The organism is Segatella copri, assembly GCF_024330485.1.
GTDB lineage: Bacteria > Bacteroidota > Bacteroidia > Bacteroidales > Bacteroidaceae > Prevotella > Prevotella copri_L.
Window position 1 is genome coordinate 57672 of record NZ_JANDWX010000002.1, and the last position, 57671, is coordinate 115342.

Annotated in this window: 29 protein-coding genes (2 of these 29 cut by a window edge); 21 read left to right on the forward strand and 8 right to left on the reverse strand. The window is 47.6% G+C overall.

Annotation, left to right across the window (positions count from 1 at the left end; genetic code table 11):
- The 6 genes from NNC77_RS02900 to NNC77_RS02925 all read left to right on the forward strand — a co-directional run.
- Positions 1-574, forward strand: the 3' end of a protein-coding gene (locus NNC77_RS02900) for an alpha/beta hydrolase family protein (protein ID WP_117586438.1). The gene continues 761 nt to the left of window position 1, outside the view; the window shows 574 of its 1335 coding nt (coding positions 762-1335); its start codon lies off the left edge, out of view; the stop codon is at positions 572-574.
- Between the two features lie 134 nt (positions 575-708).
- Entirely contained in the window at positions 709-3189 is a 2481-nt protein-coding gene (locus NNC77_RS02905) for a glycosyl hydrolase family 95 catalytic domain-containing protein (protein WP_254969843.1), read from the forward strand.
- A 43-nt stretch (positions 3190-3232) separates the two neighbouring features.
- Entirely contained in the window at positions 3233-4705 is a 1473-nt protein-coding gene (locus tag NNC77_RS02910; RefSeq protein ID WP_437183271.1) for a glycoside hydrolase family 140 protein, read from the forward strand.
- A gap of 39 nt (positions 4706-4744) precedes the next feature.
- Entirely contained in the window at positions 4745-8731 is a 3987-nt protein-coding gene (locus tag NNC77_RS02915; protein WP_117586409.1) for a family 78 glycoside hydrolase catalytic domain, read from the forward strand.
- 176 nt (positions 8732-8907) lie between these two features.
- Complete coding sequence (locus tag NNC77_RS02920; protein WP_254969873.1) at positions 8908-11595, forward strand: alpha-d-galacturonidase; 2688 nt, start codon at positions 8908-8910, stop codon at positions 11593-11595.
- A gap of 573 nt (positions 11596-12168) precedes the next feature.
- A complete protein-coding gene (locus NNC77_RS02925; RefSeq protein ID WP_254969842.1) occupies positions 12169-16158 on the forward strand; it encodes a malectin domain-containing carbohydrate-binding protein in 3990 nt (1329 codons plus the stop codon).
- A gap of 734 nt (positions 16159-16892) precedes the next feature.
- Here NNC77_RS02925 and tnpC read toward each other — a convergent pair.
- From tnpC to NNC77_RS02940, 3 genes are all read right to left on the reverse strand, one after another.
- Positions 16893-18473 carry an IS66 family transposase gene (gene tnpC, locus NNC77_RS02930; RefSeq protein ID WP_200756147.1) on the reverse strand — a complete coding sequence of 527 codons (1581 nt, stop codon included), beginning with the start codon at positions 18471-18473 and terminating at the stop codon, positions 16893-16895.
- Positions 18474-18574: 101 nt separating this feature from the next.
- A complete protein-coding gene (tnpB, locus tag NNC77_RS02935; protein WP_119236911.1) occupies positions 18575-18922 on the reverse strand; it encodes an IS66 family insertion sequence element accessory protein TnpB in 348 nt (115 codons plus the stop codon).
- Entirely contained in the window at positions 18910-19320 is a 411-nt protein-coding gene (locus NNC77_RS02940) for a hypothetical protein (RefSeq protein ID WP_119236948.1), read from the reverse strand. Before NNC77_RS02940 ends, tnpB begins: the two co-directional genes overlap by 13 nt.
- Before the next feature lie 348 nt (positions 19321-19668).
- Between NNC77_RS02940 and NNC77_RS02945 the strand changes: the two genes are divergently transcribed.
- From NNC77_RS02945 to NNC77_RS02995, 11 genes are all read left to right on the forward strand, one after another.
- On the forward strand, positions 19669-22944 hold the full coding sequence (locus NNC77_RS02945) for a glycoside hydrolase family 2 TIM barrel-domain containing protein (protein ID WP_437183270.1): 3276 nt from the start codon (positions 19669-19671) through the stop codon (positions 22942-22944).
- Positions 22945-23137: 193 nt separating this feature from the next.
- Complete coding sequence (locus tag NNC77_RS02950; RefSeq protein WP_118200414.1) at positions 23138-24565, forward strand: AAA family ATPase; 1428 nt, start codon at positions 23138-23140, stop codon at positions 24563-24565.
- Between the two features lie 173 nt (positions 24566-24738).
- Positions 24739-27573: a glycoside hydrolase family 2 protein gene (locus NNC77_RS02955; protein ID WP_254969840.1), complete on the forward strand. Its 2835-nt coding sequence runs from the start codon at positions 24739-24741 to the stop codon at positions 27571-27573.
- Between the two features lie 51 nt (positions 27574-27624).
- Positions 27625-30855, forward strand: coding sequence for a glycosyl hydrolase (locus NNC77_RS02960; RefSeq protein WP_254969839.1), 3231 nt, complete (start codon positions 27625-27627; stop codon positions 30853-30855).
- 100 nt (positions 30856-30955) lie between these two features.
- Positions 30956-32383, forward strand: a complete 1428-nt coding sequence (locus NNC77_RS02965; protein ID WP_153080516.1) for a sialate O-acetylesterase — start codon at positions 30956-30958, stop codon at positions 32381-32383.
- Between the two features lie 38 nt (positions 32384-32421).
- Entirely contained in the window at positions 32422-35001 is a 2580-nt protein-coding gene (locus NNC77_RS02970; protein ID WP_437183269.1) for a glycoside hydrolase family 2 TIM barrel-domain containing protein, read from the forward strand.
- A 173-nt stretch (positions 35002-35174) separates the two neighbouring features.
- Complete coding sequence (locus NNC77_RS02975; protein WP_254969838.1) at positions 35175-38036, forward strand: AraC family transcriptional regulator; 2862 nt, start codon at positions 35175-35177, stop codon at positions 38034-38036.
- A 115-nt stretch (positions 38037-38151) separates the two neighbouring features.
- Positions 38152-39045, forward strand: a complete 894-nt coding sequence (locus NNC77_RS02980) for a sugar phosphate isomerase/epimerase family protein (protein WP_254969837.1) — start codon at positions 38152-38154, stop codon at positions 39043-39045.
- 106 nt (positions 39046-39151) lie between these two features.
- Positions 39152-40675 carry a DUF4992 family lipoprotein gene (locus NNC77_RS02985; protein ID WP_254969836.1) on the forward strand — a complete coding sequence of 508 codons (1524 nt, stop codon included), beginning with the start codon at positions 39152-39154 and terminating at the stop codon, positions 40673-40675.
- Between the two features lie 26 nt (positions 40676-40701).
- The gene (locus tag NNC77_RS02990; protein ID WP_254969835.1) at positions 40702-44013 is read left to right on the forward strand and encodes a SusC/RagA family TonB-linked outer membrane protein; all 3312 of its coding nucleotides are present in this window, start codon (positions 40702-40704) and stop codon (positions 44011-44013) included.
- 36 nt (positions 44014-44049) lie between these two features.
- The gene (locus NNC77_RS02995; protein ID WP_254969834.1) at positions 44050-46239 is read left to right on the forward strand and encodes a RagB/SusD family nutrient uptake outer membrane protein; all 2190 of its coding nucleotides are present in this window, start codon (positions 44050-44052) and stop codon (positions 46237-46239) included.
- Between the two features lie 383 nt (positions 46240-46622).
- Here NNC77_RS02995 and NNC77_RS03000 read toward each other — a convergent pair whose 3' ends face one another.
- The 3 genes from NNC77_RS03000 to NNC77_RS03010 are packed head-to-tail and all read right to left on the reverse strand — an operon-like array spanning position 46623 to position 47798.
- On the reverse strand, positions 46623-46826 hold the full coding sequence (locus tag NNC77_RS03000) for a hypothetical protein (protein ID WP_254969833.1): 204 nt from the start codon (positions 46824-46826) through the stop codon (positions 46623-46625).
- A 4-nt stretch (positions 46827-46830) separates the two neighbouring features.
- Positions 46831-47322, reverse strand: a complete 492-nt coding sequence (locus tag NNC77_RS03005; protein ID WP_217744322.1) for a DUF3990 domain-containing protein — start codon at positions 47320-47322, stop codon at positions 46831-46833.
- Complete coding sequence (locus tag NNC77_RS03010; protein ID WP_217744321.1) at positions 47319-47798, reverse strand: helix-turn-helix domain-containing protein; 480 nt, start codon at positions 47796-47798, stop codon at positions 47319-47321. Before NNC77_RS03010 ends, NNC77_RS03005 begins: the two co-directional genes overlap by 4 nt.
- Before the next feature lie 249 nt (positions 47799-48047).
- Between NNC77_RS03010 and NNC77_RS03015 the strand changes: the two genes are divergently transcribed.
- Positions 48048-49022, forward strand: coding sequence for a hypothetical protein (locus NNC77_RS03015; RefSeq protein WP_254969832.1), 975 nt, complete (start codon positions 48048-48050; stop codon positions 49020-49022).
- 142 nt (positions 49023-49164) lie between these two features.
- Here NNC77_RS03015 and NNC77_RS03020 read toward each other — a convergent pair whose 3' ends face one another.
- Positions 49165-51930, reverse strand: coding sequence for a T9SS type A sorting domain-containing protein (locus NNC77_RS03020; protein WP_254969831.1), 2766 nt, complete (start codon positions 51928-51930; stop codon positions 49165-49167).
- 97 nt (positions 51931-52027) lie between these two features.
- Positions 52028-54616 carry a hypothetical protein gene (locus NNC77_RS03025; RefSeq protein WP_254969830.1) on the reverse strand — a complete coding sequence of 863 codons (2589 nt, stop codon included), beginning with the start codon at positions 54614-54616 and terminating at the stop codon, positions 52028-52030.
- Positions 54617-54813: 197 nt separating this feature from the next.
- On the opposite strand from NNC77_RS03025, the gene NNC77_RS03030 reads away from it, so the two are divergent.
- The 3 genes in view from NNC77_RS03030 to NNC77_RS03040 are tightly spaced (at most 60 nt apart) and all read left to right on the forward strand, a layout consistent with a single transcriptional unit that may run on beyond the window.
- Positions 54814-56559: a polysaccharide lyase gene (locus tag NNC77_RS03030; RefSeq protein ID WP_254969829.1), complete on the forward strand. Its 1746-nt coding sequence runs from the start codon at positions 54814-54816 to the stop codon at positions 56557-56559.
- Positions 56560-56619: 60 nt separating this feature from the next.
- Entirely contained in the window at positions 56620-57237 is a 618-nt protein-coding gene (locus tag NNC77_RS03035; RefSeq protein ID WP_117586794.1) for a DUF3826 domain-containing protein, read from the forward strand.
- Positions 57238-57280: 43 nt separating this feature from the next.
- Positions 57281-57671, forward strand: the 5' portion of a protein-coding gene (locus NNC77_RS03040; RefSeq protein ID WP_254969828.1) for a DUF6298 domain-containing protein. The gene runs 2378 nt beyond the window's last position; the window shows 391 of its 2769 coding nt (coding positions 1-391); the start codon lies at positions 57281-57283; the stop codon falls past the right edge of the window.

The following is a 57671-nucleotide window of genomic DNA, read 5'->3' on the forward strand; positions in this document are numbered from 1 at the left end:
GAATTCGCATCAGACCGACCGTGCCCATGTGATTCAGGCTCTGAATGCCGAGGTATTGCTCGATTATATGTGGAACCATCGCAAGGATGTGGATAAGACGCGCATCGGAGCGAATGGCGGCAGTGGCGGCGGTACGCATACAGTCCTGCTGACGGTACTCGATGACCGAATCACGGCAGCAGCCCCAACGGTGAATCTTGCTTCTCATTTTGATGGCGGTTGTCCTTGCGAGAGTGGCAAACCTATCCAGTTGGCGGGACATGGTACGTGTAATGCCGAGTTGATGGCTTTCTTTGCCCCTAAGCCATTGTTGGTTGTGAGCGATGGTGGTGATTGGACAGCCTCTGTTCCAACCCTCGAATATCCGTATCTGCAGTATATATATAATATGTATAGTGCCAAGGAGCAGGTTACCAACGTGCATCTGCCTAAGGAACGTCATGATTATGGCATCAATAAGCGCCAGGCAAACTACGATTTCTTCATCCGTGTCTTCGGTTTGGACCGCAGTAAGTTGGATGAAAGCAAAGTGAAGGTTGAAAAACCGGAAGTTTTGCAATCGGTCATCAGATAATAAGATAGAAGATAATAAATCAGACCTCACGCCGTTTTGTAAATGACGTGAGGTCTTTTTCGTCTTTTCTGACGACAAAGGCGGCTCTTTTGCGTCTATATATAAAATTGTTTAATCGATTAAAACAAAAACAAATGAAAATCTTAAGAACCATCACACTTTGCTGCCTGGCTTGTCTCTCTTTGCAAGCAACAGCACAATCGTATAAGCTCTGGTACGACAAACCAGCGCTGGTCTGGACCGATGCCTTGCCTTTGGGTAATGGCCGTTTGGGTGCTATGGTATATGGCATTCCAGCCACCGAACGTCTGCAGCTGAACGAGGAAACCATCTGGGCAGGACAGCCTAACAAGAATGCCAATCCTCATGCCAAGGCAGCTCTTCCAGTCGTGCAGAACCTCATCTGGCAGGGCGAATACCGTAAGGCACAGGATATGTGTACCGAGAAAATCATGTCGAATACCAACTTCGGAATGCCTTACCAACCCTTTGGTGATGTCTATATCTCGGTTCCCGGGATGGATGGCTATTCTCAGTATTATCGCGAACTGAGTCTGGATTCTGCCCGCTGCCTCACCCGCTGGACAGCCCATGGTGTCACCTATCAGCGCGAGGTTATCACCTCCTTTTCCGATAATGTAGTGATGGTAAGATTCTCTGCCAACAAGCCTCATAGCATCACCTTCAATGCCAACTTTACTTCCCCTCACGATGATGTCATCATCCGTACCGATGGCGAGGAAGCTACCCTCGAAGGAGTGGCTGCCAAGCACGAAGGTCTGAAGGGAAAGGTGAGATTCATGGGCAGAATGGCGGCTCAGATCAAAGGCGGCGAGGCTGCGAAGACCTGTCGCGACGGTGTGGTCAGCGTGAAGAATGCCGATGAAGCCGTACTCTATATCTCCATCGCCACCAACTTCGTGAATTACAAGGATATCACCGGCAACGAGGTGGAACGCAGCAAGCAGGCTCTCCATACCGCCATGGCGAAGGATGCCAGGGAGCAGATGGCGCAGCATGTGGCTAAATTCCAGAGCATGATGCATCGCAACTCGCTCTGGTTGGGCGCTGACAAGTATCAGAATCTGCCTACCGACGAACGCCTCATCCGCTTTGCCAAGCAGGACGATAACTATCTCGTAGCCACCTATTATGCTTTCGACAGATACCTTCTGATATGCAGTTCGCAGCCTGGCACACAGCCAGCTAACCTGCAGGGCATCTGGAACGATAAGATGTTCCCGTCATGGGACAGCAAATATACCACCAACATCAACATGGAGATGAACTACTGGCCATCAGAGATGACCAACCTCTCCGAACTCAATGAACCGCTCTTCCGGTTGATTCGTGAGGTAAGTGAAACCGGAAAGGAATCTGCTCAGACCATGTATGGCAAGAACGGATGGGTTTTGCATCACAATACCGACATCTGGCGAGTAACAGGCGGTATCGACAAGGCAGCATCAGGCATGTGGATGACCGGTGGCGCCTGGGTTTCATCCCATCTCTGGCAACATTATCTTTATAGTGGCGACAAGGAATTCCTACGTAAAGCTTACCCGATTATGAAGGGTGCAGCCACCTTCCTCGACGAGATGCTGATACCGGAACCTGAGCATGGATGGCTCGTGATTTCGCCAGCTGTGAGTCCGGAGAATGTACATCCTTCCAAGGATGGAAAGATAGCCATGAGCTATGGCACTACGATGGATAATGAACTGCTCTACGAACTCTTCTCTACCGTTATCAGAGCGAGCGAGATTCTGGGCGAAGATGCCGGATATGCTGCTCACCTAAAGGAAGTATTGGGAAAGATGGCACCGATGCAGATTGGCAAGTGGGGACAGTTGCAGGAATGGATTAAGGACTGGGATGATCCTCAGGATAATCATCGCCATGTGAGTCATCTCTATGCGCTCTATCCAGGTAATCAGATTACACCGGAGAAGACCCCGGAACTCTTCGATGCTGCCCGTACTTCGCTGATACATCGTGGCGACCCTAGTACCGGCTGGTCGATGGGATGGAAGGTTTGTCTCTGGGCTCGTCTTCTGGATGGTAATCACGCTTATAAGTTGATTCATAACCAGTTGACCCTGACCGATGATCATTTCCTTGCCTACGGATTGAACAAGAAAAAGGGTGGAACCTATCGCAATCTTTTCGATGCACATCCACCATTCCAGATAGACGGCAACTTCGGCTGTACTGCCGGTATCGCCGAGATGCTGATGCAGAGCCATGACGGATGTGTCAATATCCTGCCGGCTCTTCCTGATGCCTGGAAGGCTGAAGGAAAGATACAGGGGCTCCGCACGAGAGGTGGTTTCCTCATCGAGGAACTGGCATGGAAGAATGGCAGAATCATGTCGCTCAAGATCCGTTCTACCCTCGGTGGCAACCTTCGTCTCCGTCTGCCGGCAGGCAACCGGTTAAAGGGCATCAAGAGTATGAAATCAGCCAAGGGCAAGAATCCGAATCCGCTCTTTTCAGCCTTCGAACAGCCACAGATGCAAAACCATTCAGAAGTGAAACTCAACAAGGTGGTGTTGCCAAAGGCAAATACCTATGACATCACTACACGAAAGGGAGAGACCATCCGATTGATTTAAAAATATGGGTATAAACTCCTTAACATCAAAACTCCTTTAGAAAATGAAAAAAATAATGATAACATTGGCGCTGACTTGCGGAATCTTTACCGCAGCCTCTGCCGCAAAAAACGAAAAGCCTTGGGCTAATGGTAAATTACAGGTTTCTGCCAACCAGCGATTCCTCCAGTTTGAAAACGGACAGCCGTTCTTCTTGTTGGGTGATACCGGTTGGCTTCTTCCGGAACGTCTGGATAGAGCCGAGGCACAGTATTATCTTCAGAAATGCCGTGTAGCGGGATTTAATACCGTTCTCATCCAGGTGATGGACGGCACACCTTCTTTTAATATCTACGGACAGCAGTCGCTCCCTGCCGGTTGGGATTTGTCGAAGGCGGACCCCGCTGGTGTTTACAGCTATTGGGATCATCTCGACTACATCATCAAACTTGCCGAACAGAACGGCATCTACATCGGCATGGTAACTATCTGGGGGTCTCAGGTAAAGGCAGAGAATATCAATGCCCAGCAGGCAAAGGCATACGGAAAGTTCCTTGCCAATCGCTATAAGAATTCGCCTAATATCATCTGGGTGATGGGTGGCGATATCCAGGGAGATATCCACCCAGAGGTGTGGGAGTCGCTCGCTACCAGCATCAAGAGCATCGACCACAACCATCTCATGACCTATCATCCTCGTGGCAGATATACTTCTGCCAAATGGTGGAGCAAGGCAAAATGGCTCGATTTCCATACCTTCCAGAGCGGTCACCGCAAGTATGGTCAGCGTATGGGCAACAAGGATTATCCTATCCCTGACAATACCGAGGAAGACAATTGGATGTATGTGGATTCTACCTGGGCATACAAACCTATCAAGCCTGTGCTCGATGCCGAACCAAGCTACGAGGATATTCCGAAGGGACTGCACGATCCTAACGAGGAACGCTGGCAGGACTATGATATACGCCGCTATGCCTACTGGAGTGTCTTTGCCGGTTCCTGCGGTCATACCTATGGCCATAATGCCATCATGCAGATGTTGAAGCCAGGCTATCCTACCAGTTATGGAAGTGATGGAGCCGAGAAGCCTTGGTATGTGGCGCTCAACGACCCGGGATTCAACCAGATGAAGCATCTCAAGAATCTGATGCTCTCGCTGCCATACTTTGAGCGTGTGCCTGACCAGAGCATCATCGCCGGTGAGAATGGTGAAAGATATAACCGTCTGCTGGCTACCCGAGGCAACGATTATCTGATGGTTTACAATTACAACTGTGTTCCGATGAAACTCGACCTCCGTAAGGTTTCGGGTAGCAGAAAGAACGTATGGTGGATGGATGCTGCCAACGGACAGCTGGAATATATCGGAGCGGTTGACAACAAGGTCATCACCTTCGCTCCTCAGAAGGCTACCCGCGGTATCAGCGATGGTGTTTTCATCGCCATTGATGCCAGCAAGGACTATCTGAAGAAAGACCAGAAGATGATAGAAGACCAGAGTCTGGCTGGTAAGAAAAGAGATTTGAATGAATAAATAAAGTGAAGAGTGAAGAACGAAGAGTGAAGAATTCAAATGAAGAATAATATATTGATGAGTGTGTTGCTGACGGCATCGCTTTCGGCAACACTTCCGCTTTCCGCTGCCAGTCATGTTGACGTGGTAAAGATGCGGACGGAGAATCAGGTGAATCCTCTGGGCATCGGAACATCAACCCCTCGCTTCTCCTGGCAGATTACTTCTGACAGGAAGGGCGTGGTGCAGACGAGTTATCAGATTCTGGTGGCTTCTTCCCGAGAAAAACTGGATCGAAACGAGGCAGATTTATGGGATAGCGGTGAACGCAACAGCGATGAACAGCTGTGGATTCCTTATCAGGGCAAGGCGCTGCTGAGTGGCGCTCAAGCTTACTGGAAGGTGCGTATCACTACCAATAAAGGCAAGTCGGAATGGACCGAACCGCAGCTCTTTTCCATCGGACTGCTCGGTGAAACCAAATGGAGCGGCACTTGGATTGGCTTGGAAGACCTGCAGCCCGGAGAACAGAAAGGCATGCATACCCGACTGGCAGCACGCTATATCCGTAAGGACTTTGCGGCAAAAGGCAAGGTGAAGCGGGCGGTGGCTTATGTTGCCGGACTCGGTGTATACGAGTTTTATGTCAACGGCCAGCGTATGGGGGGCAGTCAGGCTTTGCAGCCAGTACCAACCGATTATCGCAAGACCATCTACTACAATACCTTTGATGTCACTTCGCTCCTGACCGAGAAGAATGCCATCGCCATCAAACTGGGCAACGGCAGAATGTTTCCGATGCGACTGGAGAAGGCTTACAAGACGCCTTTCTTCGGTTATCCGAAATGCCGCATCAACGTGAAGGTGGAGTATGAGAACGGAAAAACTGAAACCTGGGCAACCAATAACACATGGAAGTTGAGCTTCGATGGTCCTATCCGCAGCAACAACGAGTATGATGGCGAGGAGTATGATGCCCGCAGGGAACAGGCGCTGAAAGGCTGGACCCAGGCTGGTTTCGACGATAGCCAGTGGCAGAAAGCCGAGCGCTGTGTCATTCCTGACGGTACGCTGATGGCGCAGCCGATGACGGGAATGGTTGAGAAGGAATTCGGCCATCCGGTAAGTCTGAAGCATCGCCACGATACCCTCATCGTAGATTTCGGACAGAACATGGCGGGCTGGATTGGTTTCCAGGTCCGTGGCAAGCAGGGTGATACCATCCGTGTGAAATATGCAGAGAAACTGCAGGCTGACGGCAGTCTGTATCTCGACAACTTCCGCAATGCCCTCTCTGAGGATATTTATGTCTGTAATGGCAAGGAAAACGGAAAGTCTTGGCGTCCTGTCTTCTCTTATCACGGTTTCCGCTACGCTGCCATTACCGGTATGAAGAATGCCCGCAAGGAGGATTTCACCGCTTATACCGTGAGCGACGAGATGGCTACCATCGGACATATCGAGACTTCTGATACGATATTAAATAAGGTGTTGAAGAATGCATGGTGGGGCATCTACGGCAATTACAAGGGTATGCCGGTAGACTGTCCGCAGCGCAATGAGCGCCAGCCTTGGTTGGGCGACCGTACGGTGGGTTCGTTGGGTGAAAGTTTCGTTTTCGACAATGAGCGACTCTACAGCAAGTGGATGCACGATATCTGTGATGCCCAGCGTTCGGATGGCAATATTCCGGATGTGGCTCCTGCCTTCTGGAATTATTATACCGATGATGTTACCTGGCCGGCAGCCTTGCCTTTCACCTGTGATATGCTCTATCATCAGTTTGGCAACAAGCAGCCTATCATCGATTCTTATCCATCCATCAGGAAATGGATCAACCATATCCTGGCAGAATATACGGATAAGAACGGTATCATCACCAAGGATAAATACGGCGACTGGTGCGTACCACCAGAGAAGCTGGAACTGATTCACAGTCAGGATCCGAAGCGAAAGACAGATGGTAAGCTGATAGCCACCGCCTATATGATCCGCTGTCTGCAGCTGGCAGAGCAGTTTGCCAACCTGCAAGGTTTGAAGGAAGAAGCGAAAGCTTGGGCAGACCGCAGAAGCGGGATGATAGATGCCTTCAACAGGCAGTTCCTCACCAACAAGGCAGGAACATCCCGTCGTCCGGGTCATGTGCTTTATCCAGACAGCATCTATTATGGCAACAATACCTCTACAGCCAATCTCCTGGCGCTCTCCTTCGGCATAGCTCCCCAGGAGTTGCGCAGTGAACTTATCAAGCAGGTAGTGAAGGGCATCTGCATCGATGCCAAGGAACATGTCAACTGCGGTGTCATCGGCATCTCCTGGCTCCTTCGCGGTTTGAGTGACAACGGTTTCCCTGATGTGGCTTATCTCCTGGCTATCCAGCGCACCTATCCGTCGTGGGGTTATATGGCAGAGAACGGAGCCACTACCATCTGGGAACTCTGGAATGGCGACAAGGCTGATCCGAAGATGAATTCGGGCAATCATGTAATGCTTCTGGGCGACTTGCTTACCTGGTGCTATCAGTATCTGGGAGGCATCCAACAGAAGGGCGTCAACGTACAGCAGGTTGCTGAGGCTGATGCCAGCGTGGCTTACAAGCACATCGTGTTGAAGCCAGCCTTCAGTATTCAGAACTGCGAATCGGTAAAAGCTGATTACGAGACTCCATACGGAGTAGTGAAGAGCCAGTGGAAGAAGACCTTGCAGCATGTGGATTGGGATATCACCGTGCCTTGCAACACCACAGCCGATGTCTATCTGCCTGATGGTAAGGTTGAGATGGTAGGTAGTGGCGATTATCATTATTCGGTAGAAATCCCTACCCGCGATGCTGCCATTCTGAAGGATGAATTCCTTTATGATTACAGCGGCTTCCCATCGGCTCATGCCTCTACTATTACCCAGTTGAAGAATGGTGACCTGGTGGCTGCTTACTTCGGCGGTACCTTCGAGCGCAATCCGGATGTCTGCATCTGGGTAAGTCGCAAGCCGAAGGGTGCCAAGGCTTGGGAGAAACCTATCCTGGCTGCCGATGGTGTTTATTGCCTGGGTACTCCTGAGGCTAAGAAGGCGGGTCTTTCGGGCATCGATGAGAAGACAACTCCGGCTGATAAGGGACCTATCAAGGACGGATTGCGCCGTTTCGGTGTGCCAGCCGGCTACAAATATGATTTCCGCTCTAAGTCAGCCAATATCAAGTTGCCTGCCAATCTGAAGCGCAAGTCTTGCTGGAACCCTGTGCTCTATACCATGCCCGATGGCGAGATTTGGCTGTTCTACAAGGTGGGAGCTACCGTTGGCGACTGGACGGGCTGTCTTGTGAAATCGAAGGATGGCGGTAAGACCTGGAGTGATCCGGAGGCTTTGCCAGACGGTTTCCTCGGTCCTATCAAGAACAAGCCGGAAATGGTGAACGGCAGACTCATCTGCGGTTCCAGTACCGAGAACAAGGGTTGGCGATTCCATGTAGAGATTCTCGACTTGAAGACCAAAAAGTGGAAGTATGTGGGTCCGGTAGATGCCGAACTGAAGCCTCGTACCGATGATGTGGATTTGGCTACGGTGGATATGCAGCATCCTATCTACAAGGAGGGTGAGAAGGCTAGATATATCTACAGTATCCAGCCATCTATCCTGAAGTTGAAGGATGGCAGATTGCAGGTTCTGATGCGTACCCATAATGCCAAACTTGCCACCAGTTTCAGCAGCGACGGTGGTGATACCTGGACTCCGGTTACCCTGCTCGACATCGAAAACAACCAGAGCGGTACGGATGCTGTCACCCTGAAGGATGGCAGACACGTGCTCATCTACAACAATTTCGAGACGTTGCCGGGAACCAAGAAGGGACCTCGCACGCCATTGAGTCTTGCCATTAGCGATGACGGCACTCATTGGCGTCATCTCCTCACCCTGGAGGACAGTCCTATCAACCAGTATTCCTATCCAGGCATCATCGAGGGAAAGGATGGCAAACTGCATTGCATCTATACCTGGCGCCGCCAGAGAGTGGCGTATAAGGAAGTGGATTTGAAAAAGATAAAATAAGAAAATAGTAAATTAAAAGGATAGAATATGTACGATGAACGTATCATACTCTATCCTTTTATTGTTTTAAGACCCCTAAGCGAATGTTCCTTCATTGATTACAAAAAGAAGGAAACTGCGTCTTTATTTATAAAACAAAGACTAAGACAATGATAAAAGTACAAAAGATTTTTGTGATGGCAGCCCTCGTGCTGATTCCATCTGTATCCTTTGCCCAGAAAGTAAATATCCTGACCGAGAAGAAGGCTTCTAATCGGGAACAGTATGCTGCTGAATACCTACAGAAGAAGCTTAACCGCTTGGGATTCTCTGCAGTGGTGAACGGCAAGAAGGGCGAATATTGCATTTCGCTCTCGCAAGCCAAGGATACTGCCGGACTGAAGAAGGAAGGTTTCTCATGGACCCGCAAGGGAAAGAAGATCCTGTTGCAGGGAAATGATGGCTCTGGTGTCATCTACGGCTGTAACGAAATAGCAGAATACGTGGCTCAGCATGGCTCTCTCAATATGCCGCTGAAACAGGTAGATGCACCTGAAATGGTGCTCCGTGGTGCCTGCGTAGGCTTGCAGAAAACCGTTTATCTGCCGGGCCATCAGGTTTACGAATACCCTTATACACCGGAGAATTTCCCTTGGTTCTATGACAAGGAACAGTGGATCCAGTATCTCGATATGCTCGTAGACAACAAGATGAATTCGCTTTATCTCTGGAACGGTCATCCTTTTGCTTCGCTCGTCAAACTGAAGGATTATCCTTTCGCCCTCGAAGTGGATGAGGCCACTTTCAAGAAGAACGAAGAGATGTTCTCGTTCCTGACCAGGGAGGCTGACCGACGTGGCATCTTCGTCATTCAGATGTTCTACAACATCATCCTCTCCAAGCCTTTTGCCGATCATTATGGCTTGAAGACACAGGACCGTCACCGTCCTATCACTCCGCTCATCAGCGATTATACCCGCAAGTCGGTAGCTGCCTTCATCGAGAAATATCCGAATGTAGGCTTGCTCGTCTGTCTCGGTGAGGCGATGAATACCTACGAGGATGATGTGGAATGGATGACCAAGACCATCATTCCGGGTGTCAAGGACGGTTTGAAGGCTTTGGGCAGAACCGACGAACCGCCAGTCCTGCTCCGTGCCCACGATACCGACTGCAAGATGGTGATGGAGGCAGCGCTGCCCCTCTACAAGAACCTCTATACGATGCATAAGTATAATGGAGAGTCGTTGACCACCTATCAGCCTCGCGGTCCTTGGACCAAGATTCATACCGATTTGGCAGCCCTGGGTTCTACCCATATCAGCAATGTACATATCCTTGCCAATCTCGAACCATTCCGCTGGTCATCTCCTTCTTTCGTTCAGAAGGCGGTAACGGTGATGCACGATGTTCATCACGCCAATGCCCTGCATCTCTATCCGCAGGCTAGTTACTGGGATTGGCCTTATACGGCAGATAAATTGCCTGGCGGACAGCGGGAGAAACAGTTGGACCGCGACTGGATGTGGTACAAGACATGGGGAAGATATGCCTGGAACTGCCGTCGCGATGTAGCTGCCGAGGGTAATTACTGGGATAAGGTGCTTGCTGATTACTATGCTTCTGATGCCGCTGTTGCTGACAGCATCCGCAAGGCATACGATGAGAGTGGCGAGATTGCGCCTAAGCTCCTCCGCCGTTTCGGTATTACTGAGGGCAACCGTCAGACGCTGCTCCTGGGCATGTTCATGAGTCAGCTGGTGAATCCATATAAGTACACCATCTATCCTGGTTTCTATGAGAGTTGCGGTCCTGAGGGCGAGAAACTCATCGAATATGTAGAGAAGGAGTGGAAGCATCAGCCTCATGTGGGTGAGTTGCCACTCGATATCGTAGCTCAGACCGAGGCTCATGGCGACAAGGCTGTGGCACCCATCGATGCCATTGCTGACCGCATCACCGGCAATCAGGATGAGTTCCGTCGCCTTCAGAACGATATGCATTGTTACCGTGCTTTTGCCTATGCTTTCGGTTGGAAGGTGAAGGCGGCTCAGCATGTGCTCAACTATAAGTGGGGCAAGGATATCAAGGAACTGGATGCTGCCGTTCCGCTGCTCGAAAAGAGTCTGGATTATTACCGTCAGCTGGTAGATCTTACCAAGGATACCTATCTCTATGCCAATTCGATGCAGACCGCCCAGCGCCGTATCCCAATCGGAGGTGATGGCGGCAACATGAAGCATTGGAGTGAACTCTTGCCGAAATATGAGCAGGAACTGGCGAATCTGAAGAAGAACATCGCCATGCTCAAGGCTCAGGCTGCGGGTACTTACAAGATGAAGGCTGAGGATATCAAACCTTTGAAGGATGCAACCCAGCAGAAGGGTGCTTTCCAGATGGAGAATATCAATGGCGAGGCTAATTTCAAGATGGTGAAAATAGCCAAGGGTGCCAAGCTCTTCAGCGATTTGGATAGTGTAGTAACAGATTTCGCTCCTGAGTTGGCAGGTATGAATGCTTATGTGATGAACAGCAGCAAGCAGCGTGGCGAGTCTACCTCGCTCACCTTCACCACCAAGAAGCCTGTGCAGCTCTTGATAGGATATTTCCGTGATGACCAGATGAAATATGCCAAGGCTCCTAAGTTGGAGACCGATGCCACTGCCAACGATTACGGTCAGGCAGAGCCACAGCTCACCAGTGCCATCCGCATCGACGGCATGCCACAGGTCAACATCCACAAGTATGAGTTTGCCGCCGGCAAGCACACCCTGCTCTTACCAAAGGGCTTCCTGCTTGTGCTCGGTGCTACGGGCGATAAGATTACCGTTCGTGATGCCGGTCTCTCAGGTGCCGATAAGGCGATTGATTGGCTGTTCTACTAAATAGAATGATATAATTGTAAGGATAGAGTATGGCACAAATCATGTGTTATGTTCTATCCTTTCTTCGTTTTGTTGGCGAGGTTTTTATTTCTATTTCAAGTTTTGCATGTAAACTCCACACGCCCTGAAAGTTCAGTTATGTTGTATGTTTACGCCTTAATCCATTACAGGAAATTCTCTTAAATTCAAGATTTATTGCTTGTAATCTTGGGAATGCATATTGCTTGTCATTCTTATATACTGTACCCATCCAAAACCAACTATAAGTATTGATATATAGGGGGGAATACTCTATAAGTTTTTCTGACAGTTTTAATGAGTCTTTTATCTTTAACACAATCTCTAGGTAGATTGGTGTGTTACCAGTACAATTCCTATTATAAATAATGTTCTATTTTTCATGAGTTGTAATTTTTAAGTTGCTGCAAATATAACCTTTTCCTTTTATAATGTGTGATTTTTCATGGTTAATAATTCTAAATAGCATAAACTTTATGTAATTAGTTACAAAAACTATCTCCAAACGTCTTTGTATTTGTAAGATTTAAAATTAATATGTACTAAAATAAAAATATGAAGATCGAAAGAAAAAGACTGGTACTCTTATCTCTTCTTGTCTTTGGCAGCATCACCGCTTTTGCACAGAAAATCAGCCAGAACGTGATGCAGAAGATATACGACGAGGTAAAGACACCTTATAAATATGGTATGGTGGTTGCACCTGAGGACAACTACCACAAGATAGACTGTCCGATGGTGTATCGCGAAGGAAACAGGTGGTTTATGACCTATGTGGTATACAACGGCAAGGACGGAACGGATGGAAGAGGGTATGAAACATGGCTCGCTACCAGCGATGACCTGCTGCAATGGAAAACCCTGGGCCGCCTGCTCTGCTATGCCGACAAGGGATGGGATATGAACCAGCGTGCAGGATATCCGGCGCTGATAGACTGGACCTGGAACGGATCCTATGAGATGGCAAAATACAAAGGTCGCCACTGGATGAGCTATTTCGGTGGAGAAGGTACGGGCTATGAGTCCGTCCGCAAGCCTCTCAATATGGGTATGGCTTCTACCAAAGGCGATATCACCCAGGCTCATCCTTGGGAAACATCCCCTGCGCCTGTTCTCTCTATCAACGACAAGAGTGCACAGTGGTGGGAGAAACTCACCCATTATAAAAGTACCGTCTACTGGGATAGGAACAAGACGCTGGGCAAACCTTTCGTCATGTTCTATAATGCCGCTGGCATCAACCCTGCCAACCAGTTGAAGGCAGAACGCATCGGTATCGCCCTCTCCAGCAACATGACTTCCTGGCGCCGTCTGCCTCTCCGCACAGCCAAGCGGAAGACAGGCAATCCGGTCTTCTTTCATGAGGCTCCGGACATCATTACGGGAGATGCACAGATCGTGAAGTTCCCGCATTATTATGTCATGTTCTATTTCTCTGCCTTTAATCCGAAGAGAAAATACAATGCCTACAATACCTTTGCCGTGAGCCGGGACCTGGTGAACTGGCAGGACTGGGAGGGAGCCGACCTGATTTATCCTTCCAAACCTTATGATGATATGTTCGCCCATAAGAGTTATGTGCTGAAGCATCAGGGTGTGGTTTACCATTTCTATTGTGCCGTGAACCATGCCGGACAGCGAGGCATTGCCGTGGCTACCAGCGTGCCGATGGGGCGTTCGCAGGTTTCTTTCCCGACACTAGAAAAGAAGGGAAAGCGACAGATTATGAGTCTGAATCAGGACTGGCAGGTAAGCTTCGGCAAGACTTCGGAAGATAGTATCACGAAGAAGATGGGAACCTTCCGGGTGAATGTGCCCAACAATCTGGACGATTATTACGGTTACCGCCAGCTGAAGCACGGCAACCTGCATGGTACCGCCACCTACGAGAAGCATTTCTCCGTTCATAAACAGACCGGAAAACGCTATTTCCTGCAGTTGGAAGGTGTGGGAACCTTTGCTACGGTCAAGGTGAACCGCAAGAGTTATCCGAAGGAATTGGTAGGCAGAACCTGCTTTATGCTCGATATCTCGGATGCGCTCCGTGAGGGCGATAATACATTGAATATCAAGGTAGAACATCCTGCCATGCAGACCAATAATCCTTGGCCTTGTGGTGGCTGTTCGTCAGAGTGGGGCTTCTCGGAGGGCAGTCAGCCTTTCGGCATCTTCCGTCCGGTATCGCTCATCGAAACCGATGAGGTGAGGGTAGAGCCTTTTGGAGTACACGTCTGGAACAACGAAGCATGCGACAGCGTCTTCGTAGATACTGAGGTGAAGAACTATTCCGACCATGAGCAGACCATCGAGGTAATCAGTAAACTGGCGCTGAGCAGCGGCAAGACCGCTTTCCGCCAGGCCGGAAAGATTACCCTGAAGGCAGGCGAGACCCAGGTGGTCCGTCATCAGGCAAAGGTCAGCGATGCCCATCTGTGGGGCATCACGGATCCTTATCTCTATACCCTTTCCTGCATCATCAAACGAGAGGGCAAGACCATCGATGATGTGGCTACCCCTTTCGGCATCCGCTCCATCTCCTGGCCGGTACTCCGACAGAAACAGGCTGCGCTCCGTGGCGATTCAGCCCAGATGGATAAGAAAGACGGCAGATTCTATCTTAACGGCAGTCCGGTTTTCATCAACGGAACCTGCGATTACGAGCATCTCTTCGGTCAGAGTCATGCCTTCTCTCACGAGCAGATAGCTTCCCGTGTCAAGATGATGCGCCAGGCAGGTTTCAATGCCTTCCGTGAGGCTCATCAGCCACATAATCTCTATTACCAGCAGTTGCTGGATGAGCAGGGCATGCTGTTCTGGAGCCAGTTCTCGGCACATGTCTGGTATGATACATCCGCCTTCCGCAAGAACTTCAAGCGTCTGCTGCGCCGCTGGATTAAGGAGCGCCGCAATTCGCCTAGCGTCATTCTCTGGGGCATTCAGAACGAGAGTGTGATGCCGAAGGATTTCACCGAGGAGTGTGCTGCCATTATCCGGGAGATGGACCCTACCGCCCAGACCATGCGCGCCATCACCACCTGTAATGGAGGAGAGGGAAGCGACTGGAATGTGATTCAGAACTGGAGCGGAACCTACGGCGGAACAGCCGATAAATATGATCAGGAATTGAAACAGCCTAACCAGTTGCTGAATGGTGAATATGGTGCCTGGCGCACGCTCGGTTTCCGCAGTTTCGATGCAGAGAAACTGCATGCCGGTGATGCGAAGGCCCTGTCAAAAGCCTATACCGAAGATGCCTTTGTATCTCTTCTCAGCAAGAAGGCGATGCTGGCAGAAAGCGCCAAGGACAGCGTCTGCGGCCATTTCCAGTGGCTCTTCGTATCGCATGAGAACCCAGGCAGAGTGCAGCCAGATGAGGCTTACCGACGCATCGACAAGGTGGGACCGTTCAATTACAAGGGACTTCTCACGCCTTGGGAACAGCCTACCGAAGGCTTCTACTGGTATCGCAATCATTATACGAAGGTGCAGCCTGATACGCTTACGCCTACAGCTGCCGACCGCAACAGAGATCTTCTGAAACCAGCCGAGGGTTATACCTATCTGTATAGAGTGAACTGCGGCGGTGATGCCGTTACAGACAGTTATGGCAGCGAGTGGGAGCAGGACGACAGCGTCTATTCTCATTCCTGGGCAGAGCGTTTCGGCATGAATCCGTTTACGGCGAGTCAGGGACATATCACTTCCCGCATTCATGGTTTGAAATCATCGTCTGCAGCCTCTCAGCATGCTGCGGCTCCTGATGCAAAGCTCTTCCAGTATTTCCGTTGGGGCCGTCATGCGCTGAATTATCAGTTTGCTGTTCCGGATGGAGAATATCGCGTAGAACTCTATTTTGCCGAGCCTTGGCTGGGCAAGCATGAGGGCACCGGTATCGATTGTGAAGGCGAGCGCATCTTTGATGTAGCCATCAACGATTCCGTGGTAGTAGATGACCTCGACCTTTGGGCTGAGGCTGGCTTTGCGGGAGCCTGCAAGAAGGTGGTAGATATCAAGGTAAAGGGCGGTCTGCTGACCGTTTCTTTCCCTGAAGTAACGGTGGGAGAGGCTATCATCTCTGCCATCGCCATTGCTGCCAAGGGAGAGATAGGAGATGCTGAGAAGTGGAATCTCGCCTTCAAGGGCAGCAAGCCTGAGAGCGGAATGAGCAAGACTTACTGGGCTGATCTGGATAAGGATGTGGTAGAGAAATATCCGAAGGAGCTGTTGCCTCAGGACAACGAAGTATTCCCGGCTGTGCGCTATAAGAGCAAGTCCTCAACCTGGACTATCAATCCTGGTGTAGCCCGCGAATACATGTTGCGTTTCCGCTATAAGAACACAACCGGTGAGCAGCAGGTTGGCAGGTTGAAGATTGTGGACAGCAAGGGCATCGTCCTGTTGGATAGAGACATGACCTTCCCTGAAACGCCGAATAAGTTCAAAACCATCGGTACCACTACCGATTCTCAGATCAATGCCGGTACCTATCAGATAATCCTCTCCGGTCTTCCGAACGTTTCGTTCGATTATCTGGAAGTGCAATAAAAGGAAATCTGCGCCATTTGCGAAATCTGTGTGACTTAAGAATCTCACGCAGATGACGCAGATGGCGCAGTTTTATTTCTTGCGTAATAAGTTTTTTTGAGAAAAAAGTCTCAAAGTCTCATTATTTGGTGGAAATATTGTTGTAAAGTGTTGATATATAGTGATTTGTAAAAATGGTACTTCCTAATATCTTTACAAAAAAGTATCATGGAAGTATCATAAAACAGGGAGAAGTATCATGAAATCGAGATACGCAAGTCCGTTAGGCGTTAGGGTTCCGTTAGGCGTTCCTGCGGATCTCCCTAACACTAGTCAACTGGTTTAATAAATAAGTATAAACCGAGTCAACTCGTCTTATAAAATAAGATAAAAAGTGGTCAACCAAAATCGTTAAACCACACCTAGCGGACTTGCAAACCACAATGCCCAGAACTTGCCCAAGCCTTTGGGTATTTGAGCCCAACTACGTAGGGCATTGCTGCCCAAGGCTTTGGGCATGGATGCCCATCGTTTTGGTCATTCGTACCCATGTACGTGGGTACGAGTAACCACGTACGTGGACATAATTGATTCATTTCGTTCGATATTTCGCTTGTTTTGTATGCTGTTTCGCTTGTTTTGTATGATGTTTGCCGGTTTTTTATGATACTTCTCCCTATTTTATGGTAAGCGTCTCCGCGTTTATACCTTGCATAATTCAAAAAAAGCAGTAACAGCTGATTAAACTAATGCTGTTACTGCTTTTTCCATCGGTCAGGAAGTAAGTCTCTATATTTTTTCAATGGGGTATTGGGTTGCCATTCTGCAGTCTTTTCTATTACGTCGCATATGTATTCAAACAGATTAATGCCATTCAGCCTGCATGAGATGGCGATGGAATATAGGATAGCCGCCCGGCTTGCTCCTTCGTGCGAACCAAAGAACATTGAGTTTCTTCTTGATAGTGATATGTACCTCTGGATTCTCTCAATATAGTTGTTATCGAGAGCCGTATCACCTCTTTTGAAGATGTCACAAATGGCATTATATTCATTAAGGGCATAACCGACCGCCTGCGCCAAGGTAGACTTGGGCAGCAAATCCTTCCTGGAAGATATTTCCTCCAGTTTCTCCAATAAATCCTGTAAAATGTCCGGTGCATATGACTGCCGATAGACTAGATGGCCTTCAACGGTCCATCCATTTACCCCAACCTTATGTTTTTTGTCTTCTCGATAAAATCTGTTGAGGATATCTACGACTTCCTGAGCATCCTTGTCTTCCTTGCCGCAGTCGATGAAGTCTCTCTTGACATGCTGTAGACAGGCGATTCTCATAATGTCAGGATAAGCATCCGACTCCAGTTTCCGGTAAGGAGCATATGCATCACTCTGTATGGTACCTTTATAATCTGAGAATACGTTAAGTATGACCTGCTCAGAGCGTGAACCATCCTCATATACGAAGAAGACAAGTCCCAATTTAGACGCACTTACAGCCCAGAGGTAGCCTTTCTTCGACCCCTTGTCTGTAGGTTTTGTCTTGGCTAACAGCACTTTATGGTATGTCTCGTCTGCCGAGACATAATCCTGCTGCAACACTACTTGGCAGATAGCCTTATAGAAGTTTTCCAGTACATCAGCACTTCTGGCAATCAACTTGTTTGCCGTAGCTTTCCTTAACGTAAACCCATTGTCGGCAAAGTATTTGATGATTCGCTCTACCGGCATGGAATAGATGTATCGCATCTGCAGGAGTCCTGCTGCAAAGGAAGGTGAATAGGAAGAATTCAACAACAGAGCCGGCGGAGTTTTCCCCGGATACATGATACTTCCATCAGTATAAGTGTTGATGTGATACACGGTCTTGATGAATTTGATGGGTTCCATGCTGTAACGTATACAGGTACGAGTTCCGAAGAGACGCAACGTCTTCAAAAGCCCTGCATCCATGACTGGATCTATCGTAACATGCACCTCTTTCATCTCGTAATGCATGTCACGCTTGGCACCGTTGTTTTTGCGTGCCTTTCTCTTTTCGGCCTGCTCTGTTTTCTTCTTGTCAAATTCCTCCTGGGTCATCGAGTCTTGTGGATTCTTTTCCTGACGTTCGGACTTCTTGCCTGAAACGAGCTTGCCGAGTGCCTTGTTCTGACGATTCGCTTTGTCAATGGCGATTCCTTTCTGGACGAGCAGTTCTTCTAATGACTTTATACGTTCAATGAGTTCGTTGACCTGTGTAGTCAACGAGCTCACCGTAGCATTAGCTTGCTGAAGCTGTTCGTTTGCAAGCTGAAGCTGTTCCTTTAAAAGTACTATAATTTCGTCCTTTTTCATAGTGCAAAGGTACGAAAAAATATCGAGATATGCAAGTGTTTTTAGATATTTATTTTTATTATCTTGCTGATATACAATACGTTAAATACAGCATAGCAAAGCTATAAGTTAAGCCTCTTTCTATATTTCATGCTTTTTAGGCAAATTCCGCTCATGATGGCAGATAGCGTCTTGTAAGGCATTTTGCATTGTTTGCTTTGGGGATCAAAGAATGGTAATTCAAAGGTTCCTCGCTCCAGTCGCTTCTGATACAGCAGGAAACCGTCGCCATCCCATTTGAGCATTTTTACCTGCTGGCGGTTCTTTGAGAAGAAGATGAAGACGGCACCACCGAGTGGCGGCAGCTCCATCTCCGTCCTCACAATCTGGTACAGGCCATTTATGCCCATGTTCATTCGGACATATCGCTGGCAGACGTAATACTGGGTATTTTCGTTTAGTCCAAACATAGCATATCCTCCTTTTCGTAAAGTTTCATCAGATGCATGACAGATTTGGCGCTACCTTTCTTGATGGTGACTATCGTTCCATTTGGGAAGGTTAGGGTTATGCCAAAAAGATAGTTCTCTGGACAGACGGGTTCGGATGGTATTTCCATGGGAAGGAACATCATCCCAGTGTCCTTGGCTATTGCCTCGGAACATTCCTTACGGGCTTCGGCCTGAAGCAGACGAATCTGCTGTTTGGCTAACCTAACAGAATAACCTTTCTCTGACATCCATCTATGCATCGAGCGATGGTTTACATGCCGTTCCTTTAAAAAAGGAATCAAACTGGCTTTTGGATTATGATTCAAATGAATCTGGAAGGCATTCCATGCCCTCTCATAACGTTCTGTTGCTCTCATAATTTCGTTGCTTTTAAAATTATGGTGCAAAGGTAAGAACTTTTACGATAAAGGGCAAGGTATAAATGCGGAGCCGCTTACATTTTATGATACTTCGATGAGACTTCTCTGGCTATTTTCAGAAAAGTATCATTCTTATAAACACTTATATATCAGATATATAAACTAAAAATTTCCTAAAAATGAGACTTTGAGACTTTTTTCGAGAAAAAACACTTATATGTGTGTTCGCGTGAAAGCGACGGTAAATCTAAAAAGTACTCATTCTCAGTTACAAAAAATGGGGTGGGGCGTCTTTATTGTATGGACAAAAACGATAAACTGTAAACTGTTTTAAAAATAAATAATATGATGAACAAACGGAAAATCATGATCATGATGGCTGGGATGGTTTTGCCAATCCTTGCACCTCAGGCTTCAGCTGCTGCAGAGCACCATGACTGGGAAGACCAGCATGTGCTTTCCATCAACCGGGAACCGGCACGGGCTGCATTCATGCCTTATCAGGCAAAGAAGGGAGATAGCCAGATGTCGCTCAACGGAGAATGGAAGTTCAGATGGACGAAGACGCCGGAGGAAAGAATCGTGGATTTCTTTCGTACTGACTATAGCTGCAAGGACTGGAAAACGCTCGCGGTACCAGCCAACTGGGAGGTGAACGGATATGGTACACCTATCTATATATCAGCAGGTTATCCCTTTAAAATCAATCCTCCTTATGTGATGACTACACCTAAGAAGGACTGGACTACCTACGAGGAACGCAATCCTACCGGACAATATAAACGTAGCTTCCAGCTGAAGGAAAACTCGCTGCTGTTCCGGCAGGACCGTCAGACCTTTTTGCGCTTCGAGGGCGTGATGAGCGCCTTCTATGTATGGGTAAATGGCGAGAAGGTGGGATATTCGCAGGGTTCGATGGAGCCGAGCGAATTTAACGTGACTCCTTATCTGAAGGCAGGCAAAAACGAGATAGCCGTAGAGGTTTACAAGTATAGCGACGGCAGTTATCTGGAAGATCAGGACTTCTGGCGCTTCGGTGGCATCCACCGTGATGTGTGGCTCTATTCCACACCGAATGTCCGCATCCGTGATTTCGCCGTTCGCACCCTGCCGCAGCTCTCTTCCGCTACATCCTCTCCTTGTGATTTCACCCTGCAGATCAATCCGCAACTGGCGGTGGCAGCAGGCGAGAAGGGAGAAGGTTACCGGCTGATGGCGTGGCTGGAGGATGCTGAAGATAAAGGCGTGATGCTGAAACTGCCGGGAACTGACAGACTGGAGGCTTCTCTGCAGGCTTCTGCCGACGAGATTCTCGACCTGAATCATAAGGCAGCACTGATGAACGAATGGTATCCGCAGCGAGGTGGAAGAAAATTCGAACGTATGGAGGGAGTAGTGGAAAAACCGCATGCCTGGACTGCTGAGACACCTTATTTATATACCCTGAAACTGGCACTTCTCGACAAGCAGGGAAGTGTGATGGAACAGGTGCAGCAGCGCATCGGATTCAGATGGGTTTCGGTAGAAAACGGACAGTTGATGGTGAACGGAAAACCTATCAAACTGCGTGGCGTGAACCGGCATGAGCATGATCCGAAGTTGGCACGAGTGATGACCGAGGAGATGATGCAGCGCGATATCCTACTGATGAAGCAGGCGAACGTGAATGCCGTCAGAACCAGTCATTATCCGAATGTTTCACGCTGGTATGAGCTGTGCGACAGCGCCGGCATCTATGTGATGGACGAGGCAGATTGCGAGACCCACGGACTCCGTGGTACGCTCACCTCTACTCCCGACTGGAATGCCGCCTTTCTGGACAGAGCCGTGAGAATGGCAGAGAGAGACAAGAACCACCCGAGCATCATCTTCTGGAGCCTGGGCAACGAGAGCGGTTTCGGTGCCAATCATGCAGCCATGGCAGGCTGGCTTCATACCTTCGACCCAACGAGACTGGTACATTATGAAGGTGCTCAGACGCCTTATCAGCCAGCGAAGGGCTTGAACGAGCAGGACTTTGATGAGAGTGACCCGGACTGTGTGGATGTCTTGAGCCGTTTCTATCCCCGTGTAAAGGCTGAGTATCTGAATCCGGGCGTTCCCGAAGGTTCTGACAAGGAGAGAGCGGAGAATGCCCGATGGGAACATCTGCTGGATATTGCGATGAGAAAGAACGATAATCGTCCTGTGCTTACCAGTGAATATGCCCATTGTATGGGTAATGCGCTGGGTAATTTCAAGGAATATTGGGAGGAGATATACAGTCATCCCCGCATGGCTGGCGGCTTTATCTGGGACTGGGTTGACCAGGGTATCTATGCTCCGGGAACCAACCACGTGCTCTATGGCGGTGATTTCGGTGATAAGCCTAATCTTAAAGCCTTCTGTCTGAACGGCGTGGTCTTCTCCGACCGCTCGGTATCGGCTAAGTATCAGGAGGTAAAGCATGTTTATGCACCGGTGTGGATAACTCAGAAAGGGGATGAGGTCTGGGTGAAGAATCATCATTCTCATCTCTCGCTGGAGGGCTTCAGTTGCCAGTATCAGGTGACGAAAAATGGGGTTGTCGGTCAGGAGAGTGTGCTGAAAATGCCTTCAGTACAGCCGGGTGATAGTGCAAAGTTATGCAGCTTGCATGATTTCAAAGCGTATAAAAATACGGATTCCCGATTGAATATCTCAGTTATTTCCCAGCAGGGAGTAGAGGTAGGAAGGGAACAGATAGCCCTCAGCGATAACTTGTATGAAGCTGGCTGGAAACTGGCTGCGGATGCCATGAAGCGATACAAGTCTTCCCGCCGTTTGGCAACTCTGTCAACTGCCGAGTTGCTGGCACGCAATATTTCCGTGATTCCTCAGTTCTTCCGTGCGCCAACCGACAACGACAAGAGTTTCGGCAACTGGATAGCGAAGGATTGGAAGAAGACTCATCTCGACAGCACGCTCTCTGCTATCCCGCTGAAGGATGGGGAGTATGTATATCATTATGGTGAGGATGGGGCATCAGATAAGGCTGGTTCTTCGGCATCGGCTAAGTCTGGCGGTAATATCCGTCTCCGTTTAGAGGTAGCTCCTCAGCAGGACGGCTTCGTCGATGTGAAGGCTACCTATAGTTTTGAGGGCAATCTGCCTGAACTTCCTCGACTGGGCCTGATGATGAAGCTGCCAAGAGTGGCTTACGATCAGGTGAAATGGTATGGCAGGGGACCTTGGGAGAATTATCCTGACCGCAAGCAGTCTTGTCCGATAGGATGGTACGAGAGTAGCGTGGAGGATCAGTTTACCCACTATCCCCGTCCGCAGGACAACGGCAACCATGAGGACTGTTCATACATCGAACTGACCAACAAGAATGGTAAGAATGCCCTGCAGGTTATCGCAGTCGGCGATACGCCTTTGAGTTTCTCAGCCTTGCCATACAGCGTGGCAGACCTCTATGCCGCCCGGCACGATTTCGAACTGAAGCAGTCTGGTAATCCTAACCTGCGCTACACCTATCTCAGTCTCGATTGTGCCGTTCTGGGCTTGGGTAACAGCAGTTGCGGACCTGGTGTATTGAAGAAATATGCCATCGACAAAACTCGCAGTTATACCCTGCATTTCAAGATGAGAATACTATGAGGCATCAGGTATTTGGGGATGCCGTTTTGAGGTAAATTAATAACTTGTCGGAAAAGGTGCGTAAAAGTTCTTTTCCGACAAGTTTAGTTTTATCATCTGCGAAAGTTGATGTTTTTTGATATATTTTCGCAGCTTATCGGCGTATTCTCGGAAAAATATCGTATCTTTGCACCATCACTTAAAGAATCATAATATGGCAGAGAAAATCATCGGAAGACATTCAGAGAAGGCTCTCCTGGAAAAATATTACAACTCTGGGAAAGCGGAGTTTATCGCTATGTATGGGCGACGCAGAATCGGCAAGACTTTCCTGATTCGACAATACTTCAGAAATCAGTTTTCTTTTGATATGACAGGAGTATTGGAGGGTAACAAGAATGAGCAGATGACTGCTTTCCACATGGCACTCAAGATTTATGGCTACAAAGGAAGGAAGAACAACACTTGGCTAGACGCATTCTTCGCCTTACGTCAACTCTTGGAGGAAAAACTCCAAGATGGAAAACGATGCGTCATATTCATCGATGAACTACCTTGTCTCGATACACCTAAGGCAGGTTTTGTTCATGCCTTGGGACATTTCTGGAACAGTTGGGCAAACTGGCAATCCCAAATCATGCTCATCGTTTGTGGTTCAGCTACGTCATGGATGGTTCGCAATATCATAGACGACCATGGGGGGCTGCACGACAGAGTAACCCATGAGATGCCTCTCCATCCTTTCACCTTAGCGGAAACGGAAGAATACTTCCAAGAAAATGGATTCAGATGGAAACGTTTGAGTCTGCTGCAAGTATATATGGCTGTAGGCGGTGTACCTTATTATATGAGCCTATTCCTGCCAGAAGAAAGCCCTGCCATCGGACTAGACCGTTTGTTCTTTAGCGAGAACGCAGAACTGCAAAAGGAATATCGCCGACTGTTCTACTCTCTCTTTCGCAATGCCCAACCTTACCAGGATATCATCTCTGTCTTGGCAAAGAAGTCGAGCGGCATGACAAGAGAAGAGATAAGCAAAGCCCTCAATGTTGACAACAACGGCAAACTGGGAGACATGCTTACCGACTTGATTTATTGTGATTTTATCCGCAAGTATAATGTAAGGGACAAAAAGATAAAAACGAACTCGGCACTCTACCAACTTGTAGATTTCTATACCATCTTTTACAACACATTTGCCTCAAAAAACAGCACCGAGGAACATTATTGGAGCAGAAATGCCACTTCTTCGGAAGTAAAAAGCTGGTATGGGCTAGCCTACGAGAGAGTCTGCCAAGCACATCTGCCACAAATAAAGCAAGCCCTCGGCATCGCCAGTGTCAAAACAGAGCATTACTCTTGGAAAAGCAAGACCCTGACAGATGGCGCACAAATAGACATCATCATCGACCGTGCCGACAATACCATCAATCTCTGTGAGGTAAAGTATTGTGATCACGAATACCAACTTGACAAGGACGAGTTCTTCAAGATAAATCACAGAGTAGAGGCTTTTGAAGAAGAAACCCAAACAAAGAGTACAATCTTACCTACCATGATTACGACATTCGGACTTGCCAAAGGTATGTATAGCGACCAGATTATCGTTAAGCTAACCATGGATGATTTGTTTGGAAAATAGCAAGGCAAAAAAGACCAGGTCGCGCTCGGCACGCTTGCCAAAGCCAGGACCTGGGTGATACTGAAAGCGTAATTCAAGATGAAATCATCTACTTATCTAGTTACAAAACCGAGGGTTATGAGTCTTTATTGAGGAATAATAAAATGAATATAAACAAATACGGAATAAACAATATGTATCTAAAACAAACGTTTTTAATGATAGCTTTGGGGGCGATGGCGATGACTGCTGCCGCACAGGCTAGTATTGATACACAGCGCCAGTACCTCTCGGGACATGGATGTGATGATATGGTGAACTGGGACTTCTACTGCACAGGTGGTAGAAATGCCGGCAAGTGGACCAAGATTGGTGTGCCTTCCTGCTGGGAACTGCAGGGATTCGGTACCTATCAGTATGGCATGCGATTCTACGGAAAGGCTACTCCGGAAGGTATTGCTGACGAAAAAGGAAAATATAAATATGAGTTTACGCTGCCACAGGAGTGGGAGGGCAAACAGATAGAACTCGTCTTCGAAGCCGTGATGACTGATGCCAAGGTGACCATCAACGGCAGAAAGGCGGGAAACGGCTTGCATCAGGGCGGTTTCTATCGCTTTACTTATGATGTGAGCGACCGCATCTTCTTCGGAAAACATAAGAACAGACTCGAAGTGGAGGTGAGCAAGGAAAGCAGCAACAGTCAGGTGAACATGGCGGAGCGCCGTGCTGACTACTGGAACTTCGGTGGCATCTTCCGTCCTGTATTTATCGTGGCAAAACCTGCTCAGAACATCAACCGTGTGGCGATTGATGCCAAGGGTGATGGTCATTTTATGGCAGATTGCTACCTGAACCGTGCTATCAAGGGTGCGAAGGTGAAGACTGAGATTCTGGATGAGAAAGGAAAGGTGGTGGCATCGAACGTGGCTGATGCCAGAAACAGCGATGAGGCGCATGTCGACTTCCAGGCAAAAGCACCTAAGCAGTGGACTGCCGAGACTCCGCATCTCTATACTGCCGTCTTCACACTCCAGGATGCAGCAGGCAAGACGCTCCACAGAGAACGTCAGAAGTTCGGCTTCCGCACCATCGAATACCGTGCCAGCGATGGCGTTTATATCAATGGTCAGAAAGTTATCTTCAAAGGCGTGAACCGTCACAGCTTCCGTCCGGAGACCGGTAGAACGCTGAGCAAGGCGAAGAATATAGAGGATGTGAAACTCATCAAGAGCATGAACATGAATGCCGTGAGATTGAGTCATTATCCTGCCGATCCGGAGTTCTTGGAGGCTTGCGATTCGCTCGGTCTCTATGTCGAATGTGAGTTGAGCGGATGGCACTGGGCACATCCTACCATCGTGGGCAAGCAGTTGGTGAAGGAGATGATTACCCGTGATGAGAATCATCCTAGCATCATCTTTTGGAGCAACGGTAACGAGGGTGGTTTCAACTACGAACTTGAGCCAGACTTCGCTTTCTGGGATAAGCAGAAACGCGTGGTACTCTATCCTTGGGCTAACCGCAACGGCTTTGAAACCAAGCATTACCGCTCTTATGGCGAGACCCAGGAATATATGAGACAGAAGGAAATCTTCATGCCTACCGAGTTCCTGCATGGTCTGTATGACGGTGGACACGGAGCAGGACTGAAGGATTACTGGGACATGATGATGGCGAACCCTCGCTGTGCCGGCGGATTCCTCTGGGATCTGATGGACCAGGGTGTGGTGCGTACCGACAAGAATAATTATGTAGACTGTATGGGTAACTTTGGAGCCGATGGTATCGTGGGTCCTCATGCCGAGAAGGAAGGCTCTTACTATACGATTAAAGAGGTATGGTGCCCGGTACAGTTGACTTGGAATGATGTGGAGAAAGGTGAACTCACCTTATCTAATCAGTATAACTTCGTGAATCTGAAGGATTGCCGCTTCTCTTATCGTCTGTTGCAGATGCCAGCGATGGGCAGCACTCAGGTCAAGGTATTGAAGCAGGGCAATCTCTCTTCTCCGGATGTAGCTCCGGGCAAGGAAGCCCAGGTGAAGATACCGATGATGGCGAATGCTGATGCGGTAGAAATCAAGGCTGTGAACCATGAAGGTGAGGAAATCATGACATGGAGCAGGGGAGTGAAGAGTGAAGAACGAAGAGTGAAAAATTCAAGTGCTCCAAGTACTTCATCTGCTGCTTATGCTGACCAGGCTGATGCTGTTGAAGTGAAGGCGGGTGGAAGAACTTATCGCTTTGCCAAGAAAGATGGCAGACTGATGGGTGTTGAGGTTGGCAGCAAGGCAATCTCGCTGAGCAACGGACCTCGATTCATGGCTGCCAGAAGAAGCGACCGCAGTCTGGACCAGTTCTATAATCACGATGACAAAGAGGCTGAGAAGAAAAAGACACTCTATACCGAGTTTGTTGACCAGGGTGCTTTTGCCGGTTTCGAATGGAAGGAAGCGGAGGCAAAGCTGGTGGCTACATATCAGCATGGCTCACTCGATGAGGTAGACTGGCAGTTCCTTTCTGACGGTTCGGTGGCTGTAACCTGTCATTATAATTTCGGTGGCGTAGTAGATATGATGGGCATGGCTTTCGACTATCCGGAAAGCAAGGTCCGCAGCAAGGCTTGGGTGGGCAATGGTCCTTACCGGGTTTGGCAGAACCGCGAACAGGGTCCGCAATACGGCTATTGGCAGAACGACTATAATGACCCGATTCCAGCCGAAAGCTGGGATTATCCTGAGTTTAAAGGCTACTTTGCCAACGTGAAGTGGATGCAGTTCAAAACTGATGAAGGAAAGATCGGCTTCTCTGGTCTGACTGCCGATGAGCACATGGGCGTTTATACTCCTCGTGATGGTAGAGACGGTCTGCTCTATACCTTGCCACAAACCGGTCTGGCAGTCTTCAAGGTGATACCTTCAGTAAGAAATAAGGTAAATACCACCGACCTCAACGGACCTTCAGCCCAGCCAAAATGGCTGAACGGCAAGGGCAAGGCTGTGTTTACATTGAACTTTGAGCTTTGAACTTTGAGCTGTTAACTTTAAATTGTTAACTTTTAACTGTTATGAACTGTTATGAATAAGAAAAAACGATATACGGTGATGGCATTGTCGGCGCTTCTGGTAGCGTCGACAATGGCTCATAATGACGAAGCTAAGCCCTGGACCTTCTGGTACTGGATGTATGGCGCCGTTTCCAAGGCAGGTATTCATGCCGATCTGGTCGGTATGAAGAATGTTGGTTTGGGCGGTACCTATCTGATGCCGATCCGTGGTGTCAGCGAACGTCCGGAGTATCAGGGCGAGGCGGCACAGTTGTCACCTAAGTTCTGGGAGATGGTGGATTACTCTTTCCAGCAAGCCGACTCCCTGGGTCTTGACATGGGCATCCATATCTGCGACGGTTTCGCCCTGGCTGGCAATCCGTCTATCCTTCCTGCCGAATCGATGCAGAAGGTGGTATGGACCGATACCATTGTGGGTGGCGGCAAGAAGATAGAAGGCATGCAGATGTGGCAACCCGAAAGTTATAAGGACGGGAAGTTGCAGCCTGCCGGAAACGAGGGTGGATATTATCAGGATATCGCAGCCTTTGCCATCCGATGCAAGGAGAAACCCCAACTCTTCAAACCGGAGAAGATAGAATATACCGAGGCTGTTTCTACCGCCAAGGGCTATTATCTGGCAGCGAAACCTGCCTCTATCACCTATTCGTTTCATAAACCCGTCACGGTGCGCAGCATGCGTGTGGTGCCTAACGGCAACAACATCCAGTCGCAGCGCCTCCTGGTGCAGGCTTCTGATGACGGCATCAACTTCAGAGATATCAAGCAGTTGGTGCCACCCCGTCAGGGTTGGCAGAACACAATGTGTGATTATACCTTCAGTTTGCCGACTACCACCGCCCGCTATTTCCGATTCTCATGGACGCCGGAAGGTACAGAGCCGGGAGCAGAAGACCTGGATGCAGCTAAATGGAAACCGCTGCTGAAACTGGAGAATATCATCTTGAGCAATCAGCCGATGATTAACCAGTATGAGGGAAAAACGGGTGCCGTATGGCGTATCGAAACCGATGCGGCAGCTAAGAGCGAGACCGTGGCGATGGCAGATGTACTGCCTTTGAAACTGGAAAATGGAATGGTGATGGGTGTCATGGTGAACGGCAACCTGATGAATAAGTTGCCTAAGGGCACCTGGCGCCTGTTGCGAATGGGACATACCTCAACAGGACAGACCAATGCAACAGCCGGAACCGGTAAGGGACTCGAAGTGGATAAGTTCTCACCGGCAGCCGTCAGGAAACTTTTCAATTCCTGGTATGCATTGTTCCTGAACCGTCCGCACAGCGATGTGGTGAAGTATCTGCACATCGACTCCTGGGAGTGTGGCAGTCAGAACTGGGGCTATCAGTTTGCCGAGGAGTTCAAGGCACGCCGCGGTTACGACCTCATCCCATACCTCCCGATTATGGCAGGAGTTCCGATGGAGTCGGCTTCCAGATACGAACAGGTACTGAAGGATATCCGTCTCACCATCAATGACCTGGTAAACGAGAAGTTCTTCAAGACCTTTACCGATCTGGCTCATGAACAGGATATAGAAGTATCTCACGAGAGTATTGCACCAACCTTCCCTGCCGATGGTCTGCAGCATTATCAGTATGCCGACAATCCAATGGGAGAATACTGGCTCAATTCGCCTACTCACGATAAACCCAACGACATGCTCGATGCCGTGAGCGGTGCACATATTTATAATAAGAACATCGTTCAGGCAGAGGGATTCACCGAGGTTCGTGGTGTATGGAATGAGACACCAGCCATGCTCAAGCCGATGCTTGACCGCAATCTGGCGCTTGGCATGAACAAACTCTTCTTCCATGTAACTGCCCATAATCCTTGGATGGACCGCAAGCCTGGTATGACGCTTGATGGCATCGGTCTCTTCTTCCAGCGCGACAATACCTGGTATCCTGAGGCACGCGGTTTTGTGGATTACATCACCCTGTGTCAGAATTATCTGCAGCAGGGCAGACCGGTGGTAGACATCGCCGTGTTTACAGGCGAAGAGATTCCGAGCCGTTCGCTTACTCCGGATAAACTCGTTCCGATGCTTCCGGGTGTGTTTGGCGCAGAACGGGTGGCTAGTGAACAGAAACGTATGGCTAATGTGGGCATTCCGATGGAAGAATCGCCTGTGGGAGTAACTCATTCGGCGAATATTCTCGATCTGAAAGACTGGTGCAATGCCCTGCATGGCTACAAATATGATTCGATGAATAAGGATGCCTTGCTGAAATGGAATTTCGAATACAGTCCGAAGGGCAAGTTGCCAGGAAACCAGGACTACCGCATCCTGGTGGTTCCGCAGCCGGCAAATACCCTGTCTGCCGAGGTAAAGGCGAAGATAGAGGAGTTGCGCGAGGAAGGCATCATTATCATCGACAAGCCTTATCAGGCAAAGGACTTCTCTCAGTATGGCATAGAACCGGATGTCGTTCTGCCCGAGAATATGGATTATGCTCACCGCTGTGTGTTGGAGGCAACAGGCAGAAAGGACATCTATTTCCTGACTAACCAGGAGGATAAGGAACGCCAGATTACGGCAACCTTCCGTACCAGAACTTCCAAAATCCGCCAGATTGTGAAATTGAGTCTGCCTGCTTATGGTTCCGCTTTCGTTATCCTCTCGAACAAGGAAGACATGCAGGTTATCAGTCAGACAGGTCATAAACTGGTTGAAGAAGAAGGTGCAGGTTTTACAGAAAACTATCCTTCTGTGCTGGCTGTAGCCGATAAGTGGAAGGTTCATTTCGATGATATCCGCAAAGATACCACCGTTACGCTTCCTTTCGACTGGTCGAAGTCGGCAGATGAGAAGATGAAGTACTACAGCGGTCACGTAACCTTTACCTCTTCTTTTGAATGGGGCGATTCTGTTCCGGTTTCAGCAGAAGAGAAAATGGAAGTTCCAGCCGAGAAAACGAAGACGGCTCCTTCTAATGACGGATTCATCAAAATCCAGTTGGGCAAGATTGGTGATGTGGCACGTGTGCTGGTCAACGGCAAGCAATATGGTTATGCCTGGACAGCTCCTTACGAGGTGTATGTTCCGAAGCGCGACCTGAAGAATGGCAGCAACGAAATACAGATTGTTGTAGCCAATACCTGGCACAATGCGCTGCAGGGTGCTGGCGAGGGAAAGGCTCCGTTTAAGGGAATCTGGACCAATGCCAAATATCGCACCAAGAGCAAGGCGCTTCTGCCTGCCGGATTACTCTCCACGATTAACATCGTGTATTAGTTTATAGTTGATAGTTTATAGTTGATAGTTAATAGTTCATAGCAAGACTGCTCATTTAACATTTAACACTTAACATTTAACATTGAATACATTGAATAAAATGAAGAAACTGTTATGTTCAGCTCTGCTGCTTGCCATGACTCTGGCAGCGCAGGCAGAAGTGAAACTGCCAAAGATCTTTGGCGACAATATGGTATTACAACAGCAGACGGAATGCAACCTCTGGGGTACTGCTGATGCCAACAAGGTGGTAAAAGTGCGTGCTTCCTGGAACGGCAAGACCTATAAGACTCAAGCCGATGCCCAGGGAAAATGGGCGATGAAGATAGAAACGCCTCAGGCTGGCGGCCCTTATGAACTGAGTCTGAGCGATGGAAAGGAACTGAAACTTCACAATATCCTGATTGGTGAGGTCTGGATCTGTTCGGGTCAGAGTAACATGGAGATGCCGATGAAGGGATTCAAGGCACAGCCTGTTGCGGGCACTCCTGAAGAACTGATGCTGTGTAAAGACCAGCAGTTGCGCCTTTTTACGGTTCAGCGCAATGCCCAGTTGCATCCTGTTGATACGGTGGCTGGCGACTGGAAGGAAGCTGATGCTGCAAGCGTTCGTGAGTTTAGTGCTGCTGCTTATTATTATGGTAAGACGTTGCGCCAATCGCTGGGTGTACCAGTAGGTCTGATTGTTACTTCCTGGGGCGGTAGTGCCTGTGAGGCATGGATCAACGGCAATCTCATCAAGAGCGATTGGCTCAAGGCATTCCCTAAACTTCATACACCTTGGAATGAGGCTGATGTGAAGAAATATCAGCAGCGCTGTCCTTCGGCTCTCTATAATGGTATGCTCCATCCGCTCATCGGTTACACCATGAAGGGTGTTATCTGGTATCAGGGTGAGGATAACTGCAATCGCTATGCTACTTATGCCGACCAGATGCAGACCCTGGTAAACAGTTGGCGCAAGGAATGGAAGCAGGGGATTTTTCCGTTCTATTATTGTCAGATTGCACCCTACGATTATAGTCTGATAAAATGGAAAAACAACAGTGCCCTGCTTCGTGAAAAGCAGATGGAGGCAGAGAAGCGCATCAGCAACTGCCGTATGGCTGTATTGCTTGATGTCGGTCTGGAGTATGGCATCCATCCACGTAAGAAGAAGGAGGTGGGCGAGCGTCTGGCTCTGCTTTCTCTTGCCAATACTTATGGTCAGAAGGGATTGCCTGATTTCGCTGTCTACAAGAGTGTTGAGTTCAAGGGCGATACCGCTGTAGTCAGCTTCGACCGCAGCAAGGAGTGGGTTTACTTCAACAATGGTCCTAAGAGCGACAACTTCGAGATTGCCGGCGAAGATCAGGTATTCCACAAGGCACAGGCTTGGATTTCACGCAACAAGGTTTATGTAAAGAGTGAGGACGTGAAGAAACCTGTGGCTGTGCGCTATGCGTTCAAAAACTGGGTTGTGGGCGACCTTTTCCACGATGGTCTGCCTGTCAGCTCTTTCCGTACCGACGATTGGGAAGTGAAGTAATAGTTTATAGTTAATAGTTTATAGTTAATAGTTTATAGATGAGATATTACATATTGATGGCTATGATGCTTTTGCTGGGCGCAGGCTCGGCAAAGGCATCGGCTTACGATGATACATCGGTGGCGGGTTTGTTTCCTGTCAGCAACCAGGGACGCGAGGTGTGGAATTTCAATCCCAACTGGCGGTTCCATCTGGGTGATGTGCTGGGCGCAGAACGTGCCGACTATGATGATACAAGCTGGGGGGTAGTTTCTACCCCTCATAGTGTGAAACTGGAACCTGCTGAGGCTTCGGGTTGCCGCAACTATCAGGGTATAGCCTGGTATCGCAAAACCTTTATCGTGCCGGGCAATCGCTCTGAAATCTATTTCGAGGCAATAATGGGCAAGCAGAAGATTTATGTGAACGGCAAACTGGCTAAGGAGCACTTCGGCGGTTACCTGCCTGTTATCGTCAACCTGAAAGAGCAGGGACTGAAGAAGGGCGATAAGTGTGTGGTGGCTGTGATGGCTGACAACTCTAATGACAAGAGTTATCCTCCTGGCAAACCGCAGTATACACTCGACTTTGCTTATCATGGTGGTATCTATCGCGATGTATGGCTTATCAATAAGAAGGAGATTTCTATCACCAACGTGATTGAAGCCGACCGCCGTGATGCCGGCATCTTCGTTCATTTCTCGGATATTTCAGAGAAGCAGGCGAAGGTGTTTGTTGATGTCGACTTGCAGAATGTGGGCGGAAAGGCACGCAAGGTGAAGGTGGAGCAGAGTCTGCTGGATGCTTCGGGCAAGGTGCTCAAGACCATTTCGCAGAATGTGCTCCTGGCAGCAGGCGATGCACATCAGACCGTCAGACAGATGTTCTCTGTCAGGAATCCGCATCTCTGGTCGCCGGAGACACCTTATTTATATAGTGTGGTTACCCGCATCAGGGACGGTAAGCAGGTATTGGACGGCGGAAAGACCAAGTTGGGTATCCGCAGTTTCGAGTTCCGAGGCAAGGAAGGTTTCTGGCTCAACGGCAAGAAATACCGCCAGTTTATCGGTGCCAACCGTCATCAGGATTTTGCCTATGTGGGCAATGCACTTCCCAACAGTCAGCAATGGAGAGATGTGCTCCGTCTGAAGAATGCCGGTTTCAACATCATCCGTACTGCCCACTATCCTCAGGACCCGTCGTTCATGGATGCCTGCGATGAACTCGGAATCTTCATCATCGTGGCTACACCGGGCTGGCAGTATTGGAACAAGGACCCTCAATTTGCTGAGCGTGTGTTCCAGAATACCCGTGAAATCATCCGTCGTGACCGCAACCATCCTTCGGTTCTGATGTGGGAGCCTATCCTGAATGAGACCCGCTATCCTAAGGATTTCGCCCTGAAGTCGCTGCAGTTGACCAAGGATGAGTATCCTTATCCATACCGTCCTGTGGCTGTTGCCGACTGGAATTCGGCAGGTGTCAAGGAAAATTATGATGTGGTTTACGGATGGCCGGATATGGATATGAGCGGCATCAGCCAGTGTGTCTTTACCCGAGAGTTTGGTGAGTATGTGGATGACTGGTATGCGCATAACAACCTGAACCGTGCCAGCCGCAGCTGGGGTGAGAAACCGATGCTGACCCAGGCTTATTCTCTGGCAAAGACAACAGAGGAGATGCACACACCGGGACAGTTTATCGGTGGTTGCCAATGGCATCCTTTCGATCATCAGCGCGGCTATCATCCAGATCCTTACTGGGGCGGTATCTATGATGCATTCCGACAGAAGAAGACTGCTTATTATATGTTTGAGTCACAGCGCAGCGACCAGCCATTTGTGCATATCGCTCACGAGATGACCCAGTTCAGCGGTGCCGATGTGACGGTATTCTCTAATTGTGACAGCGTTCGTCTTACCACCTATCAGGGTGCTCATACCTATACTTTGCCAGTTCTTCATCCTACGGCAGCCGCCTTTAATGCCCCTGTGGTATTCAAGAATGCCTGGGATTTTTGGGAGGCTCGCGAATACAGTTATAAGAAGAAATCTCCTCAGATGGTAGTGATGGTAGCAGAGGGATACAAGGATGGCAAGGTGGTTTGTACCGACCAGCGCATGCCTTCCCGCCGCAGCACCAAACTCCGTCTTTATGTTGATGAGATGGGCAAACCGCTGGTGGCTGATGGCAGCGACTTTGTGGTTGTGGTAGCCGAAGTGACCGATGATAACGGTCATGTTCGCCGTCTGGCTAAAGAGAATATCCGCTTTACCCTGGAGGGTGAGGGCGAAATCATTGGTGATGCCAGCATCAATGCCAATCCGAGAGCTGTAGAATGGGGTAGTGCTCCTATCCTGGTGCGCAGCACGATGAAGCCGGGCAAGATTAAGATTCATGCCGAGGTTCAGTTCCCGGGTACTCATGCTCCTACTCCTGCCGACCTGGAGATAGAGAGCGTAGCTTATCAGGGAACCATGATGATGGGTACAAAGTCGGCGAAGTCTGCCACTTCATCATCTGTTCAGAATATTTCTTCTGCCACTTCTTCTTCTTCTCATGAGTTTACACCCGAGCAGAAGGCAAAGATGCTGAAAGAGGTAGAAGACCAGCAGGCTGATTTCGGTATTAATAATTAATAATGCGTAACCGGAGAGTTCTTTGCAGAAGATTCCGTTTACGTAATCGTTATCGTCTTGAAATCTTCAAAAAACAGAAAGTTTATTGGAGATTTCAAGACTTTTTTTGTACTTTTGCATACGTGAAACGATATTTTACCATACTTTTCTGTTTGCTTTATGCCTTGTTGGGTATGGCACAGAACAATATGCAGGTAGCTCATTATTCTACGAAGGAAGGGTTACCTCACGACATCGTATACTGTTCTCTGAAGTCGAAAGACAGTTTCCTGTGGTTTGGAACCTGGTTCGGCTTATCTCGTTTCGATGGCTCCCGCTTTGCCAATTATTCAGATGCTTACATCTCTTCTTCCGACCAGCCACCCCGTAAGGTAGAATGGTTGGCAGAAGATGCTCTGGGCAATCTCTGGATCAAGACGCTCGACTGGAAACTCAGCGTCTTCTTCAAGCAGACCGAACGTTTCGAAGATGTCTATGATGAACTGAAACCTTATGCCCGTAACCTGCAGGTCATCAAGATTCAGGCAGATGGTACCGGTAAGATTCTCCTGCTCACCAAAGATAAGAACCTGCTTCTTGCAGAAACATTAAAGGATGGAAGCATCCGTATCCAGACGCTGGTAGATGCCCGAAAGTATATCAATACGTTCAATTATCAGTTGTGCCAGGATGTGGTACAGCTGAAGGCTTCGCGTGCCAACTATGTAGGAAAGGATTATCAGATTTATTCCGTTCCTGTTACTGCGAAAAACAGGAAGTGGACGCTCGGCATGTGGCAGCAGTATTTCGCCCGTAAATCAAAGGAACATTTTGTTTATCATACCCCGAACGGATGTGTGTGGCAGTTGGATGAGTCGCATACCGCCCTGGTGTGCCGTAATCCGAAGACCGGATGGGAGCGCCGTTATCCGGTTTCGGGCGTAGGTACGGTGGTGGAGCCTAAGTTCATCGCCACCTCTCATCATGGTTACTTCTATCTTTCCGGTGCTGGCGAAATTATCTATATTGATCCGCAGACGATGGAAGGCGTTAACCTGGCTTTCCTTCCTAAGTTCCAAGACCATAAGCCAGACAGCCACTTCTTGCACATGAACCTGGACAAGGACGGACTGTTGTGGCTCACTTCTGCTAATAATGGCATTTACCGTGTCAGTTTCACACCCAACCAGTTCCGTGTCATCCCTTTGCCGGATGGTGATAAGAGTGGAGTGAAAGCCATCTGCCAGTTGAAGAATGGTGATGTGCTGGTGGGTGCCCGCAGCAAGAATGTTTATCTGTTGGATATGCAGGGCAGGGTGAAGCAGGTATTCGATTATGCCCATCATCAAATCGGCAGCATTTATCATGCCATGTATGATGACAGGCAGAATCTCTGGCTCTCTACCAAGGGAGACGGATTGGTAAAACTGACTCCCGATGCCTCCAGACCAATAGGGTATCGCATCGCTCATTACCGTCATGATGCCCGGGATCCTCATTCCATTAGTGGCAATAATGTCTATATGACTTATCAGGATTCCAAGCATCGCATCTGGGTGGCTACCCTGGATGGAGGTCTTAATCTGCTGGAGGAACAAGGTGGAAAGGTATGTTTCTATAATAAATATCATGGTATGAAGAACTATCCGGGTTACGGACTCTATATGGATGCTCGCAACCTGGTAGAGGACAGTCATGAAAGAATGTGGGTAGGAACGATGGACGGACTGATGTCTTTCAAGACAGATTTCAAATCGGTAGGCGACCTGCGCTTCGAGACTTATCGCAATACCGAAATCAATACCCGTGCCAATAGTGACATCTACGGACTTTACAAAGATAAAAACAGGCAGGTTTGGATGTGTACCTTTGGTGGAGGTCTGAGTCGTCTGGATGGTTTTGATGAAGTGACGCATCTGCCTATCCTTACTTCTTTGGGAGCAAAGGAAGGTTTGCATAATGATGTCATCATTTCGATTTTAGAGGATAAGAAGGGCCGCCTTTGGCTGGTAAATGCCGATGGCTTGTCGTGCTATGATTATCAATCAGACCGCATCCAGCATTTCGACAATTCCGATGGATTCCCTGATGTCCAGTTGGAGGAATCTTCTGCGGCTTTGATTCAGAATGGGGAGATATGGCTGGGGTGCAAGGAAGGAATCCTTGCTTTTCAGCCGGAACGTATCCATACCACCCGTCTGCAATATCCTATATATATAATAGGTGGAGAGGTGAACAACCGCGACATCCGCAGTTACAATCAGCCAGCCATCCTGGAGAAATCGATGGTTTATGCCGATCATCTCACCCTGCGTCATTCCCAGTCGATGTTCACTCTGGAGTTTGCGGCCCTGAATTTCTGCAATCCGGAGCGCATCAGCTACCGTTACCGGCTGAAGGGTTACGACCATGATTGGCATTATGCCGGCAAGAACCGTCTGGCTTCCTATACCAATGTGCCGTCTGGAACCTATCAGTTTATCGTAGAGGTAATGGATGCCACCAATCCTGATTCTCACAGCACGAGAGAGCTGACCATCACCATTCTTCCACCCTGGTGGGCTACGTGGTGGGCTTATCTCATCTACATCATTCTGATATCCGTAGCCAGCTACTATGCTTTCCGCTATGCGAAGTATCAGATTCGGCTGAAGAACAATATCTACATCCAGAACCAGCTGGCAGAGTATAAACGCAAGTTTAATGCCGAACAGCAGGATAAGCAGTTTGCCGACAAGGTGCGCCGGTTTATGGAAGCCAACTTGACTAATGCCGATTTCGAGATAGATATGCTGGCACAGAAATTGGGCATGAGCCGTTCAGCCTTCTTCAAGAAGACGAAGGCTGTGATGGGCTGTTCGCCAAGCGATATGGTGAAGGATTTCAAACTGAGTCATGCCGTAGAATTGCTGAAGCATTCCGGCCAGAGTATCACCGATGTAGCCTACAGTTGCGGCTTCACCGATGTGGGCTATTTCGGCAAGTGTTTCCGTAAGAAATATGGCATGTCACCAAGAGAGTATGTAGCGCAGCAGGAGAGTGAAATAAAAAAATAAAGTTTTTTATAAAAAATCTCAAAAAAGGTGATTACAGCGTGAACCAATGTGCGTCTTTTAGGCAATTGAAACAAACAAATTAAATGTTGACTAATCATTTTTACCTAAAAGGCAAATGAAACAACTGTCTTATCATAGTAGGTTTATATTGGTTCTGTTATTTACGTTGTTGAACACTTTACCAATATGCTCACAGGCGGCAACTCCTAGGTACAGGATAGCTGCTTGCGACTGGATGATGCTGAAACGTCAGAAGCTGGGCGAGTTTAAACTGGCTCAAGAATTAGGAGCAGATGGCGTTGAGGTTGACATGGGCGGATTGGGTAAACGCGTGTTATTTGATAATCAGCTTAGAGAACCACAACAGGCAGAAAAGTTTCAGGCTGCAGCCCGTCAGTATGGCGTAGCTGTTCCTTCTATGGCGATGAGTGGCTTCTTCGCTCAGAGTTTCCTGACTCGTGATAATTATCAAGACCTTTTGAAAGATTGTTTCCAGACGATGAAACTCTTTGGCAGCAAGGTGGCTTTCCTTCCACTCGGAGGTAGCGGAAAAGACTGGCAGCAGGAAGGCTGTGCAGCATACCAGCAGATGGTTTCTCGCCTTCGCACAGCCGGTGAGATGTCAAAGCAGGAGGGTATCACCATCGGTATCAGAACCGGAATGGGAGCTAAGTTTGATAAGAAACTGCTGAAGAAAGTAGGCAGCAGTCAGATTAAGGTCTACTACAATTTCCAGGATGCAGCCGATCATCATCGTGATATCTGCAAGGAACTCCGGAAGTTGGGCGCCCAGCGTATCGTCCAGATACATGCTTCCAATACAGATAGCGTAAATCTTCAGGAAGACCCGGAGATTAATCTTCCGAAAATCAGGAAGACGCTTGACAAGATGAAATGGAGCGGCTGGCTGGTGGTAGAGCGGAGCCGTGATGTAAAGAGGGTAAGAGACGTGAAATATAATTTCGGTAGAAACATCGCTTACTTAAAACAGGTATTTCAAGAGCGGTAACAGTTTCGGGGAATAACTGGCAAACTACTTTTATATAATTAGGAAAGTGTAAATCGTGTTAGAAAAGAAATAAATAAAAATATAGTTAAACCTAAAAAAGACAATTATGAAGAAAAATCATTTCATTGCGCGGAAAGGACTCTTCTCTCTGGCACTTGCTGCCGTAGGAGCGATGTTCTTGGGTTCGTGTGCCGTTGATGGTTTTGATGACAAAGAGAAGTTTGACAATGGTGTATCCGGCATCAAGCTAGAGTCTCCAGAACTAGCAGTAAAAACGGTAGTAGCATCGGATGGATCTGATAAATTACAGGTGTCATGGAAGGTAGTCTATGGCGCAGGTGGTTATGAGTGTAAGGCTTATAAAGTTGATGATCCAACTAATCCAGAGGTAATCGTTGATACTATCATGGATGGTACTTCTTTCCAATTTAAGTTAGCTGAGGATACTAAATACAAGCTCTCAGTTCGTACTTTGGGAAATGTAAAGCAGAATAATACAGAGGCTGACCAGGCTACGGAGATGTCTTATAGTACATTGGTGCCTGCAACGCCAATCCCTGCAGGGTCTGACATTGCTAAGTTTATCAAGGAAAATTTGCAGAACTCAGACAAGGAACAGGCTTTCGAATTGGAAGCTGGTGCTACGTATACTTGCAATGATGAAGTAGATTTCCAAGGGAACAAAATGACTCTCCGTGGAGATAAGCTCAACCATGCTTTGGTTACTATGGGTGAGAATGGTGTAATCCGTACTTCTGCTCAGTTGAAGGTGAAGTACTTGAACTTCGATTGTACAGCAGTAACCAATAAGGGTGGCATTGTGGAGATGTCTACAACTCCTCCAGCTTCTTGTTCTGCAGAGGCTCAAGGTATAGCTGCTGGTAAAAATAAGAATTTGCCTGCCGATGTGTTTGTCCTTCAAGATCCTATTATTCTTCAGGAATGCGCATTTAAAAACGTACCAAGTTGTTTGTTCCACATAGGACATTGTGCCTGGGGACTTGCTGATATCCGAATAGACAATTGTGTTGTGCAGCTTGATAATGATGGCTCAAAGTTCAGTAATGGTGCTGTTATTTCTTTCTATGGTGATACAAAGAAGGATTTCGCTTCTCCTAGCGGTGGGCAGTTCTGGGCTTGCTCTGCACAGAAAATTTCTGTAAAAAACAGCACCATCTATAATATTAAGGAGAATAGCAAAAATTACTTTGTAAGATTTGCTAATAAAGACATTGATCGTATCTTCCCAACAGCCTCTGGTAGCTTTAGCTTGGATTATTGTACTTTGTCTAAGGTGATGACGGGTCGGGATTTTGCTAATAATATGCCACAGCAGAAAAAATATGTTATTAATGTAAATAATAACGTTTTCTATGATACATGGCGTATCCAAAAACTTAATAAGGGTGGCTGTACCGTTAATTGTGATATGACAACTAATGCCATTCAGGGTAAAACGAATCCAGTAGATGGTACAGACTTGAAGAGTTGGGCTACTGAAGAGCCACTAGGCTTTGATGATGCAGCATGTCTAAAGGAACTCGATTTGTCTCAACCTGATTTTGGAATTAATTTCAAGGCTACCGGTGCAATATCAAGTACAATCGGTGATCCACGTTGGAGAAAATAATTTAAACTATCTAATCTCGAAACAAGATGAAACGTAAATATATAAAGACATTGGCCTTTGGTATGGCACTTACCTGTGCTGTGCCTGCAATGGCTCAAAATAAAGTAGTGCAGGGTACTGTACTCGATGACCTCGGTGAACCTGTTATCGGTGCTACCGTAAAGGTTGCCGGTACCAAGACTGCTGTGATTACCGATATGGATGGTAACTATAAGTTGTCTGTTCCTAAGGGCGGCAAGGTTACCGTTTCTTATATTGGTTTTAAGGATGCTACTACCAATGGTGGTACCATCAAGCTGGTTGCTGACGACAAGACTCTTCAGGAGGTGGTAGTCGTAGGTTACGGTACTCAGAAAAAGGCTCACCTGACCGGTTCTGTAGCCAACATCCCAACAGATGAAATTCAGGACCTCGCTAATGGTGGTTTGGCTTCTTCTTTGGGTGGTCTGGTTAACGGTTTGAGCGTAAGTGGTGGTGAGAGCCGTCCAGGTGTGAATGCACGTATCATGATTCGTGATACCAACTCATTGGGCGAAGTTGGTTCTACAGCCCAGCAGCCTCTCTTCGTTATCGATGGTTATATCTATCCTAACGATGTAAAGGTAGGTAACACTTACCAGAACCTCGGTGCTGAGGCTTTCAATAACCTGGATGCCTCTGAGGTAGAGAGTATCTCAGTATTGAAGGATGCTTCTGCTGCCGTTTATGGTGCCCGTGCTGCCAATGGTGTTATCCTCGTAACTACCAAGAAGGGTAAGATGGGTGCACCTCGCATTTCTTATAGCGGTTCTTTCGGTTTCACCGATGAGGTTTCTCGCCCTAAGATGCTGAATGCTTACCAGTATGGTCGTTTGTACAATGCAGTTATTGCTGCCGATCCAACCAATACTTCCCTCAATAAGACTACTGCCCTTTTCCAGGCAGATGAGTTGGAGGCAATGAAGAGTCTGAACTATGATTTGCTCGACAAGTATTGGGAAACCGGTATGACCCAGAAGCACAGCGTGAACGTAAGTGGTGCTACCGATAAGGTGAACTATTTTGCAGGTATCTCTTACTTCGATCAGGATGGTAACCTCGGTAAACTCAACTATAACCGTTGGAACTATCGTGCCGGTGTGGATGTAAAAGTAAGCAAGTGGTTGGGCGCTAATCTGACTGTTAGCGGTGACTATGCTACAAAGGAAAAGCCATTGGTAAAGGTGGGTGGATCTGGCGATGAGAAGGACTACAACCTCCTTCTGACCCGTCCTACTTACATGCCTGAATCAGTAAATGGTTATGATCTCCTGGCTTATGGTCCTAGCAATACACAAAAGAACCAGAACCAGCAGTATAACTTTGCTACTTTGCAGAACAATGGCGACTACCGCAAGAACATGAATTCTAACCTGAATATCAGCGGAAGCCTTGATTATGATTTCGGTTGGAGCAAGATTCTGAAGGGATTGAAATTGCGCTTCTCTTATTCCAAGAGTATCAATACCGACAAGGGTAATGAGTATGGTTCAAACTTCACCCTCTATCAGATGTTGACTCGCTATGGTAGCGGTAACCACCTTTATACTCCTACCAGTAGCGATAATGCAGATTTCGATTACCTGGCAGCGTCTAACTTCAATGGTGTGACAACCGCCAATGGTGATTATCTGGCTCGTACCATGGTTCGTACTGATAATTATCAGATGAACTTCACTGCCCTGTATCAGCGCGATTTCGGTCAGCATCATCTGGGTGGTCTGTTCTCTATTGAAAAGTCTGAGGCAGAGAGTGAGTATTTGCAGGGACAGCGTTTGACCCCATATCCTTTCACAACCGGTCAGTATAACTCAGCAACAGGTGAGATGACTACTATGTTTACCCGTAGTGAGAGCGGTACCCTTTCATATATCGGCCGTGTAAACTATGCATACGCCAACAAGTATCTCTTCGAGGCTTTGGTTCGTTCTGATGCATCTACCAAGTTCGCTCCAAAGAACTATTGGGGAACATTCCCTGCATTCTCTGCAGGTTGGGTTATCTCCGAGGAGAACTGGTTCCGTAACAAGGTGAAGGGTGTTGACTTCCTGAAGCTCCGTGCTTCTTGGGGTATGACCGGTCGAGACAATACAGCGGCATGGCAGTGGATGCAGGTTTATGCACAGGATGCCAACCGTGGTACTGTATTCGAGACAGGTAAGGATTCCGGCAACCGTATCACCATCAATAAGAACAATTCTGCGGTAAATTCAGACGTTCATTGGGATAAAGACTACAAGACCAACGTGGGTATTGATGCACAGTTCCTCAACAACCGCCTGGCTGTAACCTTCGATTACTATTATGAGAAGAACCGCGAGATGCTGATGAATATCAAGCAGACTGTTCCTTCTACCGTAGGTACACAGAGTGCTGCATCCAATATCGGTGAGATGGATTCATGGGGTGGTGAGCTCTCTGTCACATGGAAGGATAAGATTGGTAAGGACTTCAAGTATCGTATCGGTATCAACACAGGCTGGTCTGACAACAAGGTACTGAATATGGACTGGGTTACAGATTATCTCTACCGTCAGATTACTCCAGGACATCGTACAGACGTAGGTCTTTGGGGTATGCAATGCATCGGTATGTTCCGCAGCTTCCAGGATATTGAGGAATACTTCACGAAGTACAACATCTCTACTTATATGGGCATGACCAAAGATCAGGTTCGCCCTGGTATGTTGATGTATAAGGATGTTCGTGGTGCTTACGATTCTGAGACTGGTACTTATGCCGGACCTGATGGTATCGTAGATGTAGACAACGACCAGGTAGAGTTAGGTCATCGCAGCAGCAATCTCTATGGTTTGACCATGAATTTGGGTGCAGACTGGAAGGGCCTTTCTCTGACAGCTCAGATTGGTGCAAGCTGGGGTGGTTATACCACACTTCCTGGTGCAGCATTGAAGCCAACTGGTAATCTGGAGTATTGCAACATGCCTTCATTCTGGAATCCAGACAATATGTATGTTTATCAGGATGTATATGATGGCTCAGGTAATCTCGTAGTAAAGGAGAACCGTGAGGCTTACTATCCTAACTTGAAGTATACAGATGTGAATGCTGTAGCATCCAGCTTCTGGAGAGTGAGTACAGCACGTGTGGCTCTGAACCGCTTGACCTTGGCTTATACTTTGCCAAAGAGCTGGTTGGGTAGCATCGGCATCAACAGCTGCCGTATCAATATTACCGGTCAGAACCTCATCAACTTCTACAATCCATATCCAGACAACTTCATGAATCCTATGTCGGGATCATACGGAAGCTATCCTAACCTCCGTAAGTGGACTGTGGGTGTGAATCTCTCATTCTAATGAGATACTTATATAATTCTTAAAAAGCAAAGAACAATGAAAACGACAATAAAATTATTCAGTCTTGGTCTGGTTTCAGCCTTGGCTTTCAGCTCTTGTAGTGACAGCTTCTTGGAGGAAAAGAAGAACTATGACAATGTAAATAAAGACATCTACAACTATTATGAAGGATGTAATGGTCGTCTAAACGATATCTACAGTTGGTGTTTGCCAACAACCAACGATTTGACCTGGAAGTATCCTTCTATGGGTAATGCGGATGAGGCTGGTAAGTCTACAGAGGAATACAGTGGTCTCAGCTCTTTTGTAGACCCACAGGTTGAGCTGAGCTCTACCAGTACCACAAATTCGGTTCCTGATTTCTTTATGGGCGACCAGAGCAATATTCAGGCATCTGTATATGGTAGAATCCGTAATGTCAATGATGTTATCCAGGGTATCAGTGGCAGCACCCTTTCTGAGGAACAGAAGAATGAATTGCTCGGTCAGGTATATTTCTTCCGTGCATGGTGCTATTACAACTTGTTCAAGTGGTATGGCGGTGTGCCTCTGGTTAAGGAAACACAGGATCCTGTAGAAAGTTCTGTTACTCCTCGTGCTACGTCTAAGGAGACTTACGAGTTTATTCTTGATGACCTGAACAAGGCTGCAGATATGTTGGCTGCCAAGACAGAGAATGGTTCTGGATGGTCGGAGAAAGGTCGTGTTACTTCTGGTACTGCGTTGGCTTTGAAGGGCCGTTTGATGCTTTTGTGGTGTAGCCCTCTCTTCAACCGTGCAAACGATGAAAACCGTTGGAAGACTGCTTATGAAACCATGAAGTCCGATTTGGAGCGTATCAACAAGTGTGGTTATCACCTGTATACTGCCAATGACAATGTGAATGGTTCTGCCTTTGCCAAGATGTTTACCGATGGTGGTAATAATCCTGAGGCTGTGTTCGTTACCTTATATAATAATGTAACAGGTGATGGTCTCGATAATCAGAAGAACAACAACTGGGAGCGTCAGATTCGTCCGGCTAATACAGGTGGTAGCGGTAAGAATGCTTCTCAGATGCTGATTAATATGTTCCCAATGTCAGACGGTAAACTTCCTGAGAGTTGCGATACTTATACCAAGTTGGCACGTTCAGAGAAGACTTTGGATAACGTGACTCCATTCCTAAATCGTGACAAGCGTTTCTACCGTACCTTCGCTTTCCCAGGTTTCCGTTGGTCTTACGATGGTAATGCGTCAGAGCGCGATGCGAACAACCCTTCGGATGGTGCCAACTACGTACTTTGGAACTATGTATGGTATACCAGCATGAATGATGCCGGCAACCCTGAGAGTGGTGATTCTTATGGTGCTGACAACCTGTTGAAGAGTCGTCAGGGTGTATATGTACGCAAGAAGAGTGATGATTTGGATGTCAATTCTTCTCCTCTTTATAAGTATGTAGCTCTTGATACCAAGGGTGCAGCTCCGTTCTATTCTGCAGCACCGTTGATTGAACTCCGTTATGCTGAGGTTCTCCTGAACCTTGCTGAGGTTGCAGCAGGTGCAGGTCATCTCGATGAGGCTGTTGGATATGTTAAGCAGATTCGTGAGCGTGCTGGTTATTCAGCTGCTAATTCTGAGGATGATGGTATCACACCTGCAGCTTACAATGATCAGGCTACCTGTATCTCTCAGATTCTCTATGAGCGCCAGATTGAGTTTGCTTACGAGGGTAAGCGTTTCGATGACCTCCGCCGTTGGATGCTCTTCGATGGTGGTATTGGCAAGGTAGAGGGTGCTCCTTCTACATGGACATTGACTGGTTGGGGTGGCAATACTTGCACATGGCTTGGTTTCAAGGCTTTGAACGGTCAGCGTCGTGAGAATATCCAGTATCGTGTTGCTGATAAGTATGGCGTAGGTGGTACAACTTTCTATTCTGACCCATTGTTGAAAGCTGGTATTGAGCGTCCTAAGGGTGTTGATCTCCGTGAGGATGATTTGAATACTCAGCTCGAGAACTTGTCTACATGGTATAAGGACAACTTGAAAATGAAGGTACAGAAGGGTGATGGCTACGATTCTAACAAGAATCTCCTCTACATGAACTTCCGTCCTAAGTATTACTTCTTAGGCTTCACTTCTGGTACATCTAACGCCAACAAGGCTTTGCCTCAGACCATCGGTTGGGGTGATTACAACAATGGTGGTGCCAACGGTACCTTCGACCCATTGGCTGAGTAATGGCAAGAGAGAAATGACGATATTGTCATAACATAATATATTAAGGTTGCGGGGTGTGTTCTCTTTTTAGGGAATGCACCCCGTTTTCTATCTCTGATATTTTCTGTAGGAGGGTATGTCTAAGTCAGGATAATTGTTGGCGCACAACAGGTGAAATGCGCATGCACATCACCTGTTGTGCATGCGCATATCAGCTGTTATGCAAGCGCACAACAGCTGTTGTGCGACCGTAGATACTAACTATCTCACCAACATATCCTATCTTTTCCAGCAACATATCAGTAATATTCCAACAAAAAGAGGGTGAATCATTAACTTATGATACACCCTTGTTATCTTGAATTCTATTGCTATAATTTTTACTTCTGAGAAACAAAGTGCTGTTAACAAAGTTCCTCTGTCAGGTAATGGGAGGCCAAAGCCTCGATGTCTATCTTGTCTGAAGCTTGAATTTCTTCAATAACAGCCTCTGTGCAATCATCGTTCATGATTACACCAACTGCTTCACTAGGTGTGAGGTTACATTCTTTTGCTATATAACAAGCAATCTGGCCTAACACGTATTCGTAATTATGCTTATTTTCCATATTCTTAATCTTTTATGAGTTCATTAATAGCCTTTTGTGTACAAAAGCAATATTGTATATAGCTAAGTCCGAATTGAGAAATCTTAGAGACAAAAGTATTCAAATTACTTTCTTCAAGATAAGTTTCTCCATATTGTTGAATATAGTTTTTTATTTCCTGATCAATAAAAGCATCTGCAACAGGACCAATAACAATATCAAAGTTATGTTTGAATCTGCTTTCTACTCTGTTCTGGAGAATGAATTTTGCCCATTCCGTAGTGAATCCTTCAAAGATTTTAATTCGAAGTCCTTTCTTTTCACTTAAATTGGGGTAGAACAGAAACGCATTGACTGTGATTTCTCCACCATAAAGGAAAGTGCTGCGTTTACCCATCTGCCAAGCCCTTTTCCAATTTGGAGTGAGATAGAAGCCTTTACCAAAATCATTTTTGCCTTTACATATAGAAAGGTCTGGGGTAAGTATTTCTGTATAACTTCCATGTAACAATCTCATGATACGTTCATCCTCCCTTCTCTTTTCTTCGTCTTTGCAATATGGTTATTGCAGATATGGGTTAAATCTTGAATGATTTGTTCCCTTGGCATGGTTTGTTCTATTTCCCAGTTTTCCTCAAGAAATCTGATGCCCTGGTTCTTTTGGAGATAGTTGAAAGCCTTCTGTTTGGTAATTCCCTTATCTTCTGCAAACCAGCAGGCAGCAACTGTGACAAAGATGGTTGCTTTCATCTTTGTTTCTGCTGACGGATACTGGTCGCCAATATAAATATTCAACTTCTCTCCCATAGCTTCCAAGAGGACTGAAGCATCATCTACAGAGATATTGGTTTTGCCGCTTTCTATCTTGCTGATGCTGCTTTTTCCTAGCCCTACATATTTTCCTAGTGCTTCTTGGGACAGTCCTTTTTCCTGTCTGACTTTTTTAACGATACCGCCCAGGAGATTATCTGTATTATCGAATTTCTTTTTCATATCTGTACATTTTTTGTGCAAAGATAGATAAAGTTTCCCAAATGAGCAACTTTTTTAACTTAAAGTAGTGAAAAAGATAATTGTACAAAAAGTAGTTGTAGCGTATGAATGTACGTTTTCAACCTCATACCTTCGCATGTTTCTTATAAAAAGGTGAGGATTTGTGGGTGCAATAGATTAGCTCTTGCGTCTTATGGATAAACAACAATCAAAACAAGCGTAAAAATATTAATTTAACCAAACACAATTATGAAGAAATTTTTTACTTTGATTTCTATGGCACTTGTTGCCATGAGTATTAACGCTCAGACAGAGAGCTGGTATGTTAACAATGAGGATGGTACATTGAAGGCAGACTATGTTGCTAATGCTGATGCCAGTGCTATGTCTGTTGTTAAGTTCTCAACTGCCAACGTGGAGGGTACCCATACCTCTGGTCCTGTTGCCGGCTATAATGACGGCGCACTTGAAAATGGCAAGTTGACGCCAAAAGTTGACAATACCTGGAATGGCATCGAGAGTAAGGCGTTGAGCAAGGATGGATCTGTTGCTCCTTTCTACTTTGTTAAGGGTAAGGGTAATCCTGTAAACTTGGATAAGGTTGAGTTTGAAGAGGTTGTGACTGATGGTAACCCAACAGGTAACTACCGTGCCAAATGGGATGCAGCTTACTATGCTCCAGATGGTAGCAATGGACTTCCTACCAATGGTACATACATTACTCTGACCCCAAAGGTAGCTGGTACTTTGAAGGTTGGCGTTTGGATTAATAAGGGTAATCGTGATGTATATGTTGCAAAGGGCCGTGACGCAAAAGCCTTAACTTTGGGCACAGAAGTGAAGGTGTCAGGATATATTAATGGTCAAAATAATGATGGTGCTGATGACAGCCCATTGAAAGGTTATCCAATGTTGCAAGATGAGATATCTGTCAAGGGCAATGCAGGTAATGATGCTTATATTGTAGGTCCTGGTAATCAGGCAGTTTGGGTATATTTGACTTTCTCTGCAACTGCTGGCGAAACTTACTATATATTCAACAAAAATACTCAGATTGGTTTCAGTGGCTTTGAGTTCACACCTGGTGAAACCAGTGGCATCGTCAACATCAATGCCTCAACTTCTGCCAAGAAGTCTGTTCGCTATAATATGGCTGGCCAGCAGGTGAATGCTTCTTACAAGGGTCTCGTTATCGAGAATGGCAAGAAGTTCGTTCAGAAGTAATCTGACGTTATTCGGTTAGAATTTTAAGATAAAAGAAACGATCATAAAAGGGAGCGCATCACTAATGGTTGCGCTCCCTTTTTTTGCATCTCTCAGGATGCTGAGTTATATGAAAAATGTACTTTCTAAGGTGCAGATTGCCTTATTGTATGCAAGTTTTCTTCGAACTGATTACCTTGCCATCCTTCAATGCCTTGATGATATAAACACCTGATGGGAGAGAATCGAGATTCTTGCCTTTTCTCACCTTGATACCTGCAGCATTGTATACCTCGTAGCTATTGGCTGCGGTTGAGGTCTGAATGTTTTGAATGCCTGTTGCAGAACCATCTGTCAGATAGAAATGGAAGGTGCGGGTGTAGGTGCTGATGTTGTCATCATCGCTTACCTTGACAGTATAATCAACGAGCGCCTTTCCACAATCTTCGTTGGCGGTGAAGATATATTCACTATCGCTTGTGCCCGTATTATTGCTCATCTTGCTCATCGCATCACCCTTAGCCTCGCATTCAAACTGAGGATTGTTGGTGTAGCCGGCAAAGTATTTCTTCATGTCGATGGTTACGCTTTCGCCCTGCTTGAGAGTGAAGTGAGGCTCGGCAAGCCAGTTGAGATATTCTTCGAGATTGGTGTAGCCATCTGCGTTTTCATCGGCATTTCCATCACTTACGCCTTTTACTTCCTCCCACCAGTCTGGCATTCCGTCCTGGTCGGTATCCCAGTTGGCATCTCGCTTTGCCTCTATGATATTCAAGCCCTTGAAACCTTCGCATCCCTTATCTTCCTCGCTGTCGATAAGTCCCTTCTTGCCACTCTGACTGCCTACTGTCGTGGTAGTTCCGGCTAACGTCTCGTTCACCATTCTGGTATCGTGATTATCCAGGAAAGGCTGGTTGGCTCCCACATCGCAGAGCACATTCTTATAGGCAGCCTTGGCACTCTCGATAGCTGCCAGAGACTCGAAGAATGGTTTCGAAACGAATGGCTCCCAGTTTACGACCTGACCATGTGATGTTTCGTAAACATAGGTATCTTTGAGTTTATCTTCTGTCAGGGCTCCATTGCCTGCAGCCTGACGGATATTGCCATGAACGTATGCACTCTGTGTGCCGCTTCCTGTGCCTTCAAGCTGAAGGCGGAACAGTTTCTTCTGGGTGGTAGCTGGTCCCATCTTATAATAGTTGTTCACGAAGTTCACCTCGTGGCTGCCACCATCCGTAGCACGGCCACCCCAGTTGTAAACCACATTATTAAATACATCGTGATGACCATCGTAAGCTCCTACACCATCCAGTCCGCCGCTCAAACTCCAGTTTCTTCCTTCGCAATGAGCCAGCAGGTTGTGGTGATAAGAACCTACCTTGAGTGTTGCCGACATTTCGCCGCCGCCGATGGTTGCTGCATATCCGTGGGCTGTACCCGCACTATAGTTAGGATGACCTGCCACATTGAGCGCTTCGGAAATCAGGGTGCGCTGAAGGGTAAGACTCTTGGCGTTGCGGCTTGAGAATGCCTCATCGATGGTCCAGGAAATAGAGCAATGGTCCATGATGGCATTGTCGTTGCCTGCCATTCCCATACCGTCGAGTCCGTTCACCTTATCTTCATCGCTGATAGTTCCGCCGTTGGTCTCCTTATGTCCCAGACGCATGCGGAGGAAACGGGTGATGCCTTCGCTTGCCATACCGAAAGGACAGCCGCGGAGCATGATACCATTGCCTGGAGCCGTCTGTCCGGCGATGGTAACGTATTCGTCGCTGCAGGTGAGTCGTTTTTTCAGGTCGATGACTCCCGCCACATCAAAGACGATGGTGCGCGGTCCGGTAGCTTTCTTGATACCGTAACGGAAGGAACCCTCTATCGGATTCTCATCATCGCCATTATCTTCGAGTGTGGTTACGTGATAAACGCTTCCGCCTCTGCCACCCGTAGCATACTTTCCATATCCTTCTGCACCAGGGAAGGCAAGATGACGGGGACGGAAACTCCAGACATCGCCTTCGTATACATTACCGGCAGCATCTTCCTCATCGATTCGCCAGTAATAGGTGTTGAGGTTGGATGTCTGGTTGAGCGTATATTTTGCCTCGGTAGTTGTAGCTACTTCTGTAAGACTGTTGGCATCTGTACCCATCAGAACATGGTGCTTGACGGCTTTTTCGGCTGAAGTCCATGAGATGGTGAGCGATCCGTTATCGGCATCGGCATGATAATCTCTGTTCTCCGGATAAGGATCTGTGGCTGCCGTCTGTGGATTCGGACGGTCGAAGATAAGGGCGTTGATGGTGAGCGAGGTGGTGTAATTGCCGCTCTTGTCATCGCTGGCACTCGGTGTGGTAACGTAAGAGATGACGACATCCTTTCCCTCTTCTGCTACAAAAGTTACGTACGACATGCCGCAGGCTGATGGAGTCAGAGCTCTGTTGGTCTGTGCGATGCCTTCCTGCTGCCTGGTGCCGTTGACGTATACATCGAGTTTCGGCGCATTGAAACCATCGTTGTTGTTATGATAAGCCATCAGCGAGTGCTTGCCGGCGCTCAGCCCCTTGAGGGTGATGTTGAGGCGGACGGCACCTTCGGTTACCTGGGGAGTGTTACCATCTTCGTAACCATAGATGGCAAAGCCGTCGGCGATGAGTTTGGAACTGCTGAGTCCGTTCTTGAACCAGCATGATTTCAGTCTTCTGCCTGCATAAGAGGCATCATTAGCCAGCGTGATGGTGATAGGATTTCCGTCAGCATCTTCTACTTCCTTCGATTCTGTTTCGCAGGTGTTTACTGCCCATGCTGTGTACTCGGGTTCATTGACCTGTGACTCGGAACGACCTGCCAGATTGAAGTCGATTCTCTGTGCCGATGCTGTCAGTGCTGAGACTAAAGCCATCGAGAATAATACTTGTCTTTTCATGTTTTACCTTAAGTTTGAAAGTTGTTTTATTTCGTTTTTTATTGATTCTTCGGGATTAGATATTGTTTGGTGTATCATCTTTTGTGTTTCCACATTGCTATTGGGTAATAGCGATGTGGAAAGTACGTTGCAGGGAAGCCACCTGGTCTTTGTCGGTAGCCTTCACCTTGATGTCGATGAGGCAGTCGGCAGCCTTTTTGTTGAGGCTGATGGTGAGGATTCCCTTCTTATTGAGTTTCATCTTGCCTTCCTGTGGCTGGATGCTGCTCTCCAGAGTGAAGACTGGCTGCTGGTTGTAACCGGCGAAATACTGCTTCAGGGCGATAGTCAACTTATTGCCTGCTGAGGTGATGAAATGTGGTTCTGCAAGCCAGTTGAGATAGCGTTCCAACTGGGTATATTCGCCATCGGTCAGCTCGTTGTTGTCGGCAGCTGACGGGTTGGTACCAGCTAGCTTCTCCCACCAGTCTGGCATTCCATCCTGGTCGGTATCCCAGTTGGCAGGGCGACGGTCGGTGAGTGCTTCAAACTCCTTCCAGGCATCGTTGCCGGCATCCAGGTTATCATCTATCAGTCCCTTCTTGCCGGTCTTGGAACCAACATATTTATAGGTTCCGTTCAAGGTTTCTTCTACCATGCGCTGGTCGTGCTGGTCGATGCAAGGCTGGTTGGCTCCCACATCGCTCAATACGTTCTTGAAGGCAGCGCGGGCACTTTCTACCTTGGCATAGGATGGGAAGAATGGTTTGTCGGTAAATACCTTCCAGTTGACTACCTGTCCGTGAGAAGTTGTATATTTGTAGGTTTCGCCTTCCTTGTCGCTGACCAGTTCTCCATGCTTTCCTGCCACAGCTCCTGCATTCTGTTTCATATCGCCCACGTAGTTCTGGCGGATATTATCGTGCATGTAGTAAGCCTGACTTCCCTGGCCGGTACCTTCCAACTGGGCATTGAGGATATATTTCATGCTGGTGGCTGGTCCCATCTTGTAATAGTTGCCAACAAAGTTTACTTCGTGGGCTCCTCCATCACAGGCACGGTTGCCCCAGTTGTATACTACATTATTAAAAAGGTCGAGCTTTCCGGCATAATATCCGGCTCCGTCCAGTCCGCCACCCATACTCCAGTTTCTTCCTTCGTTGTTGGCAAGCAGGTTGTGGTGGAACGAGCCTACATTACCACCGATGGTTGCAGCATAACCATGTTTGGCATTGACATAATTCTGATGACCAGCCTGGTTGAGTGCTTCGGAGATGAGGTTGTGCTGGAAAGAAATGTTCTTGCCGTTGCGGCTGGAGAAAGCCTCGTCGATGGTCCAGCCTACCGAACAGTGGTCGATGATGGTATTGTCGCAGCCTGCAGCACCCAGTCCGTCGAGGGTAATGGTCTTGCCGTTTTTATCGAGATATTTTCCCAGTCGGAGACGGATGAAGCGGAAGATGCCTTCTGATCCGAAACCGAAAGGATGCTCACGGAGAAGGATTCCCTTGCCGGGTGCAGTCTGTCCGGCTACCGTGATAAATGGGTCGGAACAAACCAGACGGTCTTTCAGGTCGATGATGCCGGCAACATCGAAGACGATGGTACGAGGTCCCTTAACCTTTGTAATTCCGTATCGGAGAGAGCCTGGCTGCGGATTCTCAGGGTTATCTTCTAAAGAGGTAACATGATAAACCGAACCGCCACGACCGCCGATGGCAAATCTTCCATATCCCTCGGCACCTGGGAAGGCGAGACGGCGTGGACGGAAGTTCCATACTTCGCCCTCTGAAACCTTGCCGTTGGCATCTACCTCGTCTACACGCCAGTAATAATCGTTGGCGCTGCTGAGACCGGTGGCTTCGTAAGAAGCATTATTTGTGGTGGCAACCTTCTTTAACTGGTCGGCACGCTGTCCTATATAAATAAGGTGTTGCTTGGCACCTTCGCCGGTTTGCCAGCGAAGAACAACCTTGCCTCCTTCTGCGTTGACATGAAGATCATCATCGGCAGGGTAAGGGTTGAGAGCGGTGGCTTTCGGGTTGGCTTTGTCGAATACCAAACCATTGATGGTGAGCGTGTTGTTTGCGTTATCCACACCTTGCAGCTGATAGTGGATAACTACAGGCTGGTCATCGGTTACATCAAATTCAATGTACGACTGGCCGCTCTGCGATGCCTTCATCTCTCTTACGGTCTGCTTAATATCCTGTGCAAGAATCTCCTGCATCATGCTCTTCTGCTGGATACGCTTCTTGCCTTTCTTAACGGTAGTTATCTGTTCCTTCTCTCTGGAAACCAGGATAGAAGGAATATTGCCGGTAAGTCCGTCTACGATGTTGTGATAGGCAAGGAGAGAGTGATGACCTGGTTTCAGACCTCGGATGGTGATGCGGAGCTGGGCATTATCGCCCTTCGACGGATATACTACGATACCATCGCTGGTGAGTCGGTCGCCCAACTGTATGCCCTGCTTAAACCAGTTGGATTTGATAATCTGGTCTTTTACGGGTGCGTCGAGCGTAATCTCCAGTCCACCTAGAGCAAACTGGTATGTATTGCCCTGCTTCACACCAACAGGAGTGAAATTGAGGGCAGTAACTTCAGCAGCCTTTCTGCTGGCTATGTTGAAGTCAACCTGCTGCGCCTGGCTTGAAAGCGCCATCAGCGAAGCGGCAACTAAAGGAAAACATCTTCTGTTCATCATTTTTCAATTTTATGTTTTCTGTTTTATGTTTCAATAAAATAATAGATAAGTAACTTTCGTTTATATTATATATAGGTGTAAGACGTTTCTGCGGATGAAATGTCGCCACCTGTTCCCGAAAAAATGCGCATGTTCATTGAGGACAAAAGAAAGGGAAAGGCGTCTTTAAGATATAATGAACAAACAATATTAAAACAATGCAAAGAAGTAAGAAGATTTTCGCTGCGATGGCATTGACTATCTTGCCAGCAGCAACTTTCGCTCAGTATCCTACTATCACAAAGGAAGCTCAGGCGAAGATTGATTCTATGCAAGCTGCATGGACTGCCCATTCTGATTCTGCTTGGGCTGTGGCTTTCCCTATTGTAAAACAAGAGGCAATGGCAGGACGTCCTTATGTGCCATGGGCTTCCCGTCCATACGATTTGCGCCAGGCTAAGATTCCTGCATTCCCAGGTGCTGAGGGTGGCGGTATGTTTACCTTCGGAGGCCGTGGTGGCAAGGTGCTGACTGTGACCAATCTCAATGATGCTGGTCCTGGTTCTTTCCGTTGGGCTTGCGAACAGGGTGGTGCCCGCATCATCGTCTTCAATGTATCGGGAAATATTGTGTTGAAGACTCCAATCATCGTCCGTGCTCCTTATATCACCATCGCCGGACAGACAGCTCCGGGTGAGGGCGTGATGATTTCGGGTGAATCTTTCCAGGTTGATACCCATGATGTCATCGTTCGCCACATGCGTTTCCGCCGTGGTAATACCCATGTATGGTATCGTGAGGATTCTTTCGGTGGTAATCCGGTAGGTAACATCATGATTGACCACTGCTCTTGCGAGTTTGGTCTGGATGAGAATATCTCTTTCTACCGCCACATGTTCGATTTGCACGATGGCAAGCCAAAACGCAAGGTGCCTACGGTGAATGTAACCATCCAGAATACCATCTCTGCCAAGGCGCTCGATACATGGAACCATGCCTTTGGCAGTACAATCGGTGGAGAGAATTCTACCTTCATGCGTAACCTCTGGGCGGATAATACAGGTCGTAATCCATCTATCGGATGGGGTGGTGTGTTTAACTTCGTGAACAACATCGTTTACAACTGGGTACATCGTACAGCAGATGGTGGTGAGTTCTCAACCATGAGCAACTTTATCAACAACTATTATAAGCCAGGACCTCTTACTCCGAAGGGTGCCATCAGCTACCGTATCGTGAAGAGCGAAAGCCGAAGCAACAAACTCTTCCCTTGGGCTCAGTATGGTCGTATTTATGCTGAAGGAAATATCGTAGAAGGCAACGAGGCTGTAACCAAGGACAACTGGAATGGCGGTATTCAGATTGCTGATAAGGATCTTCCAAATGGAATACCTGCAGATGTTAAGGCGCTGATGCGTTCTAACGAACCATTCGCCATGCCACACATGACCATTATTCCTAAGGACCAGACTTTTGATAAGGTACTTGAGAATGTGGGTGCAACCATTCCTTCCCGCGATATCGTTGACCAGCGTATCGTAGAGGAGGTTCGTACCGGTCAGGCTTACTATGTAAAGAAACTGCCTAAGAAGAATCCATATGGTGACTTCTGGGGATTGGCTGACAAGTCGAAGGCTGAAGATGGCAGCTTTAAGTATCGCCGTCTGGACAAGGATTCCTATAAGTTGGGTATCATCACAGACATCTGCCAGGTTGGCGGATTCCCTAAATATAAGAAGGCAAAGCCTTATGTAGATACAGATGGCGACGGTATGCCTGATGAGTGGGAGATTGCCAACGGCTTGAATCCTAACGACCCTAGCGATGCCAACAAGGATTGCACTGGTGACGGATATACCAATATCGAGAAGTATATCAACGGTATCAGCACCAAGGAAAAGGTGGATTGGACTGACATGAAGAACAACCACGATACTTTGGCTGAGAAGGGAAAACTTCTGTAAATCAGAAATGAATGCCCGGAGTTGTTTCTTCGGATTCATTTCTTAATGCATGACATGAATATGAAAAAACTTTTGAGAAATAAGTTGTTAGGCGCAGCCTGTCTGCTCTTGCTTCCTTTGGGAGCAGGAGCACAGGTACAGCTCGACAGCGTGGGGCGCGATGCCAAGTATGTGAACAACATCATCGCCCGTTCGCAGAAAATCGTGGATGCGCTGCAACTGACTGATAAAAGTAGCAAGCAGAATGTGCTCCACATCATCTGTAACCGTTATTTCCTGCTGAACGATATCTATGAGAAGTTCGGCAAGAATAAGGCTGAGCGTGATGCGGAACTCTATAAGCACCACTTTGAATTTGCTGCCAATCTGGAAAACTATCTCTCAGAGAAGCAGGTAGAGCAGGTGAAGGATGGTATGACCTTCGGTGTCGTTCCGAAAACTTATCAGGCTCATCTGGAGATGATTCCTTCTCTGAAAGAAAACGAGAAACTCCAAATTCTCAATTGGTTGAAAGAAGCTCGCGAGTTTGCCATTGATGCTGAAAATTCCAAGGCTAAACATGGCTGGTTCGGAAAATACAAGGGACGCATCAATAACTGGCTCACCAAACGGGGCTACGACCTGAAGGCAGAGCGCGAGGGTTGGTATAAGCGTATTGAAGCGGCAAAGAAAAAATAAACAGTTTCCGTAAGGTTATAAAAACTCTGATGAAACAAGAGGTATGAAAAGATTATTTTCTATATGGATATTTACGTTAGTAGGGGTTGTGCAAATCTTTGCGCAACCCTTCGCGTTTGATTTTAGCTACGTGGGCTACCAGCAGAGCGAAAAGGGGATTCCGGATGCGGACGTTGTGGTCTTCGTGAAATGGAAAGAAGGCGACCAGAGCGCTCGCATACAGAAAGCCATCGACTTTGTTTCTGCCAGGAAAGTGGATAAGAAGACGGGACTACGAGGGGCTGTCTTGCTCGACAAGGGCGTATTCGAACTCTCACAGCCGCTTCGTATCCAGACTTCGGGCGTGGTGCTGAGAGGTACTGACCGCAATCAGACGGTGCTATATAAAAAAGGTGTAGACCGTGGGGCGGTGGTGTATCTGGAAAGCGAAAAGC

Bases quoted from the DNA above. Each gene is read 5' to 3' on its own strand.
- NNC77_RS02955 (WP_254969840.1), top strand. From the start codon at position 24,739: ATGTATCTAAAACAAACGTTTTTAATGATAGCTTTGGGGGCGATGGCG.
- NNC77_RS02905 (WP_254969843.1), top strand. From the start codon at position 709: ATGAAAATCTTAAGAACCATCACACTTTGCTGCCTGGCTTGTCTCTCT.
- NNC77_RS02950 (WP_118200414.1), top strand. From the start codon at position 23,138: ATGGCAGAGAAAATCATCGGAAGACATTCAGAGAAGGCTCTCCTGGAA.
- NNC77_RS03030 (WP_254969829.1), top strand. From the start codon at position 54,814: ATGCAAAGAAGTAAGAAGATTTTCGCTGCGATGGCATTGACTATCTTG.
- NNC77_RS02960 (WP_254969839.1), top strand. From the start codon at position 27,625: ATGAATAAGAAAAAACGATATACGGTGATGGCATTGTCGGCGCTTCTG.
- NNC77_RS03010 (WP_217744321.1), bottom strand. From the start codon at position 47,798: ATGAAAAAGAAATTCGATAATACAGATAATCTCCTGGGCGGTATCGTT.
- NNC77_RS02920 (WP_254969873.1), top strand. From the start codon at position 8,908: ATGGCAGCCCTCGTGCTGATTCCATCTGTATCCTTTGCCCAGAAAGTA.
- NNC77_RS03015 (WP_254969832.1), top strand. From the start codon at position 48,048: ATGAAGAAATTTTTTACTTTGATTTCTATGGCACTTGTTGCCATGAGT.
- NNC77_RS02910 (WP_437183271.1), top strand. From the start codon at position 3,233: ATGAAAAAAATAATGATAACATTGGCGCTGACTTGCGGAATCTTTACC.
- NNC77_RS02985 (WP_254969836.1), top strand. From the start codon at position 39,152: ATGAAGAAAAATCATTTCATTGCGCGGAAAGGACTCTTCTCTCTGGCA.
- NNC77_RS02980 (WP_254969837.1), top strand. From the start codon at position 38,152: ATGAAACAACTGTCTTATCATAGTAGGTTTATATTGGTTCTGTTATTT.
- NNC77_RS03035 (WP_117586794.1), top strand. From the start codon at position 56,620: ATGAAAAAACTTTTGAGAAATAAGTTGTTAGGCGCAGCCTGTCTGCTC.
- NNC77_RS02990 (WP_254969835.1), top strand. From the start codon at position 40,702: ATGAAACGTAAATATATAAAGACATTGGCCTTTGGTATGGCACTTACC.
- NNC77_RS03005 (WP_217744322.1), bottom strand. From the start codon at position 47,322: ATGAGATTGTTACATGGAAGTTATACAGAAATACTTACCCCAGACCTT.
- NNC77_RS03000 (WP_254969833.1), bottom strand. From the start codon at position 46,826: ATGGAAAATAAGCATAATTACGAATACGTGTTAGGCCAGATTGCTTGT.
- NNC77_RS02945 (WP_437183270.1), top strand. From the start codon at position 19,669: ATGATGAACAAACGGAAAATCATGATCATGATGGCTGGGATGGTTTTG.
- NNC77_RS03025 (WP_254969830.1), bottom strand. From the start codon at position 54,616: ATGATGAACAGAAGATGTTTTCCTTTAGTTGCCGCTTCGCTGATGGCG.
- tnpB (WP_119236911.1), bottom strand. From the start codon at position 18,922: ATGTTTGGACTAAACGAAAATACCCAGTATTACGTCTGCCAGCGATAT.
- NNC77_RS02915 (WP_117586409.1), top strand. From the start codon at position 4,745: ATGAAGAATAATATATTGATGAGTGTGTTGCTGACGGCATCGCTTTCG.
- NNC77_RS02995 (WP_254969834.1), top strand. From the start codon at position 44,050: ATGAAAACGACAATAAAATTATTCAGTCTTGGTCTGGTTTCAGCCTTG.
- tnpC (WP_200756147.1), bottom strand. From the start codon at position 18,473: ATGAAAAAGGACGAAATTATAGTACTTTTAAAGGAACAGCTTCAGCTT.
- NNC77_RS03020 (WP_254969831.1), bottom strand. From the start codon at position 51,930: ATGAAAAGACAAGTATTATTCTCGATGGCTTTAGTCTCAGCACTGACA.
- NNC77_RS02965 (WP_153080516.1), top strand. From the start codon at position 30,956: ATGAAGAAACTGTTATGTTCAGCTCTGCTGCTTGCCATGACTCTGGCA.
- NNC77_RS02925 (WP_254969842.1), top strand. From the start codon at position 12,169: ATGAAGATCGAAAGAAAAAGACTGGTACTCTTATCTCTTCTTGTCTTT.
- NNC77_RS02975 (WP_254969838.1), top strand. From the start codon at position 35,175: ATGGCACAGAACAATATGCAGGTAGCTCATTATTCTACGAAGGAAGGG.
- NNC77_RS02940 (WP_119236948.1), bottom strand. From the start codon at position 19,320: ATGAGAGCAACAGAACGTTATGAGAGGGCATGGAATGCCTTCCAGATT.
- NNC77_RS02970 (WP_437183269.1), top strand. From the start codon at position 32,422: ATGAGATATTACATATTGATGGCTATGATGCTTTTGCTGGGCGCAGGC.